This is a genomic window from Burkholderia sp. M6-3, assembly GCF_050858985.1.
In the GTDB taxonomy this organism is placed as follows: Bacteria; Pseudomonadota; Gammaproteobacteria; order Burkholderiales; family Burkholderiaceae; genus Paraburkholderia; species Paraburkholderia caledonica.
Genome location: NZ_CP110091.1, coordinates 1,322,907 through 1,378,960 on the forward strand (window position 1 = coordinate 1,322,907; position 56,054 = coordinate 1,378,960).

At 61.6% G+C, this 56,054-nt stretch carries 57 protein-coding genes and 2 pseudogenes (2 of these 59 cut by a window edge); 30 read left to right on the forward strand and 29 right to left on the reverse strand.

Annotation, left to right across the window (positions count from 1 at the left end; genetic code table 11):
- From OH764_RS23185 to OH764_RS23215, 7 genes are all read left to right on the forward strand, one after another.
- Positions 1–17: the 3' end of an amidase gene (locus tag OH764_RS23185; protein WP_498850958.1), read on the forward strand. The gene continues 1,333 nt to the left of window position 1, outside the view; 17 of the gene's 1,350 nt are visible here — the last part of the coding sequence; its start codon lies beyond the left edge, outside the window; its stop codon occupies positions 15–17.
- 81 nt (positions 18–98) lie between these two features.
- Entirely contained in the window at positions 99–2,768 is a 2,670-nt protein-coding gene (locus tag OH764_RS23190) for an excinuclease ABC subunit UvrA (protein WP_498850959.1), read from the forward strand.
- 560 nt (positions 2,769–3,328) lie between these two features.
- Positions 3,329–4,735, forward strand: a complete 1,407-nt coding sequence (locus OH764_RS23195) for a class I SAM-dependent methyltransferase (RefSeq protein WP_020067523.1) — start codon at positions 3,329–3,331, stop codon at positions 4,733–4,735.
- A 1-nt stretch (position 4,736) separates the two neighbouring features.
- Positions 4,737–6,074: a sensor histidine kinase gene (locus OH764_RS23200; RefSeq protein WP_498850960.1), complete on the forward strand. Its 1,338-nt coding sequence runs from the start codon at positions 4,737–4,739 to the stop codon at positions 6,072–6,074.
- A gap of 7 nt (positions 6,075–6,081) precedes the next feature.
- Positions 6,082–6,486, forward strand: a complete 405-nt coding sequence (locus tag OH764_RS23205) for a response regulator (protein ID WP_498850961.1) — start codon at positions 6,082–6,084, stop codon at positions 6,484–6,486.
- A gap of 8 nt (positions 6,487–6,494) precedes the next feature.
- Positions 6,495–6,671, forward strand: a complete 177-nt coding sequence (locus OH764_RS23210) for an ATP-binding protein (RefSeq protein ID WP_498850962.1) — start codon at positions 6,495–6,497, stop codon at positions 6,669–6,671.
- Positions 6,668–7,699: a response regulator gene (locus tag OH764_RS23215; protein ID WP_498850963.1), complete on the forward strand. Its 1,032-nt coding sequence runs from the start codon at positions 6,668–6,670 to the stop codon at positions 7,697–7,699. Before OH764_RS23210 ends, OH764_RS23215 begins: the two co-directional genes overlap by 4 nt.
- Before the next feature lie 158 nt (positions 7,700–7,857).
- Here OH764_RS23215 and OH764_RS23220 read toward each other — a convergent pair whose 3' ends face one another.
- Positions 7,858–8,619, reverse strand: a complete 762-nt coding sequence (locus OH764_RS23220) for a GntR family transcriptional regulator (protein ID WP_498850964.1) — start codon at positions 8,617–8,619, stop codon at positions 7,858–7,860.
- Between the two features lie 56 nt (positions 8,620–8,675).
- Here OH764_RS23220 and OH764_RS23225 point away from each other — a divergent pair, with 56 nt between their 5' ends.
- From OH764_RS23225 to OH764_RS23235, 3 genes are all read left to right on the forward strand, one after another.
- On the forward strand, positions 8,676–9,407 hold the full coding sequence (locus OH764_RS23225; protein WP_498850965.1) for an enoyl-CoA hydratase/isomerase family protein: 732 nt from the start codon (positions 8,676–8,678) through the stop codon (positions 9,405–9,407).
- Positions 9,408–9,502: 95 nt separating this feature from the next.
- Positions 9,503–10,903, forward strand: a complete 1,401-nt coding sequence (locus OH764_RS23230; RefSeq protein ID WP_498850966.1) for an MFS transporter — start codon at positions 9,503–9,505, stop codon at positions 10,901–10,903.
- A gap of 18 nt (positions 10,904–10,921) precedes the next feature.
- Positions 10,922–12,433 (forward strand): aldehyde dehydrogenase, encoded by a 1,512-nt coding sequence (locus tag OH764_RS23235; protein ID WP_498850967.1) that lies wholly within the window; start codon positions 10,922–10,924, stop codon positions 12,431–12,433.
- A gap of 145 nt (positions 12,434–12,578) precedes the next feature.
- Here the strand turns inward: OH764_RS23235 and OH764_RS23240 are convergent, their stop codons facing one another.
- Positions 12,579–12,815, reverse strand: coding sequence for a hypothetical protein (locus OH764_RS23240; RefSeq protein WP_498850968.1), 237 nt, complete (start codon positions 12,813–12,815; stop codon positions 12,579–12,581).
- A 252-nt stretch (positions 12,816–13,067) separates the two neighbouring features.
- On the opposite strand from OH764_RS23240, the gene OH764_RS23245 reads away from it, so the two are divergent.
- Both OH764_RS23245 and OH764_RS23250 read left to right on the forward strand, forming a co-directional pair.
- Positions 13,068–14,180 (forward strand): hypothetical protein, encoded by a 1,113-nt coding sequence (locus tag OH764_RS23245; RefSeq protein WP_498850969.1) that lies wholly within the window; start codon positions 13,068–13,070, stop codon positions 14,178–14,180.
- A gap of 267 nt (positions 14,181–14,447) precedes the next feature.
- Positions 14,448–14,570 (forward strand): hypothetical protein, encoded by a 123-nt coding sequence (locus OH764_RS23250; protein WP_498850970.1) that lies wholly within the window; start codon positions 14,448–14,450, stop codon positions 14,568–14,570.
- A 10-nt stretch (positions 14,571–14,580) separates the two neighbouring features.
- Here OH764_RS23250 and OH764_RS23255 read toward each other — a convergent pair whose 3' ends face one another.
- From OH764_RS23255 to OH764_RS23270, 4 genes are all read right to left on the reverse strand, one after another.
- On the reverse strand, positions 14,581–14,982 hold the full coding sequence (locus OH764_RS23255; RefSeq protein ID WP_498850971.1) for a nuclear transport factor 2 family protein: 402 nt from the start codon (positions 14,980–14,982) through the stop codon (positions 14,581–14,583).
- A 160-nt stretch (positions 14,983–15,142) separates the two neighbouring features.
- Positions 15,143–15,742 carry an NADPH-dependent F420 reductase gene (locus OH764_RS23260; protein ID WP_498850972.1) on the reverse strand — a complete coding sequence of 200 codons (600 nt, stop codon included), beginning with the start codon at positions 15,740–15,742 and terminating at the stop codon, positions 15,143–15,145.
- A gap of 27 nt (positions 15,743–15,769) precedes the next feature.
- Positions 15,770–16,537: an SDR family NAD(P)-dependent oxidoreductase gene (locus OH764_RS23265; RefSeq protein ID WP_498850973.1), complete on the reverse strand. Its 768-nt coding sequence runs from the start codon at positions 16,535–16,537 to the stop codon at positions 15,770–15,772.
- A 41-nt stretch (positions 16,538–16,578) separates the two neighbouring features.
- A complete protein-coding gene (locus OH764_RS23270; protein ID WP_498850974.1) occupies positions 16,579–17,313 on the reverse strand; it encodes an SDR family NAD(P)-dependent oxidoreductase in 735 nt (244 codons plus the stop codon).
- A 101-nt stretch (positions 17,314–17,414) separates the two neighbouring features.
- On the opposite strand from OH764_RS23270, the gene OH764_RS23275 reads away from it, so the two are divergent.
- Positions 17,415–18,380: a LysR family transcriptional regulator gene (locus tag OH764_RS23275; protein ID WP_498850975.1), complete on the forward strand. Its 966-nt coding sequence runs from the start codon at positions 17,415–17,417 to the stop codon at positions 18,378–18,380.
- A 115-nt stretch (positions 18,381–18,495) separates the two neighbouring features.
- On the opposite strand, the gene OH764_RS23280 is transcribed toward OH764_RS23275, so the two are convergent.
- Complete coding sequence (locus OH764_RS23280; RefSeq protein WP_498850976.1) at positions 18,496–19,323, reverse strand: oxidoreductase; 828 nt, start codon at positions 19,321–19,323, stop codon at positions 18,496–18,498.
- 99 nt (positions 19,324–19,422) lie between these two features.
- Between OH764_RS23280 and OH764_RS23285 the strand changes: the two genes are divergently transcribed.
- The gene (locus tag OH764_RS23285; RefSeq protein WP_498850977.1) at positions 19,423–20,310 is read left to right on the forward strand and encodes a LysR family transcriptional regulator; all 888 of its coding nucleotides are present in this window, start codon (positions 19,423–19,425) and stop codon (positions 20,308–20,310) included.
- A 249-nt stretch (positions 20,311–20,559) separates the two neighbouring features.
- Here OH764_RS23285 and OH764_RS23290 read toward each other — a convergent pair whose 3' ends face one another.
- Complete coding sequence (locus OH764_RS23290; RefSeq protein WP_498850978.1) at positions 20,560–21,675, reverse strand: NADH:flavin oxidoreductase; 1,116 nt, start codon at positions 21,673–21,675, stop codon at positions 20,560–20,562.
- 105 nt (positions 21,676–21,780) lie between these two features.
- On the opposite strand from OH764_RS23290, the gene OH764_RS23295 reads away from it, so the two are divergent.
- The 5 genes and pseudogenes from OH764_RS23295 to OH764_RS23315 all read left to right on the forward strand — a co-directional run bounded on the left by OH764_RS23295 (position 21,781) and on the right by OH764_RS23315 (position 28,610).
- The gene (locus OH764_RS23295) at positions 21,781–22,686 is read left to right on the forward strand and encodes a LysR family transcriptional regulator (protein ID WP_498850979.1); all 906 of its coding nucleotides are present in this window, start codon (positions 21,781–21,783) and stop codon (positions 22,684–22,686) included.
- Between the two features lie 177 nt (positions 22,687–22,863).
- Positions 22,864–24,150, forward strand: a complete 1,287-nt coding sequence (locus OH764_RS23300) for a sensor domain-containing diguanylate cyclase (RefSeq protein WP_498850980.1) — start codon at positions 22,864–22,866, stop codon at positions 24,148–24,150.
- Positions 24,151–24,378: 228 nt separating this feature from the next.
- Positions 24,379–25,936, forward strand: a pseudogene (locus tag OH764_RS23305) (phospholipase D family protein).
- Positions 25,937–26,131: 195 nt separating this feature from the next.
- A complete protein-coding gene (locus OH764_RS23310; RefSeq protein ID WP_498850981.1) occupies positions 26,132–26,812 on the forward strand; it encodes a VIT1/CCC1 transporter family protein in 681 nt (226 codons plus the stop codon).
- 556 nt (positions 26,813–27,368) lie between these two features.
- Entirely contained in the window at positions 27,369–28,610 is a 1,242-nt protein-coding gene (locus tag OH764_RS23315) for a hypothetical protein (protein ID WP_498850982.1), read from the forward strand.
- A 123-nt stretch (positions 28,611–28,733) separates the two neighbouring features.
- Here the strand turns inward: OH764_RS23315 and OH764_RS23320 are convergent, their stop codons facing one another.
- Positions 28,734–29,741, reverse strand: coding sequence for a hypothetical protein (locus tag OH764_RS23320; RefSeq protein ID WP_498850983.1), 1,008 nt, complete (start codon positions 29,739–29,741; stop codon positions 28,734–28,736).
- A 157-nt stretch (positions 29,742–29,898) separates the two neighbouring features.
- Positions 29,899–32,301 carry an MGH1-like glycoside hydrolase domain-containing protein gene (locus tag OH764_RS23325; RefSeq protein ID WP_498850984.1) on the reverse strand — a complete coding sequence of 801 codons (2,403 nt, stop codon included), beginning with the start codon at positions 32,299–32,301 and terminating at the stop codon, positions 29,899–29,901.
- Positions 32,302–32,310: 9 nt separating this feature from the next.
- On the opposite strand from OH764_RS23325, the gene OH764_RS23330 reads away from it, so the two are divergent.
- Positions 32,311–32,457: a hypothetical protein gene (locus OH764_RS23330; protein ID WP_498850985.1), complete on the forward strand. Its 147-nt coding sequence runs from the start codon at positions 32,311–32,313 to the stop codon at positions 32,455–32,457.
- A 595-nt stretch (positions 32,458–33,052) separates the two neighbouring features.
- On the forward strand, positions 33,053–33,244 hold the full coding sequence (locus tag OH764_RS23335) for a DUF2964 family protein (protein ID WP_498850986.1): 192 nt from the start codon (positions 33,053–33,055) through the stop codon (positions 33,242–33,244).
- Between the two features lie 76 nt (positions 33,245–33,320).
- On the opposite strand, the gene OH764_RS23340 is transcribed toward OH764_RS23335, so the two are convergent.
- Together OH764_RS23340 and OH764_RS23345 are read right to left on the reverse strand one after the other, a co-directional pair.
- The gene (locus OH764_RS23340) at positions 33,321–33,695 is read right to left on the reverse strand and encodes a DUF3564 domain-containing protein (RefSeq protein ID WP_498850987.1); all 375 of its coding nucleotides are present in this window, start codon (positions 33,693–33,695) and stop codon (positions 33,321–33,323) included.
- Between the two features lie 68 nt (positions 33,696–33,763).
- Positions 33,764–34,099, reverse strand: a complete 336-nt coding sequence (locus OH764_RS23345; protein WP_498850988.1) for a c-type cytochrome — start codon at positions 34,097–34,099, stop codon at positions 33,764–33,766.
- A gap of 165 nt (positions 34,100–34,264) precedes the next feature.
- Here OH764_RS23345 and OH764_RS23350 point away from each other — a divergent pair, with 165 nt between their 5' ends.
- Together OH764_RS23350 and OH764_RS23355 are read left to right on the forward strand one after the other, a co-directional pair.
- Positions 34,265–34,549: a DUF1488 family protein gene (locus OH764_RS23350; RefSeq protein WP_498850989.1), complete on the forward strand. Its 285-nt coding sequence runs from the start codon at positions 34,265–34,267 to the stop codon at positions 34,547–34,549.
- Positions 34,550–34,609: 60 nt separating this feature from the next.
- On the forward strand, positions 34,610–35,602 hold the full coding sequence (locus tag OH764_RS23355) for a zinc-dependent alcohol dehydrogenase family protein (protein ID WP_498850990.1): 993 nt from the start codon (positions 34,610–34,612) through the stop codon (positions 35,600–35,602).
- Here OH764_RS23355 and fnr read toward each other — a convergent pair.
- The 7 genes from fnr to OH764_RS23390 form a co-directional block, all read right to left on the reverse strand.
- Positions 35,589–36,377: an FNR family transcription factor gene (fnr, locus tag OH764_RS23360; RefSeq protein ID WP_498850991.1), complete on the reverse strand. Its 789-nt coding sequence runs from the start codon at positions 36,375–36,377 to the stop codon at positions 35,589–35,591. The two genes, OH764_RS23355 and fnr, sit on opposite strands and share 14 nt — an antisense overlap.
- Positions 36,370–36,801 (reverse strand): response regulator, encoded by a 432-nt coding sequence (locus OH764_RS23365; RefSeq protein ID WP_498850992.1) that lies wholly within the window; start codon positions 36,799–36,801, stop codon positions 36,370–36,372. Before OH764_RS23365 ends, fnr begins: the two co-directional genes overlap by 8 nt.
- Positions 36,802–36,933: 132 nt before the next feature.
- Positions 36,934–37,584, reverse strand: a complete 651-nt coding sequence (locus OH764_RS23370) for a response regulator (RefSeq protein ID WP_114199222.1) — start codon at positions 37,582–37,584, stop codon at positions 36,934–36,936.
- Positions 37,581–38,927: a PAS domain-containing sensor histidine kinase gene (locus OH764_RS23375; RefSeq protein WP_498850993.1), complete on the reverse strand. Its 1,347-nt coding sequence runs from the start codon at positions 38,925–38,927 to the stop codon at positions 37,581–37,583. Before OH764_RS23375 ends, OH764_RS23370 begins: the two co-directional genes overlap by 4 nt.
- 219 nt (positions 38,928–39,146) lie before the next feature.
- On the reverse strand, positions 39,147–39,974 hold the full coding sequence (locus OH764_RS23380; protein ID WP_498850994.1) for a universal stress protein: 828 nt from the start codon (positions 39,972–39,974) through the stop codon (positions 39,147–39,149).
- A complete protein-coding gene (locus tag OH764_RS23385) occupies positions 39,971–40,474 on the reverse strand; it encodes a universal stress protein (RefSeq protein WP_498850995.1) in 504 nt (167 codons plus the stop codon). Before OH764_RS23385 ends, OH764_RS23380 begins: the two co-directional genes overlap by 4 nt.
- A gap of 33 nt (positions 40,475–40,507) precedes the next feature.
- On the reverse strand, positions 40,508–41,344 hold the full coding sequence (locus tag OH764_RS23390) for a universal stress protein (RefSeq protein ID WP_498850996.1): 837 nt from the start codon (positions 41,342–41,344) through the stop codon (positions 40,508–40,510).
- A gap of 219 nt (positions 41,345–41,563) precedes the next feature.
- Between OH764_RS23390 and OH764_RS23395 the strand changes: the two genes are divergently transcribed.
- Entirely contained in the window at positions 41,564–42,079 is a 516-nt protein-coding gene (locus tag OH764_RS23395) for a flavodoxin family protein (RefSeq protein ID WP_498850997.1), read from the forward strand.
- 311 nt (positions 42,080–42,390) lie between these two features.
- Here the strand turns inward: OH764_RS23395 and OH764_RS23400 are convergent, their stop codons facing one another.
- Entirely contained in the window at positions 42,391–44,031 is a 1,641-nt protein-coding gene (locus OH764_RS23400; RefSeq protein WP_498850998.1) for an oleate hydratase, read from the reverse strand.
- Between the two features lie 229 nt (positions 44,032–44,260).
- On the opposite strand from OH764_RS23400, the gene OH764_RS23405 reads away from it, so the two are divergent.
- Positions 44,261–44,614 carry a hypothetical protein gene (locus OH764_RS23405; protein WP_498850999.1) on the forward strand — a complete coding sequence of 118 codons (354 nt, stop codon included), beginning with the start codon at positions 44,261–44,263 and terminating at the stop codon, positions 44,612–44,614.
- Positions 44,615–44,665: 51 nt separating this feature from the next.
- Complete coding sequence (locus tag OH764_RS23410) at positions 44,666–45,139, forward strand: universal stress protein (RefSeq protein WP_498851000.1); 474 nt, start codon at positions 44,666–44,668, stop codon at positions 45,137–45,139.
- Between the two features lie 7 nt (positions 45,140–45,146).
- Here the strand turns inward: OH764_RS23410 and OH764_RS23415 are convergent, their stop codons facing one another.
- From OH764_RS23415 to OH764_RS23435, 5 genes are all read right to left on the reverse strand, one after another.
- Positions 45,147–45,821 carry a nitroreductase family protein gene (locus OH764_RS23415; protein WP_498851001.1) on the reverse strand — a complete coding sequence of 225 codons (675 nt, stop codon included), beginning with the start codon at positions 45,819–45,821 and terminating at the stop codon, positions 45,147–45,149.
- 29 nt (positions 45,822–45,850) lie between these two features.
- Positions 45,851–46,882: an Acg family FMN-binding oxidoreductase gene (locus OH764_RS23420; RefSeq protein ID WP_498851002.1), complete on the reverse strand. Its 1,032-nt coding sequence runs from the start codon at positions 46,880–46,882 to the stop codon at positions 45,851–45,853.
- A gap of 37 nt (positions 46,883–46,919) precedes the next feature.
- Positions 46,920–48,368, reverse strand: coding sequence for an MBL fold metallo-hydrolase RNA specificity domain-containing protein (locus OH764_RS23425; protein WP_498851003.1), 1,449 nt, complete (start codon positions 48,366–48,368; stop codon positions 46,920–46,922).
- A 49-nt stretch (positions 48,369–48,417) separates the two neighbouring features.
- Positions 48,418–48,657 (reverse strand): hypothetical protein, encoded by a 240-nt coding sequence (locus OH764_RS23430; protein WP_498851004.1) that lies wholly within the window; start codon positions 48,655–48,657, stop codon positions 48,418–48,420.
- A 257-nt stretch (positions 48,658–48,914) separates the two neighbouring features.
- Positions 48,915–50,033, reverse strand: a complete 1,119-nt coding sequence (locus tag OH764_RS23435) for a PAS domain-containing sensor histidine kinase (protein ID WP_498851005.1) — start codon at positions 50,031–50,033, stop codon at positions 48,915–48,917.
- Between the two features lie 601 nt (positions 50,034–50,634).
- Between OH764_RS23435 and OH764_RS23440 the strand changes: the two genes are divergently transcribed.
- The 3 genes from OH764_RS23440 (at position 50,635) to OH764_RS23450 (ending at position 52,140) form a co-directional block, all read left to right on the forward strand.
- Positions 50,635–51,060, forward strand: a complete 426-nt coding sequence (locus OH764_RS23440) for an Hsp20/alpha crystallin family protein (protein ID WP_408476924.1) — start codon at positions 50,635–50,637, stop codon at positions 51,058–51,060.
- A 91-nt stretch (positions 51,061–51,151) separates the two neighbouring features.
- Entirely contained in the window at positions 51,152–51,802 is a 651-nt protein-coding gene (locus OH764_RS23445; protein WP_498851006.1) for a BON domain-containing protein, read from the forward strand.
- A gap of 92 nt (positions 51,803–51,894) precedes the next feature.
- Positions 51,895–52,140, forward strand: coding sequence for a UDP-glucose 4-epimerase (locus OH764_RS23450; protein ID WP_408477270.1), 246 nt, complete (start codon positions 51,895–51,897; stop codon positions 52,138–52,140).
- A 49-nt stretch (positions 52,141–52,189) separates the two neighbouring features.
- Here the strand turns inward: OH764_RS23450 and adhP are convergent, their stop codons facing one another.
- On the reverse strand, positions 52,190–53,215 hold the full coding sequence (gene adhP / locus OH764_RS23455) for a zinc-dependent alcohol dehydrogenase (RefSeq protein ID WP_498851007.1): 1,026 nt from the start codon (positions 53,213–53,215) through the stop codon (positions 52,190–52,192).
- Between the two features lie 244 nt (positions 53,216–53,459).
- Here adhP and OH764_RS23460 point away from each other — a divergent pair, with 244 nt between their 5' ends.
- Positions 53,460–54,149, forward strand: coding sequence for a CBS domain-containing protein (locus tag OH764_RS23460; RefSeq protein ID WP_498851008.1), 690 nt, complete (start codon positions 53,460–53,462; stop codon positions 54,147–54,149).
- A 189-nt stretch (positions 54,150–54,338) separates the two neighbouring features.
- On the opposite strand, the pseudogene OH764_RS23465 reads toward OH764_RS23460, so the two are convergent.
- The 3 genes and pseudogenes from OH764_RS23465 to OH764_RS23475 all read right to left on the reverse strand — a co-directional run.
- Positions 54,339–54,527 (reverse strand): annotated as a pseudogene (locus tag OH764_RS23465) (amino acid kinase family protein); the annotation flags it as partial.
- A gap of 9 nt (positions 54,528–54,536) precedes the next feature.
- Positions 54,537–55,535: an ornithine carbamoyltransferase gene (argF, locus tag OH764_RS23470; protein ID WP_498851009.1), complete on the reverse strand. Its 999-nt coding sequence runs from the start codon at positions 55,533–55,535 to the stop codon at positions 54,537–54,539.
- Between the two features lie 46 nt (positions 55,536–55,581).
- Positions 55,582–56,054, reverse strand: partial view of an arginine deiminase gene (locus OH764_RS23475; protein ID WP_498851010.1) — the 3' end only. Its footprint extends 745 nt past the window's final position; only the last 473 of its 1,218 coding nucleotides appear in the window; its start codon lies beyond the right edge, outside the window; the stop codon is at positions 55,582–55,584.

Below are 56,054 nucleotides of genomic sequence, written 5' to 3' on the forward strand. Positions count from 1 at the left end.
CGCAGCGGAAGATGTGAACGCGGACGCCGGGCCGGCTGCGTGGTGTGGCATGGGTTGTGCGTCTTTGTAGGGTTCCTGGCTCATAGCTACCGACCGATATGGATGCAACCAGCCGCAAACCCCGTTCGTCCTCGGCGTCTTCCCGCACAGGCACGGGGTTCGTCAGCGTGCGCGGCGCGCGGGAACATAATCTGAAAAACGTCGACGTGCAGATTCCACGCGACGCGCTGGTCGTATTTACAGGGGTGTCCGGTTCGGGCAAGTCGTCGCTCGCGTTCGGCACGCTGTACGCGGAGGCCCAACGGCGCTATTTCGAGTCGGTCGCGCCTTACGCTCGGCGTCTGATCGAGCAGGTCGGTGTGCCCGAAGTGGACGCAATCGAAGGATTGCCGCCCGCTGTCGCATTGCAGCAGCAACGCGGCACGCCGTCGGCGCGTTCGTCGGTGGGAAGCGTGACTACGCTGTCCACCCTCGTGCGCATGCTGTATTCGCGGACCGGAACATACCCGCCCAAACAGCCCATGCTGTTTGCCGAGCACTTTTCGCCGAACACGGTGCAGGGTGCCTGTCCCACATGTCATGGGCTAGGGCGCGTGTATGAAGTCACCGAAAGTTCGATGGTGCCCGACGACTCGCTGACCATCCGCGAGCGCGCGATCGCAGCGTGGCCGCCCGCATGGCATGGACAGAATCTGCGCGACATCCTCGTGACGCTTGGTTATGACGTGGACACGCCGTGGCGCGATCTGCCGAAGAAAGATCGCGACTGGATTCTCTTCACCGATGAGCAGCCGACCGTGCCCGTCTACGCCGGTCTCACACCCAAAGAGACGCGCGCGGCGCTCAAACGGAAAGACGAGCCGAGCTACCAAGGGACGTTTACCGGCGCGCGCAGATACGTCTTGCATACCTTCGCCAACACGCAAAGCGCGCTGATGAAAAAGCGCGTGTCGAAGTACATGGTGTCGAGCGACTGTCCGGAGTGCGGCGGCAAGCGGCTCACGAAAGAAGCGCTATCGGTGAAATTCGCCGGACTCGATATCGCCGAGCTTTCGCAGTTGCCTCTGTCGGGACTCGCCGCGCTTCTTGAACCGGTCGCGCGCGGAGAATGGCAGGAGCCGGTCGAGGTAACACGGGGCAAGGGCGACGTGCTCAGCAGGAGCGCTATGCGCGACGCCGTCGAGCGGCGCGTGGCGGCTGGCGGCTCGGCGCACAAGGCCTCTCCTGATGTGCGACGTACACCGAACCTGTCCGGCGAGAAGCGCCTCGCCGCGCAGCGCATTGCGGCCGAACTTCAGGAACGGTTGACCACGCTCATCGACCTGGGCCTCGGTTATCTTTCGCTCGACCGCAGTACGCCGACGTTGTCCTCGGGTGAACTGCAGCGCTTGCGGCTCGCCACGCAATTGTCGTCGCAGCTCTTCGGGGTCGTGTATGTGCTCGATGAGCCATCGGCCGGCTTGCATCCCGCGGATGGCGAAGCGCTTTTCAGCGCGCTTCAGGCGCTGAAAGCAGCGGGCAATTCGCTGTTCGTCGTCGAGCACGATCTGCAGATGATGCGGCGCGCCGACTGGCTGGTCGACGTGGGTCCCGCTGCAGGCGAGGAGGGCGGTCACATTGTTTATAGCGGACCGCCCGACGGACTCGCGGCGGTCGAAGCGTCACAGACCCGCCGGCATTTGTTCGCGCCGCCGGCAAGCGTCGAGCGCGCGGCGCGCGAGGCGAAGGGCTGGCTGCGGCTTGCCGGTATCACGCGCAATAACCTGCATGGGCTGAACGTCGCGTTTGCACTCGGCTGCCTGACGACGGTGACCGGCATATCCGGCTCGGGCAAATCGAGCCTTGTGAGTCAGGCGCTGCCGGAACTCGTCGCGAGCCGACTGGGGAAAGCAATCGAAAACCCGGACGATGACGAACAGGACCCGCTGCTCGCCGATGGCGGCATGCCGGCGAGCGGCCACATCGTCGACGGGATGGAATCGATCAGACGGCTCGTACGGGTCGACCAGAAGCCGATTGGACGCACGCCGCGTTCCAATCTGGCCACCTACACAGGCCTTTTCGACCAGGTGCGCAAGCTTTTCGCGGACACGCCCGCCGCCCGCAAGCGGCGCTATAGCGCGGGTCGCTTTTCGTTCAATGTTGCGCAGGGCCGCTGCCCGACCTGCGAAGGCGAAGGCTTCGTCAGCGTCGAGCTGCTTTTTCTGCCGAGCGTCTATGCGCCTTGCACGACGTGCCACGGCACCCGTTATAACGAATCGACGCTGGAAATCACGTGGCGGGACAAGAACATTGCGCAGGTGCTGGGCCTGACGGTCGACGCCGCGTGCAGTTTCTTCGCCGACCAGCCCGGCGTGATGCGTTCCCTCACCGCGCTACGCGACATTGGTCTCGGCTATCTGCGACTCGGCCAGCCGGCCACGGAGTTATCCGGCGGCGAAGCACAGCGCATCAAGCTCGCGACCGAGCTGCAACGGGCCCAACGCGGCGAGACACTATACATCCTGGACGAGCCTACGACGGGTCTTCATCCCGCCGACGTGGATCGGCTAATGGTGCAACTGCAAGGACTGGTCGATGCGGGCAACACGGTCGTCGCGGTCGAGCATGACATGCGGGTCGCCGCACAAAGCGACTGGGTCATCGACGTGGGCCCAGGGGCGGGAGACGCTGGCGGAACGATCGTGGTCAGCGGAAGACCCGCTGAAGTCGCGGGCGAAAACCGCAGCCGCACCGCTGCGTATATCAGGGAACAGCTGGCGGTCTGATTCGGCGGCGCGGCTATCAAATCACTTCGCTCGAGGAACGCACTGCACGCCGTTCGCGTCTGGCAACCAGGTCATGCGTAACGGATTTGTTCAATGGCAGGTGTGCATCAAGAGCCTTATCATGCAGGCCGCATGTCCTTGGACCTACGCGCTTTGTGCGCCTTTCGCCGCATGTCTTCATCCCGCTTCACTGACCAGTTGACAGTGGACGACAGCATTCTTTTTTATCAGTAGAATGCTGCAACCGCAACGATTCAGTGTTGCCGCAACCGACGCTCGGGCTCATCAGTTTCACGGTCTCGTCAAGACCGCGAGGCTATCAGCACGCGTGTCGCGCGAGGCGACGCAGTCAAGTCGAATGCAAAACCTGTGTGGCCGCTGCGAACGGGAGTGAATCGCACGCCGCCACGAACAATGGATCGCCGCCACAACTGAAACCGATGGCGACACGTGTCACCTGGACCAACGACGCCATCGGCGCTCACCTGGCCGACCTGCTGGCCGGGCAGGGCGTCGGATCTCAAACCAACTTGTCGTGATACTTACCTGGCCGCAATACTGTGTATTCCAAAACGCAAATCGATCCGGTAGTCAGCTTCCGGAACTCGCAAGGCGAGCAGGTGCGAGGCACGATCATCAATCTCCAGCGAAACTCGCTGGTGATGGAGATCTATAACCCGTACTCGATTGTGCAGGTCAGCGAGGTGCTGAGCGACCTGTCCGTCAAGATGGGCGTGGAACACGCCTATTCGGGTAAGGCAGTCGTCATCAGCATGGTCAATACCGGCCTCACAGCGATCGTTTCGGTAACGCTGATCGCCGAGTGGCGCGAACTGAGCGGCGGCGCGCTGGAAGCGCGTACGGTGGGCGAAGAAGCGCGCCGGTTCGTGCAGGACTGGACCGGCCGTTTCCAGATCCGCCGTGACTACCAGATCGCGGTCAACCAGATCCGCGCTTTTCTCTCGGATATGTCGCGATGGGTCGAGCAGGCAGACCTTGGCGAAACCATGCCGAAGGAAGGCAATAGCCTGCGCGAGGACTTCTTCTTCGAACTGGCATCGCCGCTCATGGAGAAGACCAAGCTCTACTTCGACGAATTCGAAGGCGAGGCACGTCTGGTCGATGAAGAACTGGCGCCGGCACACCGTGCCTTTGCCCAGGCTGCGCTACATCCGCTGCTGCTGCGCTCGCCGTTTGTCTTTCGCACGTTCACGAAGCCGCTGGGCTATGCCGGCGACTACCAGATGGTCAACCAGATGCTCGACGATCCGCGCCAGGGGCCGAGCACGTATTTCCAGATCGTCAACGCTGCTTTTCTGCAGACGGCCGTCGCGCGTGCGCACCGCAACCGCGTCGACCTGCTGGTGGACTATCTGACCCGGCTCGCCAACGAAGCGCGCGCCGCGCAGCGGCCATTCCGTGTGCTGAACGTAGGTTGCGGCCCGGCTCAGGAGATCCAGCGTTTCATCCACGAATACGACGAACCGCAGTGGCTGACGTTCGAACTGCTCGACTTCAGCCAGGAGACACTGGACTGGACACGTGAACGCCTTGCGTCCATTTCACAGAAAATGGGCAGGCGCATGACCATTAGCTACACGCACGATTCTGTCCACCACCTGCTCAAGCGCCGGATCGATGCGCACGCATCGGACGTCCGGGAGTTCGACGCCGTGTATTGCGCCGGTCTCTTCGACTACCTGTCGGACAAGGTCTGTGCGCGGCTGAACCAGCATTTCGCCAGCCGGACCAGACAGGGCGGCCGCCTGCTGGTAACCAACGTCCACGCCGACAACCCTGAGCGCCTGAGCATGGAGCACGTGCTCGAGTGGTACCTGATCTATCGCAACGAGGCACAGATGGCCGACATCATGCCGGAGAACTGCGGAGAGCCGCGCCTGTACACGGACTCGACCGGGGTTAATGTGTTCGCCGAGGTGGTGATCGGCCAGCAACAAGTAGCCTGAGATGACAACATCGCTCGGGGGGCTACAGTCGAACTATCGTGAAGAGCTGCGCGACTACCGGTTGCTGTGCAGCAAGGCCGGCGGTCTGACGGTGATCGTGCTGGTGCTGATGGGCGTTGCGCTCGACTATGTCGTGTATCCGGATGAGCAGAAGCGCTTTGCGATAATTCGGGTGCTGACCAGCGCGGCCATTGGCCTGGCATTGCTGTCGTTTTACACGGCAACGGGCAAACGCCACGTGCAGATCATCACCTTCCTCTGGCTGCTGTTGCCGCAGGCAATGATCTCCTGGATGATTTATGTCACGCAGGGCGAGCAGTCATTGTTCTATGCCGGGCTCATGCTGACGATCTTTGCGGTCGGCATTCTGTTCCCTTCCGGTTATTGGCAGACGCTGGCTTTCGGGCTGGCCACGGTCGCGCTCTATTACATAGCTTGCGTGGCTCATGCGGGTGGCATACACGACCCGAGCAAGTTCCTGTTTCAGCTCATCCTGATCTTCTTCTGTGCGTTGGCCAGCTCGGTGTACACCTACTTCAACGAGAAGGGCCGTTTCCAGCTTTTCCGGCTAAAGGAGGAGCTGGCGCACAAGAACGACCAGCTCGCCCGTACCAACGAGAGCCTCGCGCAGATCAAAGGCCAGTTGTTGCAGCAGGAGAAGATGGCTGCAATCGGTACGTTGTCGGCGGGGTTGCTTCACGAGGTCAACAACCCGGTGAACTTCTGCCTGATGGCGATCGAAATCGGCATGGAGGAACCGCAGGCCAAAAGCAGCCCTTCGCTGATGGAGTGCCTGACGGATGTCAAGCAGGGGATGCAACGCATCCAGCATATCGTGTCGGACCTGAAGACCTTCGCCTACCGCCGGCCCGGCGCAGCGGCAGACGACGTGCCGTTCCTGTTCGAGAAAGCGCTTGACTCGTCGATCCGGCTGAGCGCGCATGAACTGCGCGGCGTGAGCGTCACGCGCGAACTGTCCGACGACACTCTCGTGCTGGGCGACGAAGCCGCCATTATCGGCGTGCTCATCAACCTGTTCTCAAATGCTGCTCTGGCCATGCAGAAGGCCGGCACCGTGTCGCCGCGCATCCACGTCGCGGCGGAATGGCGCGACGACCGCCTGCATGTGAATGTGCGCGACAACGGACCGGGAATCGCCGCAGAGAATCTCGCGCGAGTGTTTGAGCCGTTTTTCACTACGCGCGAAGTCGGCCAGGGCCTCGGCCTTGGCCTGTCCATTAGTTATGCGGTGGTGGAGCGGCACGGCGGCACACTATTCGCGGAAAGCAAGTTGGGCGAGTGGACCGCGTTCAACTTCGACCTGCCGCGTGCCGAGTGATATCGAAATGAGTAATACGCAGCAAAGCGCGCACACTGTCGTCTATGTCGATGATGAGGATTTAGCCCGCAAGTACTTTGCGCGTGCGGCCGGCGGTGATTATGAAGTGCTTCTCGCGAGCGGCGCGGAGGAGGCTATGTCGATCCTTCGCCGCGAAGGAGCGCGCGTGGCCGTGCTTGTGACCGACTTCCGCATGCCGGGCCGTCACGGCGACGATCTGCTGCGCCAGGTCGCTCAGGAGTATCCGCATATCGTCCGGATCCTGGTGACGGCCTACGCGGACAACAACGCGTTGCCGGGCGCAGTCAGTTCCGATGGGGTGTTCCGAATCCTGGAGAAGCCCCTCGGCGTTAGCATCGTCCGCGAGGTGTTGACATCGGCGACGACAGCCCAAGTGTCGCGACTGAGGTGACACAGCGCTTGCCGGTCGACCCGGTTATCACGAAGACCGGCGCAGGCCGCTTCGCCATGATCTTCAGCAACCGCGTCGCGCAGCTTGTCGGGGACATCGGGATCACATCCGCAGTCGGCGGCGGTACGGCCGCGACGCTGGAATCTCCAAATTTGAAGGATCGAATGCACAGGAGTTACCAATGAGCCATACGATTGCCAACCAGACGCCGCCTCCGGCGATTCTGTTCGTCGATGACGAAGCCACCGCGGTCAAATACTTCGAACGCGCCATCGGCTCGATTGCGCCGGTGGTGACGGGCGCCTCGGTGGACGACGGCAAGGCGATGCTGGACGCCCACGCCTCCAGTCTGGCGGTGCTCGTGTCCGACCAGCGCATGCCGGGCGAACATGGCAACGAACTTTTGCGCTATGCGCGAGAGCGCTATCCCCACATCGTCCGGATACTGACAACGGCCTATTCCGAGCTGGATCAGACCGTCGAGGCCGTCAACCAGGGCCAGATACATCGCTATATCAAGAAACCGTGGGATATTTCAGCGCTGCGCATGGAGATGAAGCAGGCGCTGGAGCTGTCGGGGCTGCGCAAGGAGCGCGACGAACTCGTGCGCGAGAAGCTTGGCGTATTGCAGACGCAGACGGTGGCCACCCGCATTGGCGTAGTGCACACGCTGTGCGCGAGCCTGATTGGCCCTGGCCGGTTCCAGCCGGTGGAAACTTACCTGACCGGCACCGAACTGGCCGGTACGCGCAATGCCGAGCCGGACTGGCGGCGTATGGACTACGCCGATCTGGTGCATGCCGAGAGCGAATGCAGCGGCAGCTTTGGCCACGCGGTCGGTACGCGTCTCGCGCAACTGCGTGCGCAGACTGCGGGGCGCGGTGTTGCTGACGCGTTGCCGGTCTTGACGGATGTCCTGGGCGCCACGGCGCGCGGCGATGGTGAAGCGCTGATCTGGACTTCGCCCGCAACGCTGAGCGAGTTCCTCACCCGCCCGGTGGGTCATGCGGTATCCGCCGAGCACGCTGCGTGGCTGGCCTGCCTGCTGTGGCTGGAAGAAGCCGGCGGCGCGCTGCAGTTCTTCCGGGAAGGTGACGCTATTGTCTGCCGCGCCGGTGCGCGCGCCAATTTTGCGGCCGACCGCCTTGCAGTCTGGATCGAGCGGTTCCTTGAGCCTGCGTTCGACCAGGATAAGTCGACGGTCCGCGTTTAGAGAGGGCGCAACGGTCGTTGCCCAGGCGAGAAGCCCACGGGGCGAATGATCGTTGCATCCGGAAAAAATCCTTCGGCCGGCCAAGTGTTGAACGGCCGGCAAGAGCAACGGAACACTGGTTCGTGAGCCGTTGCGCGGCTTGGCGTAGCGACGCTTGTCTATTTCCCCGCATTCTTGAGCACATCCAGCGCGGCATCACACGCCCGCTGCAGTTGTTCCCGCATCAGATCCTGCGCATCCCCGGTGCCGTTGACTACCGCATCGCGAATTCGAACCGCCTGTTCGAACGATGCGCGCATCCGCCCGCCTTGCGTCATTGCGATGCGGCGCAGTCGCCGCACCGGCCCGATCAGCGAGGCATGATTCTGCTGCAACGTGCGGTTGTCGGCGATCGTCATGACGATGGCGTAAAAGCGGTCCAATGCATCGACATAGCCGGCAGCGTCGCCGGCATCGACGCTCGTTCGCATCGTGTCGATCACATCATCCAGCTGCGCGGCACCGAGCGATGTAATGCGCTCGGATGCAAGCTGCACCGCGAGACATTCGAGCGCGGCCCGCACCGTATAAATCTCCTCCACATCGCGAAGCGTCACCGACCGCACATATGCGCCCACTCGCGGAAGGACGGTCACGAGCCCTTCGCGCTCGAGCTGCGCGAACGCCTCCCGCATCGGGGTTCGACTAACGTTCAGCTGTTTTGCTACCTGCACTTCGGACAGACGGCTACCCGGTGCGAGTACGCCTTCCACGATCGCCTCGCGCAACGCGGGCACGACGACGCCATCGCTCAACGAATCGCCGGTTGAGTCCAGCGTGCGAAGCCGCTCGTGATACCACGTGGCAATGGATTCGAGACTCGACGCATGGCGCGTGTGCGCTGTCGGGGATTTTGAAGATGCAGTTTTCGTAGCGGGCATTGACACCTCGGATTTCTGTGAATACTCTGTATACAGATTATACAACAGGAGACGACATGGATCGCAGTGCATTGGAGGCCCCCGTTGTCATAGAGCATACCGGCGACGTGCTCACCTTCACGTTGAACCGCCGGGAGGTTGGCAACGAAGTGTCGGTTGCGATGTTCGACGCGATGTCGGACACGTTGCGCAGTGAGGCCGTGCAACCGAAGGCGCGTGTGTTGCGCATTCGCGCGAACGGCGATGTGTTCTGCACGGGGCGCGAGCGAGCGGGGCGGGACGCCGTGTCGATCCGCACCGAAGTCGCGCGACTGATCGAGCTCAAGCGGCTGGTACGCAGCACGTCGTTGATCTCGATTGCGCAGGTGCAGGGCGATGCGTTGGGCTTCGGCTTCGGGCTTGCGATCCTGTGCGACTTCACGCTCGTCGCATCGTCGGCGCGGCTCGGGTTCCCGGAGATGCGCAGCGGTCTGCCGCCCGCCGCGATCATGGCTTACCTCGGCGGCTATGCACTGCCCAAGGCGTTGTTTCCAATGGTCCTGTTCGGCGATCCCATTACGCCCGAAGCGGCCTTGCAGGCCGGGCTCGTCACGCGAGTATGCGATCGCGCGAACCTGCACGCCGAAGCTGACGCGCTTGCCGCTCGCATTCTCTCGCTCGACGAAGCCGGCGCGAAACAGTGCAAGGCGTTCTTCCTCGCCGCGCAGGAAGGCAGCGTCGAACAGAACTTCCGCGCTGCGACCGACATGCTGACCGTCAACGCATTGCGGTTGATGCAGACCCGCTGAGCGTGGCCGTGCTTGACCCGCTCGATACAACACGACGTGCGGATGTCGATGAAAGCGCTAATCCGCTGACACCGTAACGTCGACTGGAGACAGACATGAACGTCAACGCAGGGCCCAGGCTCGATCGTTTGCCGATGTCGGGATTTCACCGGCGCATCATGTGGTTGATTGGCATTGGCATGTTCTTCGATGGTTTCGATATTTACGTTGCGTCGACGGTGCTTGGCGCAACGCTGAAGTCCGGATTCTCCACGCTCGGGCAGAACGCGTTGTTCGTGTCGCTCACTTTTCTCGGCATGATGCTCGGCTCGCTTGCCACCGGTTTTCTCGGCGACCGGTTCGGGCGGCGCTTCACGTATCAGGCGAATCTCGCCGTGTTCGGCCTGGCGTCGCTCGGCGCGGCGCTCGCGCCGAACATGAGCGTGCTCATCGCGTGCCGCTTCGTGATGGGACTTGGACTGGGCGCGGAAAACGTGGTCGGTTACTCGACGCTAACCGAATTCGTGCCGCCGCAGAAACGCGGCAGGCTGCAGGGTTTGATGGCGGTCTTCGTCGTGTCCGGACTGCCCGTCGCGGGGCTGATCGGGTTGCTGCTGATTCCGTCGTTCGGCTGGCGCGCGATGTTCGTGCTCGGCGGTGTTGGCGCACTCGGCGTCTGGTATGCACGCAAGTCCTTGCCGGAGTCGCCCCGCTGGCTCGATTCTGTTGGACGACACGACGAGGCTGATGCGATCCTGCGTCGCATCGAAGCGGAAGTGACGGCGGCACGAGGCGGCAAGCCGCTGCCTGCGCCAGCGTCCACGAGATCCGGCGCGACAGCGCAACAGGCACTGTCGTTCGCTTCGTTGTTCAGCGGCGCGATGCTGCAGCGGATGATCGTCGGCTGCGTGACGCTCATTGTCATCAACACGCTGCTGTATGGCTTCGTCACCTGGCTTCCGACATTCTTCGTGCATCAGGGCTTCAGCATCGCGAAGTCGTTCGGGTTCGCGCTCGTGATGTCGCTCGGCGCGCCTATCGGTTCCGCAATCGGCGCGCTCACCGCAGATGCGTGGGGCCGCAAGCCGACGATCATCGGCTCGTCGCTCGCCGCGATCCTCTTTGGCGCGATGTATCCGTTCATCACGAGCCCCGTGATATTGCCCATCGTCGGACTGCTGTTGACCATCCCCATCTACGTGCTGGTCGCGCTGCTATTTGCTGTCTATGTACCGGAACTCTTCCCAACTGAAGTGCGGCTGCGCGCGTCGGGTGTCTGCAATACGCTGGGCCGCGGCGCAACCATCGTCACGCCTTTCATCGTGGTATCGCTTTTCGGGCAGTACGGCATCGTCGGCGTGCTTGCAATGATGATCGGTCTGCTCGCCGTGCAAATCGTCGTGGTTGCATGGCTGGGCGTCGAGCCGACCGGACAGCGCCTCGAAGACCTTCAGCCGGAAGACACCCTCGGGCGCGACGCGCTTCATGCCGACGCGCACGCTTCACCTAACAAATGAATCGACAGGAACCATGCAATGAATACAAGCAACCCGCAGCGCTACGACGCGCAATTGTTGATTGGCGGCGAATGGACGGATGCTGAAGACGGCCGCACGCTGGATATTGTGAATCCCGCGACGGGTGAAGTGATCGGGGCGCTCGCGTCGGCTTCCGCTCGCGATGTGGATCGGGCCGTGCAAGCGGGTCATCGCGCATTTGAAGGCGGTGCGTGGCGCGACATGCCGATCCAGCAGCGCGCGCGCATTCTGAATCGTTTTGCCGATCTGTTCGAAGCCGATCTCGAACAGTTCTACAAGCTCGAAACGTTGAATAACGGCCGTCCCATTGCCGAAACGCGCGCACAGATTTCACGCCTGCCGCAGTTCTACCGCTACTTTGCGGCGCTCGCGCTGACGCGCCGCAGCGACGTGATTCCGATCGAAGGACCGTACCTCTGTTACACGCAGCGCGTACCACTCGGTGTCGTCGCGCTGATGACATCGTTCAATCATCCGTTGATGATTCTCTCGAAGAGCCTCGCTCCCGCGCTCGCGACGGGCAACAGCGTCGTCATCAAGGCGTCGGAACAAACGCCGCTGACGACCGTGCGGCTCGTGAAGCTGTTGCAGGACGCAGGCGTTCCCAAAGGCGTCGTCAACGTCGTGAACGGCGAAGGGCGCGTAGCGGGCGCGGCGCTCGCGCAACATCCGTTGATCAGGAAGGTGGTATTCACAGGAGGCACGGAAGTGGGGCGCTCGATCGGCGAGGCTGCCGCGCGTAATTTCGCGCTGACCACGCTCGAACTGGGCGGCAAGGGCGCGGTGATCCTGTTCGACGACTTCGATATCGAGTGCGCAGTGAACGGCGCGGCGTTCGCCGCTTTCATCGGCGCTGGGCAGACCTGTGTCTGCGGGGCGCGCATCCTCGTGCAGAAATCGATGTATGCGGCCTTCCTCGAACGTTTCCGCGCGAAGGTCGAGCGTATCCGCGTGGGCGATCCGACGGATGCGAAGACCCAACTGGGTCCCGTCATTTCCGAGCGTTCGCGTCAACGCATTCTCGCGATGCTCGAACGCGCGCAGCAGGCGGGCGCAAAGTTACTCACGGGCGGACGCGTGCCTCAAGAATTGACCTCAGGGTACTTTCTTGAGCCGACCGTCGTCTACGATGCGGACCCGCATTCGGAGATCGGCCAGGACGAGGTGTTCGGGCCCGTAACGGTCGTCATGCCGTTCGAAGACGAAGCCGATGCGATCCGTATCGCCAACGATACGCCGTTCGGCCTCGCCGCTTCGATCTGGACGCAGGACGTCGCGCGGGCGCATCGCGTCGCCGGCAGGCTGGAGTTCGGCATGGTGTGGGTGAACGACCACCATCGCCTCGACCCGGCGTCGCCGTGGGGCGGATTCAAGAACAGCGGCGTGGGCCGCGAAACGGGCATCGAGTCGTTCGACCAGTTCAGCGAGCCTCGCGCGGTGACGATCAACACATCCGGCAAGACGGTGGACTGGTACGCGGACGATGGCGAACTGAAGCGGCTCAACTAAGCTCAGCGGCGAAACTATCGGAAACGAGCCGCCACGGAGGATTGAAAACGATCCTTCCCATTGGCCGTGGCGAACCGTTGCATCGCCGGAATCGGCTGGGGCGGGCGTCGCCATGCCGTCGTGGTCACGCCCGCTGTGCCTCGCATTACTGCGTGTCTGGCTGCTTCTGATGCTTGGCGTGCTTGTGCGAATGATGATGGCTCGAGTGGGTACTTGTCGCCGCAGACGTGTTGTCTCCGCCGGCAGTCGGGCCCGCTGTCGCTGCGCCGTGCGCGTTGCCGCCGCCCGATCCGCCATTGCCATTGCCTCCTGCTTGCGCGCTCGCCGTGCCGGAAACGGCCAATGCGGCCAGAAGTACAAGCATCGATTGAATGCCTCGCATGTTTTGCTCCTTGGATAGTTGACCCCCGTCGCTGGGGCGAAGCGACCGTCACCGCGCCGCAGGCGTTAGAGAGCATATGCAGTGCCTGAAGTCGCGCGAGGCGATTCGGGCAGCGACATCGCCAATCGCGATGTTTTGTGTCCCAGACCGCAGTTGGCGCAAGCGGGGCATGTGAAGATCCGTCGCACGAATCGCTGATGTGTACACACCAGTGAGATTCGAAAACGATAAGCGCGATACGGGGACCTTCAAATGAAAAAATATCCAGGCTTACTCTTCGCCCTTCTGCTCGCGGCCTGTGGCGGCGGTGGGGGAGGCGGCAACAGCGCCACCACGGCATCTTCGGCACCTTCGTCCACGAGTCCCAAGGCATGTACCGGCGGTCCGTACACGACCGACCCCACGAAAGTTTGCACCGACGCGAGCGGCAATCTCGTCACCGCGTATGTCTACGTGCAGCCGAAGACGGTCATTCCCGACGGAACCGTCATCACCGCGGACACCACGTGGCCGGCGAGCGGCTCTCCGTATTTGATCGCCGGCACGGTGCGAGTCGCGCCGGGCGTCACGTTGACGATCCCCGATAACACGATCGTGGAGACTTACCGCTCAGTGCCATGCACGGCCGATTGTGTGGGCACGACTCCGACCAAAGGCATCATCAACGTGGCGGGCACGCTCAACGTGGGAAGCCAGGGTCCGGTCCAATTGCTGGGCGTGACGGCTGCTAACACGTCGCTGGCGCAGGACGCGGGTAACGGCACGGTCACCATTACGCATGCGGTGTTGCAGGACGCGTTCGTGCAGATCAACGACGCCGCGCCGTTCTCGATGACATACAGTCAGGCCACGCACATGAACGTGACGCCAATTGTTCGCAATGGGGTGACGACTTATGAAGCCGGCACGAACGGCTACCCGCGCTTGAGCAGGTCCGCTACCGTGAAAGGCAATACGTTCGTGGACTCCGCGGCCTTCGCCTTCGATCCGTCGGTCTTCGTGCAAAACAATCTGTTCATCAACATGGTCGACCCACTCGTGTTGATCGACGCGTTCCCCGCCAATGGACAGCCGCCCACCGGCGTTGCCCAACGGAACTCGTTCCTCTTCAAGAAGGACTCACCGAATGGGAATCGCCTCGTGATCGAGTCTCACGGCACTTATAGCGCGTCCACGCTTCATTCTCTGGACTTCACGAACAACTTTTGGGGCGTGACGGATAACACGACCATCCAGTCGCGCGTGCGGGATAGCACCAACACGGCCAACCCGCGGCTGCCCAACGTGATTCTCTATGCACCGGCGCTTCAGAGTCCCGATCCCGCCACACCGGCGGACCCGCAAAGCGCGACGCCGAATGTGTAAGCAGTGAGGCACAAAGCAGCGCCGGGCATCTGAACCGGACTGCTTGCATCGCCAACCGGCCCCGCCGCAGCATTACCTGCGGCGGGGCCGACTGTTTTGCGAATTGTCTCCGTGACTCGAACCCCAATCACGAAGACGGGTCACCGGCAATTTCATCGACCGTATGTCCTGACGCGCCAGACTTCCCGCTGAACACATCTCAGCCACGACACGGACTTCATCGTCCTTCAAGGGGAAGCAGCCGAATACTCCGGACGACTGCTTCGAATGGAGCAGGTGATCGCGCGCGACGGTCGCGACCACGAAACCAGAGACCCGTACTTTATTCTCGCGAATGGAAGCGGTACGCGATGGCTGGCGCATCGGTACGACTATCTGCGCGAGCAATGACCGGTGGCACTCATCCCGGTGCCGAAGCCCGTGCCAATGCCTGCGTGTCGATATACTCGCGGATCTTCGACACTTTGCCGTTTCGAACGGTAATGGCGAAGATCCAATCGTCCTCAAACGTTTTGTTGGTGGCTATGATTCTTCCCTCGGCAAAGCCGATGACCAGCACCCGGTCTCCCTGCGCGACGAATTCACTGGGCTGCGTCAACGAAGTCTCCACCGTTTCGGATTGCGTCTGAAGCAGATCCGCTAGTCCTGCGTGCCCCCGGCGCGTACCGGCCAGCGGCCAGTTGTCGCCCGGAATGATCCACTCGATATCTTCGGCACACAACTCCAGCAGACGTTGCTTATCGCCGCCGCTGATTGCTGCAAAGAAATCTTTGACGACCTGGACATTCTCTTCAATGCTCATCGAAGTTCTCCGGTTCCAATTCATCTCACATGCACGCGGGCGAGGAGTCCGGCGGCGGTCTGCTGCGCATCCGGAACTGCCGTTGGGGGCGCGGCCGACAGGGTGACTGCCGGCCTTGTCCCCGTTTCATTCGAGTTGTGGCCGCTCTATGTCCGCGTCATCAACCGAACGTGACGAGGTCCTTAAAGATCAGTTGACCCCAGCTATTTCCGCGCGCCTGAACTAGCAGTCCTCCTTCCGAAAGCCCGCCGAGCGTAATCGGCGAGAAACCGAGCGTATCTGCAAGCGCACCGACCTCCGCCGCGGCGCCGTTATCGTCGCTCGCGAGGAACACGACTCTCTTTCCACCATTTACGGCGGGATCCTTTTCGAGGACGGCAGCAGGCAGATGATTGAAGCCCTTAACCAGCCGACCGCCCGGGAAGGCTTGTGCGACGGCTTTCGAAGAAGGCATTCCCCCCAGGGCCTCAGGGGGCACGCCGTAGGCATTGGTCACATCGACGATGGTCTTCCCCTTCCAGGTGGGAAGCGCCTTGGCAACCTCCGGGTACGACTCAAAACGAACCGCCAGAAATATTGTGTCCGCCATGACGGCGTCCGCCAGTGTCCGGGCGACGATCGTGGGTCCGATCGACGCCGCATCGGAGGCAAAGCTCTCCGGGTCGCGCGTGGTCGCAACGGATACCTCGATGCCGCTTCGGGCAAATGCCCTGGCAAGAGCACGACCGATCTTGCCGAAGCCGATAATTGCGTAGCTCATATGTCCTCCTTCGATTTTTCGGCGCGGTCAGAGCTTGTAGCCGCCGCTCGCCTCGATTGTCTGGCCGGTCACCCAGTGGCCATCATCGGAAGCGAGAAACGCCACGACGGCGGCGATTTCCGAAGGCTCGCCAAAGCGTCCCAGCGCGATGTTGGCCTCGGCCGCCTTGACGACCTCGGGATCCTCCCGTAAGGCGGCGTTTGCGTCCGTTCGCGTGTAGCCCGGCGCGACGGCGTTCACAGAAATTCCGCGCGGCCCCAGTTCGGACGCAAGCGCATGCGTCAGGTTGTTGATGGCCGCCTTCGCCATCGAGTAGACAGGCGCAACTGTCACGGGCTTGGTCGAGGCAGCGGAAGAAATGTTGATGATGCGTCCGCCATCGGCGAGACGGTCCAGAGCGGCTTGGACGATGAAGAAGGGCGCGCGGGCATAGACCGCCATTAAGGTATCCCAACTTTCCGGTGTCGCGTCCTTGAAGCCTAACCAGCCGGAATTTCCAGCGTTGTTGACCAGAATGTCGAGGGTTCTGCTTCCGTTCCGCCTGGTGAATTCGTCGTCGAGTTTCTCGAACAGCGCCGGGACCGCCGCCGCATCAACGAGGTCCGCGTGGATCGCGAACGCAGTGCCCCCAGCTTTTTCGATCGCCGCGACCACCTCGTCGGCGCCCGATTTGCTGGCGTTGTAGGTCAGCGCGACCGTCGCGCCATCCTTTGCAAGACGCTCAGCAATGGCGCGGCCGATGCCTCGCGATGCCCCAGTAACGAGGGCAGTTTTTCCTTTAAGAGAGTGTCCCATCTGATTTTCTTCCGTGGATGTGTTGATGATTGGATCGCGCGTCAGATTTGCGCCAGGCCACCGTCGACGGCGAGCTCGCTCGCAGTCATGAAGCTGCTGTCCGACGACGCTAGAAAGGCAGCGGCCGCTCCGATCTCTGCTGGGTCAGCCATGCGCTGCAGCGGAGTCATCGAGGCGAAGACTTTCTGGCCTTCCTCGCCGAGCGCTTCCTTCGCGAGTTCGGTCGCCGTCGCCCCGGGCGAGAGCACGTTGATGCGGATGCCGGTGCCCTTCAGATCCACCGCCCAGGTCCGGGCAAGGTTGCGTACGGCCGCTTTGCTGGCGCTATAAGCGCTCATTGCCGGAGCGCCCGTGGTGCCGGCACTCGACCCCGTCAGGATGATCGACCCGCCTTCGCCCATCAGCGGCAGCGCTTTCTGGACCGTGAAGATCACACCCTTCACATTGGTATCGAAGGTTTCGTTGATGTGCTCGGCGGTAATCTGGCCGAGCGGAAGCGCGCTTCCTGCCCCGGCATTGGCGAATACGATGTCGAGCCGTCCGCGCTCAGCCTTCACCTCTGCGTAGAGCCTGTCGAGGTCGGCCTGATCGGAAACCGAACCCTTCACCGCGCGGGCATGGGGCCCGAGGTCGGCCACAGCGGCGTCGAGCGCTTCCTGCCGGCGGCCGAAGATGAAGACGAATGCGCCTTCGTCAATGAAGCGCCTGGCTGCGGCGCGGCCAATGCCGGTCGCGCCGCCGGTAATCACAGCGGTCTTTCCATTCAGTCTGTTCACGTCGTGCATCCTTCAAAAATCGAGAAGACCATTCTCTAGCGCTTGACCCATGAAGACAATTGACTAAAGATGCATTAAAACCATCTACTTTTTAGATAACCATGCTCGACAACGTCACCATCAACCAGCTCCGGGCCTTCGTCGCGGTCTGTGACCAGGGAAGCTTTTCAGGAGCCGCACGGGAATTAAGACGTGCACAGTCGGCGATCAGCCACGCGATCAGCGCGCTCGAAGGTGCGTTTGATGTGGCGCTTTTCGAGCGCAACACTCGCCGAGCGACGCTGACAGCCGCGGGCCGCAGCCTACTGCCGGATGCTCGCGGGGTAATCTCACGCACCGAAGAAATGAAGATGCGCGCGGTTTCGATCGCCGAAGCCGGCGTGCCACAAGTGTCGCTTGCCGTCGATGTCTATTTCCCGCGAGCGCACCTGATCGAATGCCTGCGCACCTTGCAGGCGGAATTCCAAACGGTTGCAATCAATCTGCGCATGACGACCATGCAGGGCGGCGAGCGGCTGGTTTTCGATGGTACGTGCGCATTGGCGGTGACGATCACAGACGTGCCGGAGATAAGCCCCGGGACCATCGAAAGGCAGCATTTATGCGAAACGCAAATGGTGACCGTCTGTGCGCCATCGCATCCGCTGGCCGCAATCACGGGGTCCATCCCGCGAGAGGAATTTGGCCGGCACATTCAGCTCGTCGTGACCGACAATCAGCCGGACGCGGAAAAGACCCAACAGGGCGTGGCGAGTGAACGCCAGTGGCTGGTGAACGACCTTGGCGCGAAGCACGACCTGCTGAGGGGAAGCTTGTGCTGGGGACACATGCCGCTTCATCTGGTTGAGGACGACCTCGCGAATGGAACACTTGTCGAACTTAAACGGCGCGCATGGCACATGCGTCCGCTTACGTTCATGATCTCGCAGCGGCGCGGATACTCGATTTCCGAATGCGAGACGCGGCTGGTCGAGCTCCTTGGCAGCTGTCATCGCTCCTCGAAGGATGCCGGCGAGCGCGCCGTTTCACGCAAAGGCAAAAAATCTCCGGTGGTCCGCCGCGCGTAAGCACCGCACGCGGAGCCGTCCGATAGAAAAGGTGGATCAAATGCCCGCGCCGCCTTATGAATTAGATTGTTCGCGATCCTCTTTAAAAGAGCCACAGTATTGCAGGGCTGCTCTGTTACGCGTCTTCCATCACAGACAACGCGACCGCCTTCTGCGCTTCGACGATTGCGAGGCGCCTGGTCAACGCGTCACGAATGTGCTCGTATGCGAGCTTGCCGAGCACGAGACGCTGCGGCGGATTCGGTTCGTCGATGGTGGCAAGCATTGCCTCGACAGTCTTCGCGGCATCCGCAAATTCGAAGTAGCTGCCGTCGAGCGCGCCGCGTATTTCACCAACGGGCGTATCGGCATAACACGGCAGCGCCGCCGCGACATCCAGTCCCGCGCCGAAATTCGTGCGCGTCGGGCCTGGCTCCACGATCACGAAGTCGATGCCGAAGAGCGCGACTTCCTTCGCTACGGCTTCCACGAAACCTTCGATGCCCCACTTGGTTGCGTGATACGCGCCGAAGCCTGGATACGCGATCTGCCCACCTTCAGACGAGACCTGCACGATGCGCCCGCCGCCTTGCTCGCGCAGACGCGGAACGACGGCGCGAATGAGTTGCATCGAGCCGGTCAGGTTGGTCGCGATCTGACGGTCGATCTGCGCATCACTGAGTTCTTCCGCCGAGCCGAAGAGGCCGTAACCCGCATTGCTCACGACGATATCGATTCGCCCGAATGCGTCGAAGGCTTGGGCGACGGCACGGCGCATGGCGTCCAGATCCGTCACGTCGCATTCGACGATATGGAGCCTCCTGGGATGCGATGCGAGCAGATCATCGAGTGCGCCGGGTTTGCGCAGTGTCGCGACCACGCTGTCGCCCCTGGCGAGAGCGCGTTCCGCGAGTCCGAATCCCAGTCCGCTGGACGCGCCTGTAATCAGCCAGTTCTTGCTCATTGCGAATCTCCGTTCGACGATCAAAATCCTATGCTAGGCCGTTAACATATGTGTGAGAATCACTATCAATCGGCATGACGAGGTGAAATAAATTCATCAATGGCCAAACCCACTTTAGCGGATCTGCAATCCTTCATGGCGGTTGCCGCGCGGCGCAGTTTCGCTCAGGCGGCGGGCGAACTCGGCGTATCGCGTTCGGCGCTGAGTCATGCCGTGCGCGGTCTCGAAGCCGATCTCGGCGTGCGTTTGCTGCACCGGACAACGCGAAGCGTGTCGCTCACCGATGCCGGCGAACGTCTGCTCGCGCGTCTGCGTCCCGCATTGAGCGAGCTCGATGATGCGCTCGACGACGTTTCGCGCTCTGAGGGTGAAGTGCGCGGCTCGCTGCGCATCAACGGCAGTGAAGGTGCGATCCGCCATCTGCTGCGCACGGTAGTGCCGCCGTTTCTCGCGAAATATCCGCTTATGGAACTGGATCTGGTGGCGGACGGGCGGCTTTCCGATATCGTCGGGGAAGGATTCGATGCGGGCGTACGACTGGGCGAGGCCTTACCCAAGGACATGATCGCCGTACGCGTGAGCGAGGACATGCGCTTCGTCGCGGTGGCGTCGCCGCGTTATCTGCGCAAATTCGGCCGGCCGGAATCACCGGAGGATTTGCACGTGCATCGCTGCATCCGGCAGCGTCTTCCTAGCGGAAAACGCTATCGCTGGGAGTTTGCGCAGCATGGGCAGGAGTGCGTCATCGATCCACCCGGCGCGCTCACGCTCGATAACAGCACGCTGATGGTCGAGGCAGCCATCGATGGACTTGGCATTGCCTATGTTCCCGAGCCATATGCGTGCGCGGCGCTGGCGCGCAGGCGGTTATCGGTGGTGCTGGAGGAATGGTGCCCGGCTGTGCCGGGTCTGTTCCTTTACTTTCCAGGCAGTCGGCACATTCCGGCGGGCTTGCGCGCCTTGATCGCTATGCTCCGGGACCGATGAACGCTTTTACTCGTCAAGTTGTGGGCGAGATCCCATGTTCGAGACGAGCGATTACACCAGGACGTTCAGGCAGCCGGTTCGCCTTTCGAGATTCGACGATCGCTCCAGCAACTTGTCCAAGAGGCTGCGCGCATGGAGACGAAACCGGATCGGGCAAAGATGGTTTAAGAGCATGTCGCGACTTCGACCGCCTCTCCACTCTTCGCCCTGTGGTTGTACTGCAGGCTGTCGCGCCACCCGATGCAAAGTTCAGGCTGCTACCTGCATCGCGAGTTCTTCGGGCTTGATGCTGGCGATCGGTTGAAGGATCGAACCATCGAATGTCCGGGGCTCGCGCTGCTTTGCCAGCAGTTTCGGCAGATCGGGATTAGCGAGCGCACCGCGTCCGACCGTCACCAGATCTGCGCCGGCGGCGAGTGCCTTTTCGATCCGCTCAGCAGTGTGTAACCCACCGTTTGCAGTGATTGTGACGTTGGGCGCATATCGGCGTGCCAGCGTCACGAGGCTGTCGTGCGTGCCTTCGAAGGCCGGTTGCCATGCCTCGTGTTCGGTCACGTGAAGGAAGTCGATGCCCGCATCTGCAAGTGCGCCGAAGATCACTTCTGCATCCGCCTCGCCCCCCGACCACTTCGAACCAAAGTCATTGACCTTGCCTTGCGAGATCCGGATGCCCACGGGCACGGCGTTTCCAATGTTGCTCCTGACAGCGTTCACGACATCGACGAGCAACTGCGTCCGAGCCTTCGTGTCGCCGCCCCAACGGTCGGTCCGACGATTGGTATCTGCCGTCAGGAACTGATCGAGGAGGTAGCCATTGGCGCCGTGAATTTCCACGCCGTTGAACCCGGCGATATTCACGGCACGCCGTGCCGCGTCGGCGAAGCCTTGGATAGCCTCATCGATTTCAGCGTCGGTCATCTGTTTCGGCTCGGGATAGAGTCCCTCGCCCCAGTAAAACGTCATCTGTTCACCCTTGGGGCGAACTGCCGACGGTCCGACTGTGTGGTTTCGGTAAACGTTGCCTTGACTCAGCGCTCCGGCATGCATGAGTTGCGCGAACACGAGGGTTCCATGCTCGTGCATCTCCCGATTGAACGTCGACCACGCTTTCGCCTGTTCGTCGTCGGCCAGGCCCGGCTGAAACCGGTATCCTTGCGAGAACGCCTTGTCGGTGTAAATGCCTTCAGTCGTTACCAGCCCGAAGCCGCCTTTCGCGAAGCGCTTGTAGTAGTCGAACATGGTCTGGGTCGGCTGCCCGTGTTCCGTAGCCGTAATACGCGTCATTGGCGCGACGGCGATGCGGTTGCGTACTGCGATGCCGTTGCGGTTATACGGGGAAAGGATGGGGGAGGTTGAGTCGTTCATCTGGCTGCTCGTCTCGTGAAGAAGGTGATTGCATGGTAGGCGGCGAGAGCAGCAGGAAACAGAGCTTGGACCGTGAAGCCGCCCTAACATTTTTGGATATAACCGATGCTCCTTCCAGACGTTCAGACATTCCTGGCCGTAGCGTCAGCAGGAAGCCTGTCAGCGGCGGCGCGTCAGCTGAACGTGGTGCCTATGCAGGTATCGCGGCGCATCGCCGCGCTCGAAGAAGACCTCGGCGTGCGCCTCTTTCATCGGACCACTCGGTCCCTTACCCTGACAGTGGAAGGCGAGGCTTTTGTCCCGTACGCCAAGGCGATGGTCGACGCGGAAGCGGGCGCGCGAGCGGAACTGAGTCCGTCACCGGGCACTGCGTCCGGCGTGTTGCGCATGACCGCACCGAGTGGTTTCGGACAATCCGTCGTTTTGCCGATGCTGCCTGGCTTGCTGGAAAGCAACCCTGACCTTCGTATCGACCTCGATCTGTCGGATCGACAGGTCGATATTGTGGGGCAGGGGCTGGATCTCGCGTTGCGCATTGCGCCACTGGAAGATTCAGAACTGGTAGCCAGAAAGATTGCTCCGAACCCACGCCTTATTTGCGCGTCGCCCGGGTATGTCAAGCGGTACGGGCGACCCGACACGGTCGCAGACCTCGATCAGCATCGTTGTATCAAACTCGATGCTGTCGGGCGGTGGCCGCTCATCGTCGACGGCAAGTTGATACGCAAGCGTATTGAAGGTTACGTCACGACCACAAGTGTTGAAGCGGCGCGCACGTCCGCTGTGCAGGGACTGGGCATTGCGATGCTGACCAACTGGGATGTATTCAGGCAGCTAGCTGACAATTCGCTTGTGGAAGTGCACCTGCAGGATGCCTCGATGGAGGACCTGTCGGTGTGGGCCGTCATTCCGAGCCGGCGATATGTGCCTAACCGCGTGAATGTGTTTCTCACTGCGCTTCAGAAGGAACTCTCGGATCTAGCGGGAACGCGCGGTTTACAGCCGCTCTGAACGTTAGGTGAACTCCAGGCGGCAAGGGAGAAGACCGTCTCGATCCGGAACGATACAGCGGGGAACCCCGCAGGACTAAAGGCGTCGGCAACTGGTGCCGATATAACATAGTGTGGCGGCGTCAGCGACGCTGGCTATCCTTTCAATCGGTACCTCGCCAGGTATCAAGGTATGCTTATGTCCGCTTTGCCCAGTACATCGCACGAGCTCATTGACGGCATGACGATAGGTATCGCTGTCGTGACGCGCGATTCGCGCGGTGAACCGGTCGTCAGCGCGTGCAACGACGCCTTCCTGGCAATGATGGACGACGGTCGCACACATCCGCGGTCTTTTCCTGCGCCACTCCAGACATCGATGCTGGACAACGCAGGTTGCGGGTTGCGCGAAAAGCTCGATGCGTGCTTCGACTCGGGACAAGCCCAAGGACCCGAACAGACCTGCATGTCCCTCGATGGCGCACGGACATGGCGAGTCGCCCTGGAGCCGATGATCGGTGCACACACGCCTGCTGTCTGCATGACGGTCATTGGCCAGGCCCCGACGCGGCAGATGTCGCGTGAACTGGAAGCCAGCGCATCGCGGTTTCAGGCCGTGATCGACTCGGCTTACGACGCGATCGTCACCATTGACGAGGAGCACCGCATCAGACTGTTCAACCGCGCGGCCGAGAATCTGTTCGGTTATCGGGCGGACGAGGTCATCGGACAGCGGATCGAGATGCTGTTGCCGGAGAAGTTTCGCGGGAACCATTCGCGTCATGTGCGGCAGTTCGCGAACTCGACGCAGAAAAGCCTACGCGCGGTGACGCCGCCGCGCATGGACGAAAGCAACAGCGTGTACGGGCGGCATCGGGACGGCACAATTATTCCGGTCGAGATTGCGATTTCGAAGATTGAACTCGACGGCGAAGTGGAGTTCACTGCTGTCGTTCGCGACATCTCCGATCGTGCCCGGCTTATCCAGCTACTGAAGAAACAGGCGGTCACCGATGCGCTGACTGGCTTGCCGAATCGTCGCGAGTTCATCGATTCCGTCGAAAAAATGCTTGCCGCTGAGGGTGTGCTGTCCGTCTTCATTCTAGACATCGACTACTTCAAGAAGATCAACGACAGCTACGGCCACGATATTGGCGATGAAGTCTTGCGCGTGCTGGCGGATGTGGGCATGACGATCCCGTATGAGTCGAAGCTATTCGCGCGCTGGGGTGGCGAGGAGTTCGTCGGAGCGCTGCCGGGCGCGGACGCGTCCGTCGCGTTCCGCATCGCCGATGCATTGCGCAAGCGCTGTGAGCAGCAGGAATCGGAGCACGTGTGGCGGACGAAGCCGATCGCGTTCACGGTGAGCATTGGCGTGGTGACGCGTGAGGCGGGCGAACGTGACGTCGACGCGCTGATGCGGCGCGCAGACCGTGCGCTTTATCGCGCGAAAGAGACTGGAAGGAATCGTGTCGCGATTGGGTAAGTGAGCGCGAGTCGTGGGTTCGGTCGACATTGTCATGTCCGGCTGGAACATACGGGACGCGGTTGCGTAGCAAAGAGCCGCGGACATGGCGGAAGGCGGTCGAATCTGCGAAGATTGCTTTCCGTCCTCGTGGCTCGTGGTCGCGCTGGCCCATTGCTGTGCAAAGCCGGCACAGGCATCGGCAGGCGGGTTCAGCAAGCGGGTCCAGCAAGCGAAGAGAGTTCGATTATGGCCAGACTTCGAAATCTTGCCGCAGCCGTTCTGATTGTCATGCTGGCCGCGTGCGCCAGCCTGCCCCCACAAGTCGGACGCACGCCGACCTATGCGGCGCAAGATACACAAGGGACGCCGCTTGCCGAGCACTTCGCGGCCGGCGAGCAGGGCCATCCTGGCGAGAGCGCGTTCCTCCTGCTACCCGATTCCGTCGACGCGCTCCTCGCGCGGGTGATCCTTACCGAAAAGGCTGAGAAAACACTCGACCTCGAGTACTACATCTGGCACAGCGACCTGACGGGGCGCGCCTTGGCGTTGGCCGTGCTGAAGGCGGCGGACCGCGGCGTCAGGGTACGGGTACTGCTCGACGATCTCGGCACGAACGCCGACGACCAGGCGTTGCTTGCATTGAGCGCCCACCCCAGCATTTCTATTCGGCTCTTCAACCCGGTGGCGAGCCGCCGGTTCAAGAAGATCTCGGCTGCGCTCGACTTCTCGCGCGTGAACCGCCGCATGCACAACAAGGCACTGATCGCCGATAACCGGGCCACGATTCTGGGCGGGCGAAATGTCGGCGACGAATATTTCGGTGCGTCGAGTGCAGTGTCATTCGGGGATCTCGACGTATTGATGCATGGGCCGATCGTCCAGGACGTCTCGACCTCCTTCGACACGTTCTGGAATTCCGATGCGGCCTATCCGATCGACCGGTTGATGGGAACCCCGGCAGACCCCGAAAAACTCGCGGCGTATCGCGACGAGCTGGACCGCTACGTGGCTTCGGAACAGGCCTCGCCCTATGTCGCGCACGCGAGACAGCGGCTGGCTCAAGTCATCGAAACGGGCGCCACCGAGTATAACTGGGGCAAAGCCACGCTGCTTTACGATGACCCGTCCAAGGTCACGCGCACCCCTGAAGAGTCGCAAGGCCGCTTGCTGACCGCTCTCGGGGCGCAGGACCTTCATCCGAGTCGTGAACTTGCTGATCATCTCCCCGTACTTCGTACCTGGCAAAAATGGCGTGGCCTGGCTGCGCGGCTTGACTGAAAATGGCGTGCGCGTGACGGTGCTGACCAACTCGCTGGCGGCGACCGACGTCGCCGCCGTTCATGCGGGATATCGACGCTACCGCGAAGACCTGCTCGCCGCGGGCGTGCAGCTCTATGAATTCAAGCCCGTTGCAGCAGGCGCAGACGCGGCGAACAAGAAGCAGTTCTTCGGTTCGTCGAAAGCATCGCTGCATGCGAAGACGTTCGTATTCGACCGTGAACGGGTGTTCATCGGCTCGATGAATCTCGACCCGCGCTCAGTTCACCTCAACACTGAAATAGGCGTGTTGTGCGACAGCGCAGCGATCGCAAACCAGGTGATCGGCTACGTCGAACCGCGGCTGAATCAGATCGCGTGGCAGCTGGGACTGCGCACCGACGCAAACGGCAGTCGCAAAATCGTCTGGATCGATACCGCGGCGGACGGGACGGTGAGGGAACTGTACACAGAGCCGGAGACCACCGTCCTGCGCCGCACAGGCGTCTGGTTGATGGGTCTGCTGCCCATCGAGTCGCAGCTTTGAGCTGACGGAGGCATGCTCACGTCGCCGCCGGTCCCAACCGCATACCGCTGACGTCGGCACGCTCGCGCTACTCGCGCCATCCCCGGCCTGTCAAAATAAGTTACCAACTGCCGTCTCTTTCATATACTGCTCATACCAGCATCCCATGTTGGCAGCTAGCGAAACGTCTCGTTGACTATCTCGAGTCGAGGCCATATGAGCACTATCGTGCCGGCCGGGCATGCCGAACCCGAACGGCGTGAACCGATTCTTAATACCGTTGACCGTGTCTGCGAAATATGTTTTGGCCTGTTCATGGCCCTGACATTCGTCGGCGCCGTCAAGGCAGTGACTGCACGCGAAGACGAGGGGTACAGGATGTTCTTTGCGGCGCTCGGATGTAATCTCGCGTGGGGCCTCGCCGACGCCGTGATGTATCTCGTACGCACGCTCGCCGACCGAGGGCAGCGCCTGAAACTCGCGCAGAGCGTACAACGGGCGCAGGACCCGGCGGTAGCCGTGCGATTGTTGCGCGATGCATTGCCCGAGAAGCTGGGGCGGCTCGTCGAAGATGCCGACCTCGAGCCGATCCGCGCGCGCCTCGCGACCGCATCGACGTTGCCACCCCGGGCAGGTTTTGTGAGTGGTGACTTCGTCGGCGCGGTAGGCATTTTTCTGCTTGTGGTCCTGGGGACGTTTCCGGTCGCGGTGCCGTTTCTCGTCGTGAGGGACGTTACGACCGCACTGATCGCCTCGCGCGTGCTCACTCTCGCGATGCTTTTTATCGCCGGCTTTGCGCTGGGGCGCTATACCGGTGCAGGGCCAATGAAGGCAGGTATCGCAATGATCGCGCTTGGCATTGTGCTTACGATAGCAATCATCAAGCTCGGCGGCTAACCGGCCCGGAGCTGTTCTAAGCCTGCTGGCTCGCATTCCGTATCTGCGCAGAACCGGGCGCATCTGCGCGGCGACTCCACATGGTTGTGAGAGGTGAACGCCATATGCATCATCGCGCCTTCTGCTGCCATGAGCCGCGAAGTGCCGCGTCGTCCACGCAAATACGTCTTTGTTTGAAACGTTGCAAGAGAAATTCTTTTCTCACGCTTAGAGTGGGCAGACAAATGAGCGGTTACTTATATCCGGTGTGGTGGCGACGACCATCGCGCGGACGGAAACGGGGAGGTGGCCTTTAACGTTGGAATCGTTAGCATTCCGATCGAGGCAATTTCTTCGCCGTCGAGAAAGGTAGCGTCATGACACAGATCAATTTCGGTTCTCAGGTTACTTCTACTCTTCTTTCATGAACTCGTCGTCCTTGCGACTACGGTAATTCACGTATGCGCTTTCGAAGCGGGTTATCCGACAATAGGGCTCCGGCTACCGGTATGCGGCGAAGGGTCCTATACCACCCGTTGATATGGTCGGCTCACGAGCGACCTGGGAGGAAGTGAAAATGTCTCTCAATCTGGGCATACATCACCGTGCGACAGTCACTGCCGCACCGTCCGCTGAAGAGATACTCAAGGATAGTGATAATTTTTCGGTAGTACTTGGGGGGCCGTTCTTCCAGCTTCTTTGTCGCGCGCACATGGCCAACGATACGCTGGCTCTGATACGCCAGCGAATCGCCGTCATCGCGCTGCTGGCCTGGGCGCCTCTCGCTGCGCTTGCCGCGTTTGAAGGGCATCTGCTGGACCGGACCATCGCCGTGCCGTTCCTGTACGACTTCGAAGTCCATATCAGGCTCCTTGTCGCAGTACCGCTATTGATAATCGCCGAGCTTGTCGTCCATCGGAGGCTCCGCCCCATTGCACGGGCATTCATCGACCGGAAAACCATTCCCGAAACGTCGTCGGCACAGTTCGATGAGGCAATCAGGTCGGCATTCCGCCTGCGCAATTCCGTACTTGCCGAGGTACTGATGCTTGCATTCGTCTATGGCGTCGGGGTTCTTGTCATCTGGCGCCACTACACTGCACTCCACGCCAGCACCTGGTATGCGACGGCTTCGCAGGACGACCTCAAGTTGTCGCTCGCCGGAATGTGGTACGGCTACGTGAGCCTTCCAATCTTCCAGTTTTTGCTGCTTCGCTGGTATTTTCGGTTGTTCGTCTGGACCCGGTTTCTCTGGCAGGTCTCACGTATCAAGCTCAGCCTCATTCCGACCCACCCCGACCGCGTCGGGGGACTCGGCTTCCTGGCGAACACGGTCTATGCGTTCACCGTCCTGCTGGTAGCGCACGGTGCCATGTTGGCAGCGCAACTCGCAAATCGAATCTTGTTTACGGGCGCTGCGCTCACCGAATTCAAGGTGGAGACTGGGGCGATGGTTCTGTTTCTTCTCTGTATAGTCTTCGGACCGTTGCTGGTTTTTGCCCCCCAACTCGCGAGTGCCAAACGTACAGGGCTGGGCGAATATGGCTCTCTGGCCCAGCGCTACGTGCGCGAATTCGATGAAAAATGGCTGCGAAATGGCGGACCGCAGAACGAACCGCTGGTCGGCAGCGCAGATATTCAGTCGCTGGCTGACCTTGCGAACAGCTTTGAAGTCGTCAGAACCATGCGAATTGCACCCATCACGAGGGACGCAATCTTACGGCTCGCAGCTGCCGTTCTTGTGCCCATCGTGCCGTTAGCGCTCACCATGATGTCTCTCGAGGAGTTGCTGAAAAGACTCTTCGGTTTGGTGTTCTAACAAGCCGGCGATTGGCGGGAGCCAGTTACGGGTCGACGGGGTGGGAGAGACTATTCATGCCGATGAATGTACTTTTTTGTCTTTCTCCCTACAGCGATTGCTCTTGAAGCCCAGGCTACGGCCTCATATTGCCCGTGTCGCCGCATCGATGTGCAGTCCGCCCGGCAGCAGCTCGCGGCGCGGGAACCGTACAAGCACAAATGCTCGCACTATGGCGGGATTACCCGGAATGCGCGCGAAGTGGAACTCGATTTCGCGGTCCTTCTCGCCCGCTCCAGGTTGGATCACATTCATCATGTCGAGACGCACACGTTTGCTCTGCACATAAAGGTGATCGGACGGTTTCGAAAATACATTGCATACGCACTCCAGCTCAAGCTCGGCCTGCGTCCCGGGCACCCTGAGGGTGGCAAGTGTCCTCGTATGCTCGTCGATCTGCTCTTGAAGTCGATCCAGCTCGGCTAAGTCGGTACTCAAGGGCGCGCCGACGACCGCCCGCAGACCCGTGCCTTGCCGCTCCAACAGCCCGACACGCTCCTCGATCAATGCTCGCGATTGCCTGGCTAGATCACGTTGCCTCGTGGCCAGACCTGCAAGACCTTCCAACGCCAGTTGATCGATCATGCGGCGCGCAATCTCCGCACGCAGCGACGCGTCAGAATTGCTGCAGATGCTAATGCGATGGTCGCTGAAGCACAGCGTAGTTTGCGGCACGTCATGACGAACGGAGTCTCCTTCCATCGTGACGCCCAATGTGTGCCGCTCGGTCATCGCCATCCCGAGGACGGCGTATGCTTCGGTTAAATTGGCTTGTTGCTCGAAATATGCACGCAAGATTTCCGACCGGCTAAAGGCTTGAGCCAGATCGTCGCACGTCGCAAAGAAGGCGCGGATCGCCGGATCGCGCGACCATGCGTCGGCGTTGGCGTCGTGCGGCGGTGGTAGCGAAGCGACGAGATCGTCCGCATAGCGCAATGATAGAGCCACCGCGTGCGTGAGCTTCGCTTCGTAGTGACGCGCGTACTTTAGCCCAGGGTTCATCGAAAGAACACGAGCAACCGCTTCGCTGGTCCTCGCATCTGGAATCGTATGCGCCTGCGGACGCCTGAACAATCCATGGAGAAATCCCATCTCTTGACTCCGGCCGGCATGTCCCAATGAACAATAAATAAAGCAAGGTTGGCGAACCCGGATTGATCTGGAGCAAACGAACTCGCGACCAAGTCATCTCCACGCGTGGCCACCGATCGAGCCATTTGCCGCAAGTTCGAAGACGTCGTAGCCGACTTCACCTTTGGTCTGGGTCCACGCCCGCAACCTGCTCCTTGACGACTTTCGCCATCAGGTGCGCGCGTTCTGTTTCCAGCAAAGATTTCGCGTCGATTCGCCCGAATATGTCTAAAAGCGGCGCGATCAACCCTGTCCAGCCGGTCTGGTGACTAGCTCCCAGACCGGCTCCGTTGTCGCCGTGGAAGTACTCGTAAAACAGGATCAGATCGCGCCAGTGCGGGTCGCTCTGGAATTTCGCCGTTCCGCCGTAGACGGGCCGTCTGCCATCTTCGCCGCGCAGGAAGGTGCCCGACAATCGACGGACAATTTCCTCGGCCACCTCGAACAGCGACATCTGCTGGCCAGAACCGGTAGGACATTCGACCTTGAATTCGTCGCCGTAGAAGCTGTACAGATTAATGAGCGCCCGCACGATGAGCAGATTGACCGGCATCCAGACCGGCCCGCGCCAATTGGAATTTCCGCCGAACATGCCGGTATTCGACTCGGCCGGCAGGTACTGAACCGTGTACTCGATGCCACCCGTTCGAAATACGAACGGGTGGTCCTGGTGATAGCGCGAAAGCGACCGGATGCCGTGAGGTCCAAGGAACTCGTTTTCGTCGAGGAGATAGCCGAGCACGCGCTCGAGTTTCTTCCTGTTCAGAATGGCGAGCAGGCGTCGTCCCTTGTAACCGATGAAGCCTGCTTCTGTTGGTGCGACGTGCGCAATCAACTCTGGATGGCGTTCGCGAAACTGGGCAATCAGCTCCATCAGTTTCGGATACCGGCCGACCGCATCACCTTCGAATACCGTGGACGCGCACAACGGCAACAGCCCTACCATCGATCGCACCTTCAGCCGTGTTGCCTGGCCGTCCGGAAGGCGCAGCAGATCATAGAAGAAGCCGTCCTCCTCGTCCCACATCTCGTCGTGATGTTCGCCACGGCGGTCCATCGCATACGAAATCCACATGAAGTGCTGGACGAACTTGAAGGCAACCTCTTCATAGAGCGGATCGTATTCCGTCAGCAGGATGGCCATCTCCAGCATGCTCTGGCAATAGAACGCCATCCACGCGGTTCCGTCCGCCTGCTCCAGTGTGCCTCCCGTCGGGAGTTGTGCGCTGCGATCGAACACGCCGATGTTGTCCAGGCCGAGGAAGCCGCCCGCAAAGACGTTCCGGCCGGAAGGATCTTTGCGATTGACCCACCAGTTGAAATTCAGCATCAGTCCCTGGAACGACCGCTCGAGGAAGCGGGGGTCTGCACGGCCCAACTGTTTTTCATACTTGAAGAGCCATAGCGTGGCGGCGGCATGCACGGGCGGATTTACGTCGCTGAAGTTCCACTCGTAAGCAGGAATCTGTCCGCTAGGGTGGAAGTACAGATTCCGCAGCATCAACAGCAACTGTTCTTTGGCGAAGTCAAAATCCACCAGCGCAAGCGAGACCGTGTGAAAGGCCAGATCCCAGGCCGCGTACCACGGATACTCCCACTTGTCTGGCATGGAGATCACGTCCGCGTTGAGCATGTGGAACCAGTCAGTGTTGCGCACGTCGCGTCGAGCCGAGTCCAGCAACGGATGGCTCTTATGCTCACGTAACCACTTTTCCAGGTCGAAATAGTAATACTGCTTGCTCCATAACATCCCGGCCAGCGCCTGCCGATGAACACGGCGCTGATCTTCCGTCAGCGTCTTTGGCGCAATGCGCTCGTAGAACTCGTCAGCCTCGGCGATGCGGCTGTCGAACACCTTCTCGAAGCCGTCGAACGCATTCTCTATTTGCGATGCTCTCAACCGCAGCCGGAACGTCTTACTGCCTCCGGCCGGCACCTCGACCGCATAGTGAGCCGCCGCCTTCGTGCCGCTTTTCGCGGGATTGACGGCGTCCGCCCGCGAGACGACGTAGGCGTGAAACGCGTCCTTCACGTAAGGAGACGAATTCGCCACGCCCCACAGACGCTGAGCATTGCTTTCATTATCAGTGAACAGAGCCTCGCAATCTCCATCGCAATATAGCCAGTACTGCCCTAGCTCATGATGGGTGGCGCGGATAACGCCGGACCCCGCTTCGGTCAGCGAGGGTTTCCGGTCATCGCCGCCCCACGACCAGGTGTTGCGGAACCAGAGTGTCGGCAAGATCCGGATCTGAGCCGCGTCCGGTCCGCGGTTGTGCACGGAAATCCGCACGAGTATGTCTTCCGGATCTGCCTTCGCGTACTCTACGAACACGTCGAAATAGCGGTCGTCGTTGAAGATGCCAGTGTCGAGCAGTTCATATTCCATTTCCTCGCGCGATCTTTTGCGGTTGGTCTCGACAAGGTCGCGGTACGGATATTCCTTCTGCGGATATTTATAGAGATACTTCATGTAGGAGTGCGTGGGCGTACTGTCGATGTAGAAGTAATACTCCTTCACGTCCTCGCCATGATTGCCTTCGCTATTGGTGAGACCGAACAGGCGCTCCTTCAGAATCGCGTCGTGCCCGTTCCAAAGCGCGAGCGCGAAGCAGAGCCGCTGCTGATCATCACACAGTCCGCCGAGTCCGTCCTCGCCCCATCTGTACGCGCGTGAACGCGCCTGGTCATGCGAAAAATAGTCCCATGCGTTGCCGTCATCGCTGTAGTCCTCCCTGACTGTCCCCCATTGCCGTTCGCTCAGGTAAGGTCCCCACTTTTTCCACGGGACCTGAGCTTCACGCTGGTCGTTCAAACGCTTCTGCTCCGGGACATCCACAATTCCGTCAACCATGGTTTCGGCTCCGATACTGGGGTGAATCGATTCCGCTCGACCGTCGTGACATATCCGGCTCGGCGTCGTCCCGATAGCACGCTTTTTGCCCGACTAAAGTGGACGTACCGACCCTTGAAAACTCGGGCACCGTTCCGAGACTGCGTCTCGACGCAATTTCCCCCTGAACGATCAACCATACGGTGGCTGCAGCCAATAGGACTTTGGTCCCACGGTTCGCTAGCGCTACGCAAATTGAGAAAAGCAGGTTTGATCGCGCGGACCGGCAATCGCCATGTGGCTCGTAGAGAGGTGGCTCCAATGCCTCGGCGCGCAACATTGTCATGATCCTGGCTGGCTGCTTTGACTTCGGTCAACGGCGCTCAGGCCTTCTGTCCGATGATGTCCTTACCACTCCGATCATCGCGCTGAAGACATCATGATCCGCTCAGACACCAGAATCCTATTTGCTGCAATTGCCGTGTTTGTATCGCTTGCAGGCATCGGGGCATCAATCCGGGGCTTGCTTTTCGACGAACTGTCCGTGTTTCGCTATGGCGTTGTTGCTGTTGTCGGCGGCGTTGCGTGTTTTGTGCTGTTGCTCAATCCCACGCGCGACGCCGATATCTGACCGCGGGGAGCTACCGACCGCTCGCTGATCGACAGCCGCTTGTCGAACGGTCACCGCGGGTCACCGCGCGAGCGGTTCAAGTTTCGTCGCCACCGGCGAAGAGGCCATGCTCGGGTGGCGCCTGCTCGTGATCGATGCATTGGACATGCCAGTGCCCAGTCATCAGCGCGCGGCCGCGCTTCGCGCACCATTGAGCCCGACCGGTTTCGCCTTCAAAGGGACCGTCGCAACTGTTGAGATCCAATCCTTCGAGAACGCATAGCGGTGTGGAGTCGTTGGGGCCGCACACGAGCGTATTGCCGCAATCCACGTGCAACGAACCCCATTCCGGCAGTTCCAGCCCGAGGTGACCCTCGCGCGACCATCGCCGCGTCTCCTCATCGAGCCAGAGGATTGCAAAAGCCATCGGATGGGCGCAATTGAATGTGTCGAGATGAACTGTGAGGCGCATGACAATCTCCGAACGTAACTGCCGTCAACTGACCCGGACTACGGGAACCGTGGTTTTCGCAGGGGCGGTCATTGACTGAGTACCCATTGCACCAGCGTGTGTGCGTCTTTTGCGGATATAGGCCCGCCACGATCGGCTGGCAACGGCATCGCCATGTCGCCCCAATGCGCCTTGCCACCTAACCGCAGCTTGTGCTCAAGCATGAGCTGCGCGTTTGGAACGTCGCGGTAGCGAGCGGCGATCTGCTCGAACGACGGCGCGAGGAACGGCGCGTCACGTGTGTGGCAAAACATGCAGTGATGCTGATCGACCAGCGCGGCCGGCTCCGGCTCGGCCTGCGCGGCGGCAGCGACCAGCAAAAACGCGGTACATGCGAGGCGGCAGCGACGGGATATGGCATTCATGGCGCGCGCTCCTGTGCGAAGGAATGAGATCAGTGTAAGGTCGGCCGCTGCTTCGCCGTTGACCTCGATCAACCGGAATAAGGCGTGTGGATTTGACCGGCCGCGCGTAGATCCTATGCTGATGACAGGCACACGGCGACGAGACCGCACGCGCCGTACAATTAGGTGGCTCTCATGAAGATTCTTTTTCCCGATGAATGCCCTGAGTATTGCGCGCGCGATTACGTCGTCGCGTTTCCTGCGCAAGTGGATGGCACCCGGGTCCAGTGCGCAGTTTCCGCCGAGGCGCTGGAAGATCACTTTGGAGCCGCTTCACTGCGCGAAGAAGATCTGCTCGCTGCGTTCGAATTGAATCGGCGTCGCATCGAACGAGCGGCAAGCGATCTGCTCAACGAGATTGGCGCAAAGCCGGTGCTCTTACACAGTGGTTACTTCCGCTTTTGTGACTGAAACCTAAGGTCCGTTATTTTTGGGGCGATAGAGGTTCGGTACTGACCAAAGAGAGTTCCTATGCGCGCAATGCTTTTCGATGGTGACTCACCGATCCTACGTGAAGAGGATGTGCCGGATCCGACGCCCGGTATTGGAGAAGTACTGATCGACATTCACGCGTGCGGCGTTTGCCGTACCGATCTTCACCTGGTCGATCGCGAGCTTGATCGTCCTAAGCGGCCCGTTATTCCCGGTCATGAGATCGTCGGCACGGTGGCGGAAGTGGGTGCCGGCGTGACGGGTTTCGCTGTCGGAGATCGCGTGGGGGTGCCGTGGGTAGGTTACACATGCCGCCACTGCCGCTACTGCCTTTCGGCGCGGGAAAATCTCTGCGACGAGGCCCGTTTCACCGGCTATACGATCGACGGCGGTTACGCTGAACGCACAGTCGCAGACAGCCGCTACTGCTTTCATCTGCCAGTACAGTACTCCGATATCGAAGCGGCGCCGCTGCTATGCGCAGGACTCATCGGCTACCGCACCTTAAGCATGGCGGGCGACGCACGGCGCATCGGTATTTACGGTTTCGGTGCCGCGGCGCATATCGTCGCTCAAGTGGCGCGTCATCAACGGCGCACGGTCTATGCCTTCACGCGGCCCGGCGATCAGGCGGCGCAGCAACTCGCACTACGGATGGGTGCGGCGTGGGCGGGTGACAGCAACGAGGCGCCGCCCGACGAACTCGATGCGGCGTTGCTGTTCGCGCCGGTCGGCGCGCTCGTTCCGCAGGCTTTGCGCGCAGTCGTGAAAGGCGGTGTAGTAGTTTGCGGCGGAATCCACATGAGCGACATTCCGTCGTTTCCCTATTCGTTTCTATGGGGCGAGCGACGCCTTGTTTCGGTCGCAAATCTGACCCGCGACGACGGGCTGGCTTTCATGCGCACTGCGAGCGAGACGCGGCTCACGCTTGAAACGACGACCTATGCGTTGGAGGACGCAAATCGCGCGCTCGCCGACCTGCGCGATGGCCGCCTGACGGGTGCAGCGGTACTCGCCATCAAACCCGAATGAGGCCGTCGTGATCCAGAATCCGGATGTCCTTGCCGCGCGCATCAAGTAAGCCGTCACGCTGGAACCGCGACAGCATCCGGCTCACCGTTTCGAGCTTGATCCCAAGATAGCTGCCAATTTCCTCGCGCGTCATGCGCAGATGGAATTCGGCCGGCGAATAGCCGCGCTTTCTAAGGCGCTCCGACAGATTCAGCAGGAACGTGGCCACACGCTGTTCCGCCGACATCGTGCCGAGCAGCATCATCTGCGACGATTCGCGCACGATCTCAGTGCCCATCATACGGTGCACGTGCTGCTGAACGGCCTTCACTTCGCGGCACATCGTCTCGAGCAGATGAAACGGAATGATGCACACCTTGCTGTCCTCGAGCGCTACCGCATCGCAGCTATGTTGACCGGAGCACACGCCGTCGAACCCGAGGGAATCGCCGGCGAGATGAAAGCCCGTCACATGCTCCCGGCCGTCGCGGTGCATGACGACAGTCTTGAACGACCCCGCTCGCACTGCATAGATGCTCTCAAACGAATCGTTCGCGCGGAAGATCGTCTCACCCTGCCTGATGGTGCGCGACGGACAGATCAGCGCTTCGATTCTCTGCAACTCCTCGGGCGTCAGGCCTTGCGGCATGCACATCGGACGCATCGAACACGACGAGCAGCGCATGGCGTCCTTGCGCGTCGCGCGGTCCGTGGTGCGTCCCTGTTCCGGCGTCGGTGCAACGTGCAGCGGGACGAATGTGCGGGAGCTGACCGGATAAGAGACAACGTCAGACATGATTTGCTCCTGGTTGAAGAGGGGTGCGTGCACGATGTTCGCTGGCGATCCGTTGGATCGTGCTTCGCGCAAGTTCGAATTCGCGAGTCTTGTCGAAAAAGTACTGCGCGCCGCACGTCAGGCACGCGCGCCGGAACCAGGCGCCGGATCGGTTCGTCAGCACCATCGTGATCACGTGAGGCATGCGTTGCGCGAGCAAGGCCAGCAACTCCATGCCGCTACCGCCATTCAGATGCAACTCCGTCACCACAAGGTGAGCTGCGCGGGCCTCGATGCCCGCGAATGCGGCACAGGGCTCCTCGGCCTCACCGACAATTTCTACGCCCTCGAGTGAGCCGAACAGCGCGGCCATACGGCGCCGTACCGGGAATGCATCGTCGACTAGAAAGACACGTAGGGCGGGGTGGTTGAGGCCTGAGTTCATGCCTCGAAGTATCGGCCGCGCCATCTCAAAATAACATCGGCGAGGAGCGAACTTGGAGTAGGCGACGAAGAAGGGCTGTAGGGCGATTCCTACAGCGGGCGTCGTAGGCCGCCAGGGGCGGCGCGGAGGCGTTTAAATGTCGTCTTCTTCGTCGCTGACCAGTTTGTGACGCATCGCATAGCGCACCAGCGCGGCTTCGTGCGGCATCTGCATCTTTTCGAGGATGCGCGTCTTGTAGGTGCTGACGGTCTTGGCGCTGACGCACAGTTCCGCCGCGATTTCCGTGATGGTCTGACCGGCAGCAATGCGCTTGAGGACGTCGAACTCACGATCTGACAGGCGTTGATGTGGCAGCAGATCGGTGGGCTCGTTCAGGCTCTGTGCGAACCGCTCGGCCATCGCAAGACTCACGTAGACGCCGCCCGCAGCCACCTTTGTCACCGCCGCCACAAGCTCGGCGCTTGCGCTTTCTTTCGTCAGATAGCCGGACGCGCCCGCCTTGAACGCGCGCACCGCGTATTGCTGTTCAGCGTGCATGGTCAGCACGAGGATACGCAGCGCCGGCTTTTCCTCTTTGATCTGTTTTATCAGCTCGACGCCGTTGCGGCCCGGCATCGACAGATCGAGCACCAGCACGTCTGCGGCGGAAGCGCGAATGAGCGCGATGGTACTCGCACTGTCGCTCGCTTCGCCCACCACTTCGAAGCCGCTGGCCCCCTTGAGGATATGACGCAGACCGTCGCGCACGAGCGCATGATCGTCGGCAAGCAAGACTCGGGTCATGATTGCAACTCCTGCATCTGGACTGCCTCCGCTGGAATGGTGACGCTCAACGCAAAGCCGTTGCCTTGTGCGGTTTGAATGTCGACGGCACCCCCGAGCATGTGGGCGCGTTCGCGAATGCCGAGCAGACCAAACGACTTGCCCGCCAGTTCGCCGTCACGATGGGCGCCCTGGCCGTTATCGGCGATGCGCAGCACGAATCCGTCGTCGCCGGCGCGCAGGCTGAGTGTGACGAGCGTGGCGTCGGCATGGCGCGCAACGTTCGTCAGCGCCTCCTGCACGATCCGGAAGAGCGCAGTCGCGCCCGCCGGGCTGAAGCGGGCGTCGCCGGTTTCGATGTCGCGCTCGACGTCGATGCCATAGCGGTTCGTGAAGTCGTTCGCGAGCCACTCGACTGCGGGGATCAGTCCGAGGTCGTCGAGCATCACCGGCCGCAGATCGGCGGCAATGCGGCGAACCGACGCCACGGTCGCATCGATCAGGCGGCGCATGCCCTGCAAATGGTCGCGCACCAGCTCGCCGGCGGACCCGCCAAGCGCTTCTTCGACCGATGAGATGTCCATTTTCAGCGCAGTCAATTGCTGACCGAGGTCGTCGTGCAGTTCGCGTGCGATGCGCGTCTTTTCGTCTTCGCGGATCTTCTGCAGGTTGGCGGACAGTTCGCGCAGTTCCTCGCGCGCGCGCCGCTGGGCGTGCTCGGCTCTGACCCGTTCAGTGACGTCACGCAGCATGACGGTGTAGAGCCTCGCGCCGCCGTCGCGAGTCTGCGAGATGGAGGCCTCGATCGGGAATTCTTCGCCGTTTGCGCGCAAGCCGGACAGCACGCGCTGCCGGCCCATTTGGCGGTCGGACACGCCCGTCACGCCGAACTGTTCGACATGCCGGGCGTGCGCTGCGCGAAACCGCTCCGGAATGAAGCGTTCGAGCGATGCGCCGATCGCATCCATTGCCGTGCAACCGAAAACCTGTTCGGCCATTGGATTGAAGAGCACGATGCGCTGGTGTTCGTCGATGGTGATGATCGCTTCCATCGACGAACGCATGATCGCCATCATGCGCGCTTCGTTCACACCGGACTGATTGATTGCAACGCTTGCCTCGCTGCGCGCGGAAGAGGCTTCCCGGCGTGCGCGCAGAAGCACGAATGCACTCGTGGCGACGAGCAGCGCCGCGGCGACGCAGGTGAACAGCACCGGATCGAGCCAGCGCCGCGCGGCCAGCATCACTGCCAGTGCCGCGACGAAGACGGCGGCTGCCGCGAGCGCGGGCCGCGCCGCAAACCAGTTCGACCGCTCGTGCGGCACCGCAGTGTGCGGCGTGGGCGTCTTACCGCTGACGAGCATGTGCGCCTCTTGACATGATTGCGAACAGGAATTCTTGCGCTGCAAAACGCCGCCGCCATGCTGCGCCGGAGGCCGACGCTTGGTTGCGGGGCAGGTCCGCAGCCCACGTGGCCGGAGACGACGCTCTATTCGCGCGCAAAACTGATAGTTGCTCTCATTGTCCGCGAAACGCCGGATTCGTGCTAGTGCGCGCAAGCTACAGAGGCGGATGTCTGGAGATCAGTGCGACATGAGTACGGGCGTGGTCATCGACTGAAGCATGGTGCGTGTGACGCCGCCGAGGACACGTTCGTGAGCACGGGCGTGACCGTAGGCGCCCATCACCAGAAGGTCAATGTGGCGATCGGCCAGCGCATTGAGCAGCGTCGTACCGGCGTTGGCACCGGACACACCGGATAGGCTAGCGAAACTTGCCTCGATGCCGTGCCGCTCGAGCCAGGTGGCCACATCGATGCCAGCGGGTTCGCCATGGTGCGAATGCCGCTCCATCGTCATGACCGTGACGAAGGTGGCGCGACTAATCAGTGGCAACGCGTCCATTGCAGCGCGCGCGCTTTCACGGCCGCCGTCCCACGCGATCATGACGTTGTCCATACGCGGGTGCACGGCTCCCGCATACGGCAGGACGATTGCAGGCCGCCCGGACCCCATGATCACATCCTCGAGAAAATGGCGCGCAACAAATGCGCTGCGATCCTTTGGATCCTCCTCGCCGAGGACAAGCAGATCGGCGTGACGCGCGTGCGTGATTGCCGCCCGCGTGGGCACACCGCCCGGCGCGCGCCATTCGGCGCTTACCCCCGCGCGTTCGGTCCCGGCAACGAAGTGCGTATGTGCGGTTGTCTCGTTGGCGTCGCGTTGCGCCTCGCGCCTGCGCGACCAGACATTCTCGCCGTGCACGAAAAGAGGGTCCACCGGCTCCTCTCTAACTGCGTATAGACCGATCAGATGAGCGTCGTGGTGCGCGGCGACCTCCATCGCGTAGCCCAGTCTCGCCGCGCTGTGCGCGCTGTCGTCCAGGTGCACGATCAGGGTTTTGCAGTTCATGACGTCTCCTTGATCGCGCCGCCTGTGGTGATCGCGGCGCTGGCGGACGGCGCGCAGCGAGCGGAAATCAGCAGCACCGGCGAGGTGGCAATGCGCAGAAAGCGCTCGGCGACGCTCCCGAGCATCAGCCGCTGTATCCCGCGCCGGCCGTGAGTGCCCATTACCACAACGTCCGCGCCGAATTCATCGGCGGCGAGCTGAATGCGGTGCGCGATATCGTCACCGGCGAGCTCCGTTTCGACGAGGCGAGGCGGTCCTTTGACGCCCGACGCGGCCATCAGCGCAGTGGCGTCGTCGAGCACGTGCTTGCCTTCCTCTACGAGCGCATTGCGCACATACGACGGATCGTAGCCGGGTACGTCGTAGCTCAGCAGCGGCACGTCCACGACGAAAAGCGGCTGCAGCCTCGCGCCCGACGCCCGCGCCAGATCAACGGCAGCGGCTAGCGCGCGCGACGAGGTTTCGCTGCCGTCGACGGCAACCAGGATTTTCTTGTACATGACAGACACTCCCAAAAAAACGAGGCACAGCGCTTAGTGCGACATCAGTACGGGCACGGTCATCGACTTGAGGATCGTGCGCGTCGCACCACCCAACACCAGTTCGCGCCAGCGTGCATGACCATATCCGCCCATCACCAGCAGGTCGGCTCCTGTGTCGGCAACCTGCGTGAGCAGCACTTCGCCGACCGAGCCATCCGCCCCTGTTTCGATGTCGACCACATCGGCACGCACGCCATGCCGCGCGATCACGGTGGCGATATCCGCGCCGGGAATGCGTGCGCTCCCGTCTTCCTGCATGCCGTTGACAGTGAGAATCGTGGTGTTTTGCGCGGCGCGCATGAACGGCAGGGCATCATGCACGGCACGCGTGGCTTCGCGGCTGCCGTCCCATGCCACCAGAATCCGGCTGCCCGTCGTACGTTCATTGCGCGCATACGGCACGAGCAACACCGGACGGCCGCTTGAAAGAATCAGGTTCTCCGGAAAGAAGTCGCCGACATACGATTCGGCATCGCCCGGATCGTCCTGGCCGGCGACGATGAGATCGGCGCAGCGGCCAAGTCGCGGCACGGCAAAGCTCGCGGACTCGTCCACGGCGATCCATTCGCCTGCTACTTCGGCACGCCGCAGTTCCGCATGGAACAGCCGCTGGAGCGCCTCGCGCCGTTCCGCGCGTCGCTCTGCGTGCTCGCGGTAGTACTCGGCGGTACCGGCCATCACGTACAAGGACCGCGGGTCGGGCGAGAACACCGCGAATACGCCGGTCAGATGCGCGCCGAACTGTTTCGCGAGAGACAGTGCGGTTTCGAGCCGCGGATGGGCATTCTCGCTCGTGTCGAGGTGGACGACGATGGTCTTGTAGCTCATGGCGGAGGCTCCGGGAGAGTGAAGGTAACGCAGGGACAGGTCAGCTTGAGTCTAGGAACGATGGCGCCTGTCCCGTTGATGCAGATCAATGGCGATACACGCGTCGCGGGTCACGGGGTGGTTTGACCTGGGTCATGTGCAGCCGTGCGTCCCCCTCTATGCTCGGGACATGCATGGCGCACGAGTGCGCCAGTGAGCTTTCCATCAAAGGAGCAAGTCATGTCGAAGCCACGCGTTCTCATCGTCTTTTTCTCACGTACCGGTACCACGCGCGTGCTTGCTACCGCGCTTGCGGGCGTCCTGTCCGCCGACGTCGAGGAAATCTGCGACCTCAGCGAGCGTCGCGGAGCGTTGGGATATCTGCGCTGTGTTATCGACTCGTGGCGCAAGCGGCCGGCCGAGATCGTCCCGGCGGGGCTCGATCCTTCACAGTACGACCTCGTGCTCGTGGGCACGCCTGTCTGGGCAGGCGCGGTGTCGGCGCCGGTTCGCGCGTACGTGCTCCAGCACCGCTCCAGGTTTCGCCACGTCGGGTTTTTCTGCACCTTCGGCGGCCTCGGCGCCGAAGCCGCTTTCGAAGAAATGCGTTTGCTCGCAGGCAAGGCGCCGGTCGCGCAATGCAAGGTGCGGGCTGCCGAGGTGCAGCGCGGCGTGGCGACGGCGTCGTTCGAACTGTTCGTCGGCGTATTGGAACGTCACCTCGCGCATTACGCTGCGCTGGAATGGGCTTGCTGATTCGCCGGCTCGTCTAGCGCGGCAGCAGCATGGCCAGCGGTGCCGCGCCCCTCACCGCCGCCGCGACCCAGCCAAGTGCTGAATTGCGCGCCGGCCTGCGCGTAGGTGGCAATGCCGCTCGGGTCATCGTCGGCGACACCGGTGATGAGCCCGGGCTACATGCGCAGGCGGATGTTCCTTCAGCCGCTCGAGCATCGTGCCCGGCGCTTCGGCGGTGCTACGTCGAGTTCGATCGCGTTTTCCCCTGAGCAGGCGCGTGCTTCGTCGAGGGTCATCGGCTTGACACCCGCCCGGTGCACAACATCGTTCCGTTAGTGATTGCGCAACGCGGAAGCCGCGCCGTACACCACGCGCAGATCGTGTTGACCTTTATACACAGCCGGAGCGGCCCGGTCTAACCCAAGCAGCGTGTAGACAGCGGTCTGAGCGGAGCGAACCGAATATTCGACGGTGAACACGACGTCGTTCGGCAACTCGCAAAACTGTCCGACGAACGCGAGGTTCGCCCAACCTTCGGGTACGACTTGCGGCCGGTCGCCGCGCTTGCGGCGCAGGAACTGGCTGGTGATGAACGGCATCACGCAGGGGATGCAGATCGCGTCGCCGAGAATGCGCTGGGCCTGCGCCTCGATCTTCAGATGGCCGAGCAACTCCGTCATGATCTCGCGGCCTGTGCATTCGACCATCGGCTTCGCGACGAAATTGCCTGGCCGGTCGACAAAAAGCCCGTAACCCCACAGCACCTGGACGTCTTTCGGCTGACCGATGAAGTGCGGTTGATGCGGAAGCACGATTGACGCGAGCCAGTTCGATTGCGGGAACGTGACCAGACCGCCTTCGCCCGGCACGTTGCCGGTCAAATCGCGAATGAGGCGGAACAGCGTAGGGTCGTGCAGCGTCGCGGTGAAGGAGAGCCACCTGGATTCGTCGACGTGATCGGCGAAAACAGAAGGATGGCCGAACTCGCTGCGTCCGGCGGAAATGGTTTTCCAGAGCGCCCATGCGCCACTGCTGTCGTTGCTGTTGTTGCTGTCACAGGCGGCCGGGCGGTCCGTGCCGCCCAGGCTCGAGCCCGCGGTCATCGAGCCGAGCGTAACGATTACCTTGTCATGTTCGCCAAGCGGAATTTCACCGCGGCGATCGTCGTGCTCGCAGACGATCGCCGCAACCCGGTTCAACTCGCCGCTTTCGTCATATCGAAGATCGACCACGCGTGTGTGGTTGCGAAACACGACGCCGTGTTCGTCGAGCCATTTGCGCAGCGGCCGCACCATCGAGTCGTACTGGTTGTAGACCGTGCGCATGATGCCGTGCAACTGATTGAAGCCCGGCGTCATGTGCGCAAACCTCAGCAGATAGCGGCGGAACTCGGCAGCGCTGTGCCACGGCTGAAAGGCAAACGTCGTGCACCACATGATCCAGAAGTTGGTGTCGAAGAAATCAGCGTCGAAGTGATCCGAGATGCGGCTATCGCCAAGCAGCGCTTCCGGTTCGAACGAGAGGCGGCCTAGCGTGAGCAGATGCGATTCGGTGAGGCCATAAGCGGGCGCGTCCTCGCGCTTGCCGTCGCGCACGAGCCGCGCTTTCGACGACGTGCGTATCGTCCTGTTCCAGTCGAAGATTTCCTTCGTCACGCTGCTGCGGCCGTCGAGGGTGGGGATCGAGTCGAACAGGTCATACGTGCACAGGTACTTGCTTTCCAACATGCGGCCGCCGCGTACGACGTAACCGTCCCGCGGTGTGCCCGCGCCGTCGAGGCTGCCGCCCGCGTTGCCGAGTGCTTCGAGAATCGTGATGCGGCAGCCTGGCACATCGGCGTCGCGGATCAGAAACGCAGCGGCCGCCAGCGACGCTATACCGCCGCCGACAAGATAGAAATGGGCGGAGTCAATCGCTTCGTCGCGAGCCTGACGCGTGAGTGCGCTCACGCCGGCATAGTCGGATTTTTTCATGATGGTCCCGCAGGGTAATGGCCGTGAACGTATGAACCATACCCGCGGAGTGGAAATGCGCGTTGCGCTGGATCAACGGGGCGTACGGTGGCGCGGCCCCAATACCTCGTTGACGCAGGTCAACCGTCAGGCATGGATACGCGCCCATGATGGTCTCGTCGACTCAGCGATCCGCGTGGCTTTCGCGGCCGCAGCGGTCGAGAGAAAGTACAGTTCGCGCGGAGGCGGTATGGGAATCGATATGCAGATCGTCTATCTCGGCTTTGCGGGGTCTGCGCAGATCGAGTCTGAGGCGGCCGCGCAACTGGTGCGCCTCGAGCGGTTCGGCAGATGCATCTCGGGGTGCCATCTGGCGCTGGAAGCTATCCGCGAGCGTGCAGGGTACGGCGTACCGGGCGTGCGCCCTGACGTGCCCGACAACGTTTCAGACCAACGCCTGTTCGATGCGCGTCTTGACCTCGTGCTGCGCACCGGAGAACTGGTTCCCATCGAGCATCGGCAAAGCCACGATCCGGATGAAGCGGTGCGAGCAGCCTTCGATGCGGCTGAGCGGTTTTTGGGGCGCCATATTGCTCGCGCCTGACTTGCGAGGCGGGCTCCGGGTGCCAGGACCAACGTTTTTCAGGAGGCGGCTATGTACGCAAATGTTGTGGTGGCGCTAGACGGCAGCCAGGCAGCGAAGCACGCGCTAAGCGAGGCGATTCAATTGACGAAGCTCTCTCGCGGCAAATTGACGGCCGTCTATGTGCTGGATCAGTCGGCCGCTTTTACCTACGCAGGAGCTTGCGATCCGCATCTTCTGACTGACGCCGCACGGCAGGTCGGAATGACGCTGCTGCACGACGCACTGCACCAGATGCATGAACTCAACGTCGTGGGCGACACCGAGATCGTGGAGACACAAGGCTTCGCGGAAGATATTGCGAGCGCGTTGCTGCGCTGCGCGCAACGGCGCGGCGCGGACCTTGTCGTGATGGGCACTCACGGGCGGCGCGGGTTTCGGCGCATGGTGCTTGGCAGCGTTGCCGAGCGCTTCGTTCGCTATACGACATGCCCTGTTCTACTGGTACGCGAGCCCGCAGACGCCGAGCGTCAGGCGCCGCTTTGAGCGATCATCACGGCTCTCGCAAATCGGCTGCATCGAAGTGGCCGACGGTCTGTGCGAGGACCGGCACGCTATCGCGTGACAGGCGCATTTCGGCACCCAAGGTGCTTCGGTTCAGCCAGCTTCTCGCCGCTACCGCCAATCCAGCCGCAGCACAAAATAGATAGACGTTTTGCACAATGGCGCCAGCGCTTGCATAGGCGAACGGCTCGCGTTGAGACGAGGCGATGTCCTGCATGCGCGCGAGGTCGGCGACATACACCAGTTCGACGGGCGCCTCGCCGACAAAATCCTGATAGCCGGTCAACGCACGCAGATCGGCTGCCATCACGAGATCGAGGCCATGCTGTAGCGGATCGTAGAGATACATGCCGCGTGCGAGCGCGACATAAATCTGGATTTCGTGAAGTGCGAGAACGGAAGGCGCCGTGCGTCTGTCGTTTCCTTCGGGATCTTTCCGGTTCACGCCGTTGGCGGCCCACAGCAGTTGTCCAAGCGTTGCGTCGTCAAGCCCGGTTGGTGCAAACCGTCGCGTCGTGCGCCGTTTGGAGAAGGCGTCCATGATGGGCATGCCGCCGCTTGACAGAGGCGGGGGCAAGACGATGCGCGGTGTAGGCTCGCCGTGCACGGGGCGCGCCTGCGTCGCGTTGGGTGTAGTCGTGCCAAGTCTGAAAAAATGCTTCATAGCAGCCTCATCGGACGGGCGTTGGTCCTTCAGGACACGCTTTCTGCAAGCGGTCGGCGCGGTGAATGAGCCGCCGGCTGACCACGTCCGACGCGCAGCAGGACTTGCGGTACAGCGTCCATTTCTAGCGTGGTACGCAGCCGCTCGCGCAGCGTACTTATCTCGGTTGGCTGATTAAGATACGACGCAGTGATGCCGGCGTTCGCCGCGACCAGCAACAGCCGCTCGAGTGCCTGGCCGGCCGCGAGCCACGCAGGCGCGTCGTCCGTCGACGTCCCAAGGCAGATGAGAAGCGGTGACCCCGCGGCGAGCGCATGGTGCGCCGCCGCAAGTCCGCCGCCCAGATCGAACGTGCGAACAACCGAGGCAAGCAGCGGCGCGGCAAGATCAAGCAGCGCAGTCATGCCGTACGACAGGGCAGGCATGCCGTCATCGCGGCGTCGAGGGTGAATCCAGCTCGCCAGTTCCCGGCGAAAGCGCGGGTCGTCGAACTGGATGCGGTCAGCATCGGCGACGAGCTCGGCAAGTTTCTCGCGCAGCGGTGCGCCCAAAGCGCAGGCGGCATCGGCTCCCTCGGCCTCGGCGGCGTCGACGAATTGTTGAAGGAGCCCTGAGGGTAGCGGCTCGTCCCGGAAGATCTCGCGGGTCGTGACACGTTGGCGGATTGCCGGAAAGAGCGGTGCCAGTGCAACATCGCAATGGCCATCGGGAACGATTTGCACATGCGCCAGCACGTCTGGATCGAGACGCGAGGGAAACAGCGTGATAGCGTAAGCGAGCGCGAAGTGACTGAGCGCCACGCGCAGGTTAAAGAGTGCCGCGCCGCAACTGATGATCAGCTCGCGATCGAACGGATCGACCACCGGCAATGCCCGCCGCCGGTCCGCGCAGAGCGTCACGGTGTCGCCGTCGACGATGAAATGCCAGGGCTGCGTGTTGTGGTTTGAAGGCGCCAGCACGGCGTAGCGCAGCGCGAATCGCAGCTTTTCGTGGATGCTCGCGGTGCTGTCCAGCTCATGTTCGTCGACGGACCAGGCGGCCCTCTGCGGCAGTGCGCTCATGTCGTGGTCTCCTGCACGAATTCGTGTCATCACTGTGTCAGGCCGGGCCGTGCGTGGGTTGATCTGGATCAGCCGTCGTGCAGCGGACGACGCCTGCGCACGAGATCGCGGCGAGCTCGTCGGCGGACCCCGGCAGTTCCACCGTTTGAAGGTAGGTCGGCACTTCGCAGAGCCAGTGATAAGTCTCTTCGATGTGACGTCGCATTGCATCGGCGGCGGCCGGCTCGCCGTGCGTGACGAAGGTTCGCTGCGGGGGCTGGCAAATCGGGCGCAGCCAGGACAGCAACTCCGCGTAGTCGGCGTGGGCGGACAGTGACGAGATATTCACCACCGACGCGCGTACCCGAACATACTCGCCGTGGATCTTTATTTCCGGCGCGCCAGCGGCGAGCGCCGCGCCGCGTGTTCCCGCTGCCTGATAGCCGACCAGCGCAATCGTGTTGCGATGATCGGCAGCGAAGGCCTTGAGGTGATGCAGAACCCGTCCGCCCGTCGCCATGCCGCTGCCCGCAATGATGACCATCGGGCCATGCCGCCCCATTATCGCCTTCGATTCGTCGACCGTTCGCACCATCTGCGCGGCGTGGCCGATCGCGTTAGCTTGGGTGGAACTCAAGCGGTGTTCGCCCACGTGATGCCGGTAAAGCTGCGTGACGCTCGTCGCCATGGGACTATCGAGAAACACCGGCACGTTAGCCATCCTGCCGGTTGCCTTGAGTTGTGCGATGTAGTGGAGGATGGATTGCGCCCGGCCGACTGCGAAACAAGGAATGACGACAATGCCGCCGCGCCGGAATGTGTCCGCAAAGACTGTCACGAGTTCGCTGGCGGGATCGGTCTTCGCGTGAAGCCGGTCGCCGTAGGTCGACTCGACCACCAGATAGTCTGCGTGCGCAAGCGGCATTGGCGCGCGCATGATCGGGTCGTCCGGCCGGCCAATGTCGCCCGAAAAGGCAATGACCTTTCCTTCAACGCAGAGCACCGCGCTCGCCGCGCCGAGGATATGTCCAGCCGGCAACAATCGGAACCACGCATGCTCGTTTAACTGCTTGGCGACGTCGAAATCGCGCGCTTCGAGCAGTTCGAGCGCGCGTTCGGCGTCTTCGGCGGTGTAAAGCGGCAGCGCCGGATGATGCTTCGACCGGCCGTGACGGTTTGCGTAGGCAGCTTCTTCTTCCTGCAGTCGCGCGCTGTCGCGCAACATGATTTCGCACAGGTCGCGAGTGCCGCGAGTGCAGTAGACCGGTCCCCGATAGCCCATGCGGGCGAGTACAGGCAGGTAGCCGCAGTGGTCCAGATGCGCATGAGTGAGGATGACGGCGTCCAGCTTGCCCACGTCGACAGGTATTGGATTCCAGTTACGCAGGCGCTGATTTTTGGTGCCTTGAAACAGACCACAGTCGATCAGGATTTGCAGTTCCGCGCCTTGCAGCAGGTACTTGGAACCAGTGACGGTTTCTGCCCCACCGAGAAAGGTCAGTTTCATTCTTCATACCTCGCTGTCGAGCGATGGCCGCACGCGGCCAGGAGTCGTTTCAGCGTATGGAGGCTTGCGCGGTTGCGTCGCTCAGCGCCTGCACGAAGCGTCGAAATGCCTGCAACGAGCCCGCAATGCTTTGATACTTTTGACGGCCAATCTGACCGTCGAGCGTGACGAGCATGCCTGCGTCGCGGGCTAGCGTAAGAATCCGGTTGAAGTCTCCGGCGGCGTCTGGTTCATCGCAGAGCGGGCTCTCAGTGGGCGCATTGGCGGCATGCAAAGCGGCGTTTGACATGATGGTCTCCTCGTGAAGACTGCTGTTCCTGCTGAATTCAGTAAAGGCAATCGGACGAGGCTGATAAATCAGGTCTGGCTGAGACTGCGGTCAGTATTCCTGCACTGGTGTCAGTGTTTCCCTACACTAACGCGCATAACGGATGTCAGGGAAGTACTCGCGTCTCCCCCCACTTTTGGGGCGCGCGAATGGTTTTCGCGCGTTCGCCGGCACCTCATCATGACCTTGCCGATGACGTGTGCTTGCGCAGGCGTCACTCAATCGGGCGGCGCCGCACCCAGACGAATTGCGCTGAGCGGTATGCGCGCGGCGATTCTGAAACCCATGTCGGGGGCGCTGTCGATTGTCAGCGTGCCTCGCAGTTGACGCACCCTCTCGCGCATCCCGAGCAGACCGAACGAGCCGCGGGCAGACGCCTCTTTCACGAGGGCTCCGCGGCCATTGTCTTCAACGCGAAGCTTGCACACATCGGCGTCGGTCGACAGTTCGACAGTCACCTCGCTTGCTTGCGCATGCCGCGCCACATTCGTCAGAGCTTCCTGCACGATGCGGTAGAGCGTGGCGGACGCAAACGGAGTGATGTCAGTATCGTCAATGTCGATGTGCAAACTGACGTTCATATGAAAGCGCTGGGTGAAATCGTCGGCCAACCATTCGAGCGCGGCACCGAGTCCGAGGTCGTCTAGCATCGGTGGCCGGAGATTCGCGGCTATGCGTCGCAGCGAGGCCAACATACTGTCGATCTGACCCTGCAGCGAGCTTGTCGCGCCGGGCATGGTTGCATCCGCGTCGGGCGCTATCTGTTGCTCCAGCGCGGCGATGCCCATTTTGAGCGCGGTGAGCTGCTGACCCAGGTCGTCATGCAGTTCGCGCGCAATGCGCTTTTGTTCGTCCTCGCGTGCCGTCTGCATCTGCGTTGAAACTTCGTCTGCATGCTCGAGTTCGGCGAGCCGCATGCGTTCAGTCATGTCGCGTGTGATTTTGGCGAAACCGAGCAGTGTGCCTGAAGAATCGTGTATCGCCGTGATGGTGACGTCCGCCCAGAATCGGGAGCCGTCGCGCCGCACCCGCCAGCCTTGATCTTCCGCACGACCTTCTGCGGTGGCGAGCGCGAGTTCCCGTCCCGGTTTGTCGGCGGCAATGTCCTCCGGCGTATAGAAGATCGAGAAATGCCGACCAATCACCTCTTCGGGCGTGTAGCCTTTGATCTTGTGCGCACCGCTATTCCAGCTCGCCACGCGCCCGGTCGGATCGAGCATGAAAATCGCATAGTCCTTCACGGCGTCGATCAACAACTCGTAGCGGTCCTCGACCGGTACCTCCGAATCGTTGGCTGCATTCGATCTGCGCTTCCCTCTGCTCCAGTCGAAAATCACCGGCCTCTCCGTTAGTGGCTGCGGACAGCGAACGCTCAAAGAACGATCGGTCACATGCTGCATGAAGGGGAACATTCAGTCTACGCCGACTGCTGGATTTGCTCCCGCCTATCTTCAGCCACGTGCCCACCTGGCGCATGAACGGGGGCGCCAGTTCGTTGCGTAAGAGGCTGATGCGTCCAGCTCTGATTCGTGCGCGCGCTGCGCCAAACGGATACTCGGCGAATTCGCCACAGCGGACATGCTCGTGAATAACGCGGGCGTCAGCCGCATTCGAGCTTTGCGAAGATCACACCAGACAAAACTGGCACGAGGTACATCGCGCCGGCATTCACGGCTGAGCAATGTCGCTCGCGCTGGAGACGGCGCCTCTTCCAGAATGGCTGAGCCTGCCATGCGGCTCCCTTGACGCACGTCAATCGCTGAACCACAGCCGGGTCTAGAGTCATTCCTACAGCGTGCCCCGCATATAGCCCGACATAAGCAAAATGCGACGCATCGGAGCACACTGCAGCGCGCCTTTACGCCTGCGGCATCCGCGCAGGGCCGCGGGCAACGCAATCTGTTTCATTATTTTGTTGACCAGTCCAGGAGCACGACGATGAGCAACTTGACACGATTCGATCCCTTTCCGCTGGAACCGATGTCCGAACTTTTCCAGGGGCTGTTCCGCCCGATGCGCGCTGCGGGTGGCGAACCGCTTGCCGATATCAAGATCGACGTAACCGAGAGCGACAGCGGATACACCGTGAAGGCGGAGTTGCCGGGAGTCGAGAAAAAAGATATCGACGTGAAGATCGACGGTAACCTCGTTTCGATCAGCGCGAAAGTGGAACGCAATCAGGAAATGAAAGAGGGGGAACGGGTGATTCGCCGCGAGCGATATGCGGGCGCGGTCAGCCGTGCATTTTCGTTAGCGAGCGAAGTCGACGAGGGGTCCGCCGCAGCGGAATACAAGGACGGCGTGCTCTCGCTGACTCTGCCGAAGAAGGCGCTGTCTCAGCGCAAGCGTCTGCAGATCAGCTGAGGTGAATCAACGGAGCCGATGTTGCAGTGCTCGCGGCAGGTCAGCACAGCGCGCCTGCGACTGGCGGAGTCAGGTTAACAAGGAGCATGCAATGAAGTCGGACTTCGAATTGAAGCGCCAGGTCGAGGAGGAATTGGCTTGGGATCCCGCAGTCGAGATCACGGACATCGGCGTCGAAGTACGCGACCGTGTCGTGACCTTGTCGGGTCATCCAGCCAGCTATGCGGAAAAGCTCGCGGCGGAAAAAGCCGCGCAGCGTGTGGCCGGCGTAAAAGCCGTGGTCGTCGAGATGAGCATTCGCGTGCCGCACAGTGACGTGCGGACCGACGAGGAAATCGCCAACGCGGTTCGCTCCTTGATGCACTGGACGGTCGGCTTGAGCGAGGAGGCCGTCAAGGTGCAGGTGGAGAAAGGCTGGGTGACATTGCGCGGCGAGGTAGACCGGGCGTATCAGAGCCATGTCGCCACCCGCACCATTTCGCACATGCGCGGCGTCACGGGCGTCTCGAACCTCATCCGGATCGGGGGTGCGGCCGCCGCGCAGGATATCAGTGAGCAGATTGGCAAGGCATTGCAGCGTCACGCTGAACGTGAAGTGAAGCACATCGAGATCAAGGTGCACGAGGGAACGGTCACGCTGACGGGCAAGGTGGACTCCGCCGCCGAGCGCTCTGCCGTGCGCGGTGCTGCGTGGGCAGCGCCGGGTGTGCATGCGGTCGTCGACGACTTGACGGTGGCATAGATGCGCCTCTGCCCGCTTGACCACAGGACCGGTGCCGCTGACGCGTCCCGGTCCATTCAATTTACGGAACTCCGAGTAACGGGGAGCGGTTTATGACGATTTCGGGCAACGTGGGCGACGGCGACTGGTCGGTTGTTGCCACTACACACCGTACGGCGGGCGGGTTCGACTGCTCGATCCAGATCAGCCATCACACGCCGCAAGGCGTGTTCAAACACGAGTTCACACACAGCAGCATCTTTCCGACCGAGCGCGAAGCGATACTCGCGGGTTTGAGCGAGGGGATGGACTGGGTCCGGCTCAAGATGTCGAATACGCTTTCCGTGCGTGCTGGCTAGTGCGGGGTGAGGGCGGACGGAGCTTCGCGCCGCCCGCCACTAGCGCCGCTCAGTCGAGCTTCAGCACGATGCGGCCATCGACCTTACCGTTCTTCAGTTCCGCGAGAACGTGATTGATGTTTTCCAGCCGGTCGAGGTGAATCCGCGCGCGCACGCGACCTTGTGCGGCGAAGTCGAGCGATTCCTGCAAGTCCTTCCGGGTGCCGACAATCGAACCGCGCACAGTAATGCCGTTGAGCACCGTTGAAAAGATCGGCAGTGGAAAATCGCCTGGCGGCAATCCGTTCAGCGCCACGGTGCCGCCACGGCGGACCATGCCCAGCGCTTGTGCGAAAGCGCTGCGTGAGACGGCGGTCACGAGCACACCGTGCGTGCCGCCTATTTCCTTCTGGATTGCGGCTGCGGGGTCGCACTCGAGAGCGTTGAATGTCAGCTCCGCGCCAAGCTCGCGTGCGAGAGCCAGTTTATCGTCCGCGATGTCGACTGCCGCAACACGCAGGCCCATCGCGATCGCATACTGAACCGCAACGTGGCCGAGTCCGCCGATTCCGGAGATCGTGATCCATTGGCCGGGCCGCGTATCTGTCACGCGAATGCCTTTGTACACGGTCACGCCGGCACACAGAATGGGCGCGATTTGTTCGAACGGGACAGACGCGGGCAAATGCCCCACATAGTTCGGATCGGCCAGCACATATTCGGCGTAAGCACCGTTGACCGAGTAGCCGGTGTTCTGCTGCCCGTGGCACAGCGTTTCCCATCCGCCGAGGCAATGCTCGCAGTGACCGCACGCCGTGTAGAGCCATGGCACGCCGACGCGATCGCCTTCCTTGAAATGGGTGACGCCGTCGCCGACGGCCGCGACGTACCCGACGCCTTCGTGGCCGGGAATGAACGGCAGTGCGGGCTTGACCGGCCAGTCGCCGTCGGCGGCGTGCAGGTCCGTATGACAGACGCCCGATGCCTTCACATTGACGAGGATCTTTCCGCGCTCCGGCTTCGGGACGGGAACTTCCTCGATGCGCAGGGGCGCACCGAATTCGTGAACGACAGCGGCTTTCATAAGTTGGGCCATGAACTTTCTCCTCATGATGGTTACGTAGCGTCCAGTATCGGCTTCATGTATCCAACGAAATTGACCTCGGTCATTCAACTGTGAAGAAGCGCTGTCGCTCGCAAGCCTCGCAGAGATGATCCACGTCAAGCGGGAGGCGCACGTGCAGGCCTAATCTGACACTGGACAGGGGCTTGCCGGCGTTACGGATTTACAGGTGCCGTCGAGCCCCGAATTGAACGACTTAACCTTGAGGAGGCTTCCCATGCGCGCATCTGATGTCATGACCACCAACGTGATTTCGGTCACGCCCGACATGACCATCCGTCAGGTCGCCAAAGTTTTTGTCCATAACGGCATCAGCGGCGCGCCGGTGCTGGATACGGACGGCAGCATCGCCGGCATGATCAGCGAGGGCGATCTGCTTCGCCGCTGCGAGATCGGAACCGACGAGCGCAAGCGCACGTCGTGGCTCAATGTCTGGTCCGCGAGTCACGAGGCGCGCGACTACGTCAAGACCCATGCGGTCAAGGTGAGCGACGTGATGACCACAGAGGTGGTGACCGTGCAGCCCGACACGCCGCTAGGCGAGGTTGCTGGCATTCTCGAGGCACAGCACATCAAACGTGTGCCCGTGACGAAAGCCGGACGGGTGGTCGGAATCGTTAGTCGTGCCAATCTGGTGCAGGCGCTCGCGAGCGTGCCAGATGAGCCGGTGTCGGACGCGACACTCTCGGATGCCGAAATCCGCGCCGTCCTGATGGGCGAACTGGCAGGGCGCAAATGGGGCTTTGCTGGCCGCAATATTGTGGTGACGGACGGCGTCGTGCATCTATGGGGCGTCTTCCAGTCGGCGGAGGCAGTGGATGCCGTTCGCGTTGCGGCGCAAAACATACCCGGCGTCAAGCATGTCGAGGATCACACCGAGCCGTATCAAATGATACCGGGCGTCTAATAGGCGGCGGGCAAGCCGGGGGCGGTCCGGCACACAGCGCCAGGAGCGTCATGACCCGGGTTATCCCCGGACAATGGCTCCGGTGGAAAGCGGGAGCTTCGACAGGCTGTACGGCATCGCCGGCCGGTGCCGCGATGCCTTTGAGCGATGGACCATGCTCGCACTCCCGCCACGAGTGGCCGAGATGCAGGAGGCGATCGCCGCCGCGAGCAGTCCGACCTGAGGACCGTTGCCGTGAGCGATGACCAGCTCGTTGTGATCCGCGAGGTTCGCTATCTGCGTCGCTGCGCGGCGGATATTGACGATCTGGTGCGCCGTCGTCATGGGTTCGCCGCGGCGAAGCAGCGCGTTGCCGCCCAGCGCTACCAGAATGCGCATGTGGGGCACTTAGGCAAGGGTCGCTACAAGCACGGCCTTGATCGTGTGCATGCGGTTTTCGGCTTGGGAAAAGACGATCGATGCGTTCGACTCGAACACTTCTTCGCTGACCTCGAGTTCCGACAGGCCGAAGCGCTCGTGAATCATGCGTCCTGTTTCTGTTTCCAGGTTGTGATACGCCGGCAGGCAATGCATGAAGCGTGTGCGCGGCTTGCCCGTTGCTTTCATCAGCCTGGCGTTGACCTGATAGGGCAGCAGCAAGTCGATGCGCGGACCCCACGCCTCGACCGGCTCACCCATCGAGACCCAGACGTCGGTATAGAGGAAATCGGCCCCGCTCACGGCCTCATACGGGTCCTCGATGATCGTCACCCTGGCGCCCGTGCGTTCGGCGAGTTGCCGCATCTGCTGGACCAGTTCATCGTGCGGCCACAGTTCGCGCGGCGCGGCGATGCGCACGTCCATGCCCATCTGCACGCCGCCGATCAGCAGAGAGTTACCCATGTTGAAACGCGCATCGCCAAGGTAGCAGAACGACAGTTCGTGAAGAGGCTTTTCTCCGAATTCACGCATGGTAAGCAGATCGGCGAGCACCTGTGTAGGGTGGAACTCGTCGGTCAACCCATTCCACACCGGGACGTGCGAATACGTCGCGAGATCTTCCACCACGCTTTGGTGAAAGCCGCGATATTCGATGCCGTCATAAAGGCGCCCAAGCACGCGCGCGGTGTCCTTGAGCGACTCCTTACGACCGAGCTGCGAACTGGAGGAGTCAATGTAGGTGACGTGACCGCCCTGGTCGTGCACCGCGACCTCGAATGCGCAGCGCGTACGCGTCGAGGTCTTTTCGAAGATCAATGCTACGTTCTTGCCGCTTAACCGTGGTACTTCGTTGCCGGCGTATTTTGCACGCTTGAGTTCTGCGGCAAGGTCGAGCAGAAAGCGGATGTCGCGTGGGGTGAAGTCCTGCATGTTCAACAGGCTGCGATTGCGTAGATTGAATGCCATGCGCAAGTTCTCCAGAAACGTTGCGAAATGAGGTTCCAGCTTTGTGTCAGACAGGCGCGCGTTCGATGGGGCAGGTCATGCAGTGGCCGCCGCCACGGCCCCGGCCCAGTTCGGCACTTGGAATCGTGATGACTTCCACGCCCGCCTTGCGCAGTAGCGTGTTGGTGTACACATTGCGGTTGTATGCAGCGACCACGCCCGGTGCGAGCGCGATTACGTTGTTGCCGTCGTCCCATTGCTCGCGCTCGGACTCCCATGAGTCTCCGCCCGTGGCGACGGTGCGCAATGTAGCGATGCCGAGCGCTTTGGCCACGACCTCCAGAAACGGTGCGTTTTCGGGGCGCACGTCGAGCTGTTCAGGACGTTGCCCAGGGCGCAGGCTCGTGCAGCGGATCGCATCGACGACTTCGGGGAAAATCGTCACCAGATCGCGATCGCAGAACGTGAACACAGTGTCGAGATGCATCGCACCTCGTGAGCGCGGCAGTTGTGCGGCGATGACCTGTTTGACCGATTCGC

Coding starts and splice junctions, on each gene's coding strand:
- OH764_RS23190 (WP_498850959.1), top strand. CDS start 99: ATGGATGCAACCAGCCGCAAACCCCGTTCGTCCTCGGCGTCTTCCCGC.
- OH764_RS23200 (WP_498850960.1), top strand. CDS start 4,737: ATGACAACATCGCTCGGGGGGCTACAGTCGAACTATCGTGAAGAGCTG.
- OH764_RS23205 (WP_498850961.1), top strand. CDS start 6,082: ATGAGTAATACGCAGCAAAGCGCGCACACTGTCGTCTATGTCGATGAT.
- OH764_RS23215 (WP_498850963.1), top strand. CDS start 6,668: ATGAGCCATACGATTGCCAACCAGACGCCGCCTCCGGCGATTCTGTTC.
- OH764_RS23220 (WP_498850964.1), bottom strand. CDS start 8,619: ATGCCCGCTACGAAAACTGCATCTTCAAAATCCCCGACAGCGCACACG.
- OH764_RS23225 (WP_498850965.1), top strand. CDS start 8,676: ATGGATCGCAGTGCATTGGAGGCCCCCGTTGTCATAGAGCATACCGGC.
- OH764_RS23230 (WP_498850966.1), top strand. CDS start 9,503: ATGAACGTCAACGCAGGGCCCAGGCTCGATCGTTTGCCGATGTCGGGA.
- OH764_RS23235 (WP_498850967.1), top strand. CDS start 10,922: ATGAATACAAGCAACCCGCAGCGCTACGACGCGCAATTGTTGATTGGC.
- OH764_RS23240 (WP_498850968.1), bottom strand. CDS start 12,815: ATGCGAGGCATTCAATCGATGCTTGTACTTCTGGCCGCATTGGCCGTT.
- OH764_RS23245 (WP_498850969.1), top strand. CDS start 13,068: ATGAAAAAATATCCAGGCTTACTCTTCGCCCTTCTGCTCGCGGCCTGT.
- OH764_RS23250 (WP_498850970.1), top strand. CDS start 14,448: ATGGAGCAGGTGATCGCGCGCGACGGTCGCGACCACGAAACCAGAGAC.
- OH764_RS23255 (WP_498850971.1), bottom strand. CDS start 14,982: ATGAGCATTGAAGAGAATGTCCAGGTCGTCAAAGATTTCTTTGCAGCA.
- OH764_RS23260 (WP_498850972.1), bottom strand. CDS start 15,742: ATGAGCTACGCAATTATCGGCTTCGGCAAGATCGGTCGTGCTCTTGCC.
- OH764_RS23265 (WP_498850973.1), bottom strand. CDS start 16,537: ATGGGACACTCTCTTAAAGGAAAAACTGCCCTCGTTACTGGGGCATCG.
- OH764_RS23275 (WP_498850975.1), top strand. CDS start 17,415: ATGCTCGACAACGTCACCATCAACCAGCTCCGGGCCTTCGTCGCGGTC.
- OH764_RS23280 (WP_498850976.1), bottom strand. CDS start 19,323: ATGAGCAAGAACTGGCTGATTACAGGCGCGTCCAGCGGACTGGGATTC.
- OH764_RS23285 (WP_498850977.1), top strand. CDS start 19,423: ATGGCCAAACCCACTTTAGCGGATCTGCAATCCTTCATGGCGGTTGCC.
- OH764_RS23290 (WP_498850978.1), bottom strand. CDS start 21,675: ATGAACGACTCAACCTCCCCCATCCTTTCCCCGTATAACCGCAACGGC.
- OH764_RS23295 (WP_498850979.1), top strand. CDS start 21,781: ATGCTCCTTCCAGACGTTCAGACATTCCTGGCCGTAGCGTCAGCAGGA.
- OH764_RS23300 (WP_498850980.1), top strand. CDS start 22,864: ATGTCCGCTTTGCCCAGTACATCGCACGAGCTCATTGACGGCATGACG.
- OH764_RS23310 (WP_498850981.1), top strand. CDS start 26,132: ATGAGCACTATCGTGCCGGCCGGGCATGCCGAACCCGAACGGCGTGAA.
- OH764_RS23315 (WP_498850982.1), top strand. CDS start 27,369: ATGTCTCTCAATCTGGGCATACATCACCGTGCGACAGTCACTGCCGCA.
- OH764_RS23320 (WP_498850983.1), bottom strand. CDS start 29,741: ATGGGATTTCTCCATGGATTGTTCAGGCGTCCGCAGGCGCATACGATT.
- OH764_RS23330 (WP_498850985.1), top strand. CDS start 32,311: ATGATTGCCTTCGCTATTGGTGAGACCGAACAGGCGCTCCTTCAGAAT.
- OH764_RS23335 (WP_498850986.1), top strand. CDS start 33,053: ATGATCCGCTCAGACACCAGAATCCTATTTGCTGCAATTGCCGTGTTT.
- OH764_RS23340 (WP_498850987.1), bottom strand. CDS start 33,695: ATGCGCCTCACAGTTCATCTCGACACATTCAATTGCGCCCATCCGATG.
- OH764_RS23345 (WP_498850988.1), bottom strand. CDS start 34,099: ATGAATGCCATATCCCGTCGCTGCCGCCTCGCATGTACCGCGTTTTTG.
- OH764_RS23355 (WP_498850990.1), top strand. CDS start 34,610: ATGCGCGCAATGCTTTTCGATGGTGACTCACCGATCCTACGTGAAGAG.
- fnr (WP_498850991.1), bottom strand. CDS start 36,377: ATGTCTGACGTTGTCTCTTATCCGGTCAGCTCCCGCACATTCGTCCCG.
- OH764_RS23365 (WP_498850992.1), bottom strand. CDS start 36,801: ATGAACTCAGGCCTCAACCACCCCGCCCTACGTGTCTTTCTAGTCGAC.
- OH764_RS23370 (WP_114199222.1), bottom strand. CDS start 37,584: ATGACCCGAGTCTTGCTTGCCGACGATCATGCGCTCGTGCGCGACGGT.
- OH764_RS23375 (WP_498850993.1), bottom strand. CDS start 38,927: ATGCTCGTCAGCGGTAAGACGCCCACGCCGCACACTGCGGTGCCGCAC.
- OH764_RS23380 (WP_498850994.1), bottom strand. CDS start 39,974: ATGAACTGCAAAACCCTGATCGTGCACCTGGACGACAGCGCGCACAGC.
- OH764_RS23385 (WP_498850995.1), bottom strand. CDS start 40,474: ATGTACAAGAAAATCCTGGTTGCCGTCGACGGCAGCGAAACCTCGTCG.
- OH764_RS23390 (WP_498850996.1), bottom strand. CDS start 41,344: ATGAGCTACAAGACCATCGTCGTCCACCTCGACACGAGCGAGAATGCC.
- OH764_RS23395 (WP_498850997.1), top strand. CDS start 41,564: ATGTCGAAGCCACGCGTTCTCATCGTCTTTTTCTCACGTACCGGTACC.
- OH764_RS23400 (WP_498850998.1), bottom strand. CDS start 44,031: ATGAAAAAATCCGACTATGCCGGCGTGAGCGCACTCACGCGTCAGGCT.
- OH764_RS23405 (WP_498850999.1), top strand. CDS start 44,261: ATGGGAATCGATATGCAGATCGTCTATCTCGGCTTTGCGGGGTCTGCG.
- OH764_RS23410 (WP_498851000.1), top strand. CDS start 44,666: ATGTACGCAAATGTTGTGGTGGCGCTAGACGGCAGCCAGGCAGCGAAG.
- OH764_RS23415 (WP_498851001.1), bottom strand. CDS start 45,821: ATGAAGCATTTTTTCAGACTTGGCACGACTACACCCAACGCGACGCAG.
- OH764_RS23420 (WP_498851002.1), bottom strand. CDS start 46,882: ATGAGCGCACTGCCGCAGAGGGCCGCCTGGTCCGTCGACGAACATGAG.
- OH764_RS23425 (WP_498851003.1), bottom strand. CDS start 48,368: ATGAAACTGACCTTTCTCGGTGGGGCAGAAACCGTCACTGGTTCCAAG.
- OH764_RS23430 (WP_498851004.1), bottom strand. CDS start 48,657: ATGTCAAACGCCGCTTTGCATGCCGCCAATGCGCCCACTGAGAGCCCG.
- OH764_RS23440 (WP_408476924.1), top strand. CDS start 50,635: ATGAGCAACTTGACACGATTCGATCCCTTTCCGCTGGAACCGATGTCC.
- OH764_RS23445 (WP_498851006.1), top strand. CDS start 51,152: ATGAAGTCGGACTTCGAATTGAAGCGCCAGGTCGAGGAGGAATTGGCT.
- OH764_RS23450 (WP_408477270.1), top strand. CDS start 51,895: ATGACGATTTCGGGCAACGTGGGCGACGGCGACTGGTCGGTTGTTGCC.
- adhP (WP_498851007.1), bottom strand. CDS start 53,215: ATGGCCCAACTTATGAAAGCCGCTGTCGTTCACGAATTCGGTGCGCCC.
- OH764_RS23460 (WP_498851008.1), top strand. CDS start 53,460: ATGCGCGCATCTGATGTCATGACCACCAACGTGATTTCGGTCACGCCC.
- argF (WP_498851009.1), bottom strand. CDS start 55,535: ATGGCATTCAATCTACGCAATCGCAGCCTGTTGAACATGCAGGACTTC.